The following is a 47,412-nucleotide window of genomic DNA, read 5'->3' on the forward strand; positions in this document are numbered from 1 at the left end:
ACGTATTGCTGGTGTAAGCACCGACAACGTTGTGGCTGTTGGCCTGAACTACCAGTTCTAATTTTGTTGTAAGTGAAATACAAAGCCAGTCCTCTACGGGCTGGCTTTTTCTCTTGAAGTAGACTCGGTCATAAGGAGTATGACGTGCAGACGTTCACAGGTCGTTGTCTTTGCGGACAAAGTCATTTTACCGTTAACGTCGACATGCTTGATGTCTATGCCTGCCACTGCACGCTGTGCCAGAAGTGGTCTGGCGGCATCGCCATGTATCTGGAAGCCAGCGGTCATCCGCTGATGTCGCCAGAATCTGCGGAACCTTCGCACTTTCCTTCTTCAAATCGTGGTGAACGTTTCTTCTGTTCCGGTTGCGGGTGCCCGCTGTGGTTTACGCTGACCGACAGCGAACGCTACTTTATTCCGTGGACATTGCTGGAACTGAACGAAGTAGACCGCCGCCGCCTGATTTTAGCGGCAGAGATCTACACCGAAACACAGCCTGCGTTCTGGAGACTGACGGGGCAATACGCTCGACTGAGTGGAAAAGAAGTCGAAGAGATGGATTACCCCTGCCATTTAGCCCACTAGTTATTGCTGTTTCACTTTTGCCAGACTGAACCACATTCCTACCGCCAGGACGATCAGCATGCTGCCCGCGCTGCTCAATGCCACGCTATGCGACCAGGTAAAGGCGTCTCTGGCGGCCGTCAACAGCGCCTCACTGAGTGAGGGCGGAAGCGAGTGCGCCAGCTGTACCGCTTCCCCCATCGATGATGAGGCGCGCTCAAGCTCCTGCGGGTTAAGTCCTGCAGGCGGCAGAATTGACGCGGAAAAACTGCGGCTTAGCAGTAAACCAAAAATCGCGATCCCCAGCCCCGCACCCAACTCGTAGGCCATGGTTTCGATAGCCCCGGCAGCGGCCGCTTTTTCTGCGGGTGCCGCCGCCATAATGGCCGCCGTGGAGGCTAACAGCGCGCTGGCGGCGCTGAAGCCCAACAGGGCCATTAATATCCAGGCCTGGATCTGCTGGGTGCTAAAATCGGTCATCGCCAGCCCATAGAAGCTGACGGCACTCAGCGCCATGCCCGCGGTAGCCACGCAACGTAGTCCCAGGCGCGATACCAGCATCCCGGCAATCGGCCCGCTGAATCCACTGGCCAGCATCACCGGCAGCATAAAGAGACCCGCCTGATACGGTGTTAATCCGTGCACAAACTGCAGTTCCTGGGCCATTAATAGTTCAAAGCCTACCAGGGTTATCATCGCGGTCATTGCCATGACAACGCCGCTTAAGATAATGCGATGGGTAAACAGTCGCATATCGATCATCGGGCGCGATGCGGCAAGCTGGATGCGCACGAACTGCCCCAGCAGTAAAGCGCCCACCAACAGCGTCAGCACAATCACGCCCGTCGCGATGTGTCCCTTCAGCGCCGTTTTCGCGCTATACACCAGCAGCAGAATGGCGACAATCAGCATAATCGCATGACCGAAATTTAATGACTGATCGCGACGACCGGTTTGGCGCGGAACGTAACGCGCGGTCAATGCCATCACCACTAACACAATCGGCACATTGATTAAGAATACAGAACCCCAATAGAAGTGCTCCAGCAGCATACCGCCAACCAGCGGACCAAATGCTGCCCCGCCGGAACCGACCGCCGCCCAGACGCCAAGCGCCATATTACGGTGGCGCTGTTCAGCAAAGGTCGCACGAATACCGGCCAGCGTCGCCGGGACGATCATTGCCGCACCAATTGCCAGCACGGCGCGCGTGGCGATAAGCCATCCGGCGGTATGGGCAAAGGCTGCAGCCAGCGAGGCCAGACCAAACAGGCCTCCGCCCAACAGCAGCAGGCGTTTAAAGCCAATGCGATCGCCCAGTGCCCCCATCGGCAGCACCATCCCTGCCATCACCAGGGAATAAATATCAATGATCCACAGCAGCTCGTTACCACTGGCACCCAGCGTCATACTCAGCGTGGGCGCGGCAACGTGCAGCACCGTTGCATCAATCGCAACAGGGATGTAGACCAGCACAATAATCACTAACGTTAACCACTGACGAAACATAAAACTCCCTACAAAACTTAAACTGGACACATGTCCAGCTTTAACGATCCTACGGAAAATTGAACATATGTCCAACTTTTTGTTAGACTGCCTTCAACGTAGGTAGAGGGGGATGTATGAGTTATTTGAATCGGGATGAACGTCGGGAAGTGATCCTGCAGGCGGCAATGCGCGTCGCGCTGGAAGAAGGGTTTAGCGCCATGACGGTACGACGCATTGCAACCGAGGCGAAAGTGGCGACCGGCCAACTGCATCACCATTTCACGTCAGCTGGTGAGCTTAAGTCTCAGGCGTTTGTTCGTCTGATTCGTACCCTGCTTGATGCGGAACAGGTCAGCGAAGGTGCGACCTTCCGCGAGCAACTCCACGCTATGCTTGGCAGTGATGACGGCGGGTTTGAGCCGTACATTAAACTCTGGCGAGAAGCGCAGATCCTGGCTGACAAAGACCCCGAAATCAAAAGCGCCTACCTACTGACCATGCGCATGTGGCATGAAGAAACAACGGCGATCATTCTTCGCGGCCAGCAAGAAGGTGAGTTTTTGGCCGAACCGGATGCCGCCGACGTCGCCTGGCGCTTGATCGGTCTCGTGTGTGGCCTCGACGGTATGTATGCGCTGGGGATGTCAGAAATGGCGGATCCGGCCTTTACACGGCATCTGGATCGAATGATTCATCTGGAGCTGTTTAGTTAATGTTATTGATACATTAATAATGTATCTTTTATATTTACAATTAGTAACACATAAGCAACGCTTAATTCTCCCCTCACTCCGCACTATTGCGCTTTTTTATCTATCCTTTCATTCAATATTCTTAACGCTTTTCAATAATTTCTAATCAGGGCCAGTACGGCTCTGTATGCGTTTATTTCTTGAACGACGTGCGCATGTGAGGATAATATGTCACCTTCAAATGAGAAAAATAATCGTTATCTTTTAACCGACTGGAAACCAGAAAATGCCGCCTTTTGGGAAAATAAAGGTAAGCATATTGCCCGAAGAAACCTCTGGATATCAGTCAGTTGTCTCCTTCTTGCGTTCTGTGTCTGGATGCTATTTAGCGCCGTAGCAGTAAACTTAAATAAAATTGGTTTTAATTTCACCACCGATCAACTTTTTTTATTAACCGCATTACCGTCCCTTTCTGGTGCAATATTACGCGTCCCCTACTCCTTTATGGTGCCTATATTTGGCGGCCGCCGCTGGACGGTTTTTAGCACTGCGATTCTTGTTATCCCGTGCCTGTGGCTCGGATTTGCGGTGCAAAATACAGCTACTCCGTTTGGCGTATTTATCGTTATTGCGCTGATGTGTGGTTTTGCTGGCGCCAACTTTGCCTCCAGCATGGGCAATATCAGTTTCTTCTTCCCGAAAGCGAAGCAAGGCAGCGCACTCGGCGTTAACGGCGGTCTCGGCAATCTGGGCGTCAGCGTGATGCAATTGATCGCTCCACTGGTGATTTTTCTGCCTATTTTTACCTTCCTCGGCGTCCAGGGCGTGCCGCAACCTGATGGTTCGTTACTGTCATTGACCAACGCCGCCTGGATTTGGGTGCCGTTGCTGCTGCTCTCCACTCTGGCAGCGGGCATCGGCATGAACGATATCGCCAGTTCCAAAGCCTCTATCGCCTCACAGCTGCCGGTACTGAAGCGTTTTCATCTGTGGCTGTTAAGCCTGTTGTATCTCGCCACCTTCGGTTCATTTATCGGTTTTTCCGCCGGGTTTGCCATGCTGGCCAAAACCCAGTTTCCTGACGTAAATATTCTGCAGCTGGCGTTCTTTGGGCCGTTTATCGGCGCACTGGCGCGCTCAGCGGGCGGCGTTATCTCGGACAAGTTTGGCGGTGTGCGGGTGACGTTAATCAACTTTATGTTTATGGCACTGTTTAGCGGCCTGCTGTTCCTCACCTTGCCGGGTTCGGGTTCTGGAAACTTCACCGCCTTCTACCTGGTGTTTATGGGACTGTTCCTGACCGCCGGTCTGGGCAGCGGCTCAACTTTCCAGATGATTGCGGTGATCTTTCGCAAAATAACCATTTACCGCGTGAAATTGCACGGTGGTACGGAAGAACAGGCCCAGCGCGAAGCGGTAACCGACACCGCAGCGGCCCTTGGTTTTATCTCGGCCATTGGCGCAGTGGGTGGTTTCTTTATTCCGAAAGCCTTCGGTACCTCGCTGGCGCTGACTGGATCACCAGTGGGCGCCATGAAAATATTTTTAGTGTTTTACATCGTCTGCGTGCTGGTGACCTGGCTGGTCTATGGCCGCAAATCACAAAAAAAATAACAACTATTTGGCCTGCAGATCGTAGGCAGCGTCCATTAGGAGCAGGAGAAATGTCATGAGTAAACTGTTGGATCGCTTTCGTTACTTTAAACAAAAGGGCGATACGTTTGCCGACGGGCACGGGCAAGTCATGCACACCAATAGGGACTGGGAAGACAGCTATCGTCAGCGCTGGCAGTTCGATAAAATTGTCCGCTCGACCCACGGCGTCAACTGTACCGGCTCATGCAGCTGGAAAATCTACGTTAAAAACGGCCTGGTCACCTGGGAAACCCAGCAAACTGACTATCCACGCACCCGCCCGGACCTGCCCAACCATGAACCTCGCGGATGCCCGCGCGGTGCCAGCTATTCCTGGTATCTTTACAGCGCCAACCGCCTGAAATACCCGCTGGTGCGTAAACGCCTGGTCGAACTGTGGCGCGACGCCCTTTCCCGCCAGCCCGACCCGGTACTGGCGTGGGAATCCATTATGCACGATCCGCAAAAGTGCCAGAGCTACAAACAGGTACGCGGACGTGGCGGATTTATCCGTTCCAACTGGAAAGAATTAAATCAACTGATCGCCGCCGCTAACGTCTGGACGGTGAAGACCTACGGCCCGGATCGCGTAGCCGGATTCTCCCCCATCCCTGCCATGTCGATGGTCTCCTACGCAGCGGGGACACGCTATCTGTCGCTGCTCGGCGGCACCTGCCTGAGCTTCTATGACTGGTACTGTGACTTGCCTCCGGCCTCGCCTATGACCTGGGGTGAGCAGACTGACGTGCCGGAATCCGCCGACTGGTATAACTCCAGCTATATCATTGCCTGGGGTTCTAACGTTCCACAGACCCGTACGCCAGATGCTCACTTCTTTACCGAAGTCCGCTATAAAGGCACCAAGACCATCGCCATTACGCCGGACTACTCGGAAGTTGCCAAGCTGTGCGATCAGTGGCTGGCACCGAAGCAAGGCACTGACAGCGCGCTGGCGATGGCCATGGGTCACGTTATCCTCAAAGAGTTCCACCTTGATAAGCCCAGCGACTACTTCATCAACTATTGCCGCCGTTATACCGATATGCCGATGCTGGTGCTGCTGGATGCCCGGGAAGACGGTAGCTTTGTACCAGGACGGATGATGCGCGCCTCGGACCTCGTCGACGGACTGGGTGAAAGTAATAACCCTGAATGGAAAACCGTGGCCTTCAACAGCGCCGGTGAACTGGTAGTACCGAATGGTTCTATTGGTTTTCGCTGGGGCGAAAAAGGCAAATGGAACCTCGAGTCGCTGGCTGCCGGCACGGAAACAGAACTGTCCCTGTCGTTACTCGGCCAGCATGATGAGGTGGCGGGTGTGGCGTTCCCCTATTTTGGTGGTAACGAAAATCCGCATTTTCGCAGCGTGAAGCAGGAGCCGGTGCTGGTGCGTAAACTACCGGTTAAGCACCTTACCCTCGCTGATGGCCGCCGTTGTCCGGTGGTCAGCGTGTACGATTTAGTCCTGGCGAACTACGGGCTCGATCGCGGACTCGATGATGACCTCGCGGCCCGTGATTACAGTGAGATTAAAGCCTACACCCCGGCCTGGGGCGAACAAATCACCGGCGTGCCTCGCCGTCATATCGAACAAATTGCCCGTGAATTTGCCGATACCGCGCACAAAACCCATGGTCGTTCGATGATCATCCTCGGGGCAGGCGTCAACCACTGGTACCACATGGACATGAACTACCGTGGGATGATTAACATCCTGGTGTTCTGTGGCTGTGTCGGTCAAAGCGGCGGCGGCTGGGCGCACTATGTCGGACAGGAAAAACTGCGCCCGCAGACCGGCTGGTTACCGTTGGCCTTTGCGCTGGACTGGAACCGCCCTCCGCGTCAGATGAACAGCACCTCGTTTTTCTACAACCATTCCAGCCAGTGGCGCTATGAAAAAGTCACCGCCCAGGAGTTGCTTTCTCCGCTGGCCGACGCGTCGAAATTTACCGGACATCTGATCGATTTCAACGTCCGTGCCGAGCGTATGGGCTGGCTGCCTTCTGCCCCACAGCTCAACCTGAACCCATTAACCGTTAAAGCCCGAGCGGAACAGGCTGGATTATCTCCAGCGGAATACACCGCGCAGGCGCTGAAGTCCGGTGATATCCGCATGGCCTGTGAGCAACCGGACAACGGCAGTAACCACCCGCGTAACCTGTTTGTCTGGCGTTCGAACCTGCTTGGCTCCTCCGGCAAAGGGCATGAATACATGCTCAAATATTTGCTGGGTACCGAAAGCGGTATTCAGGGTGAAGCGCTGGGCGAAAGCGAGGGCATTAAACCTGAAGAGGTGGAATGGCAAACGGCGGCCATCGAAGGCAAGCTTGACCTGCTGGTCACGCTTGATTTCCGTATGTCCAGCACCTGCCTGTTCTCCGATATCGTGTTGCCGACCGCCACCTGGTATGAAAAAGACGACATGAATACCTCGGATATGCATCCGTTTATTCACCCCCTGTCAGCGGCGGTTGATCCGGCCTGGGAATCCAAAAGCGACTGGGAGATTTACAAGGGCATTGCCAAAGTATTCTCCGAGGTCTGCGTGGGGCATCTGGGTCAGGAAACCGATGTGGTGCTGCAACCGCTCCAGCATGACTCTCCGGCAGAGCTGTCGCAGCCGTTTGATATTCAGGACTGGCGCAAGGGTGAATGTGACCTCATTGCCGGTAAAACGGCGCCCAATATTACGGTTGTCGAACGCGACTACCCTGCCACTTACGAACGCTTTACCTCGCTCGGTCCGCTAATGGATAAACTGGGTAACGGCGGGAAAGGCATTTCGTGGAACACCCAGGCTGAAGTCGATTTCCTCGGTAAGCTGAACTACACCAAGCGAGAAGGCCCGGCGAAAGGCCGACCGCTGATCGACACCGCGTTGGACGCGTCTGAAGTGATCCTCGCGCTGGCACCGGAAACCAACGGTCAGGTGGCGGTGAAAGCCTGGCAAGCCCTGGGGGCGATGACCGGGCGTGATCACACGCATCTGGCTCTGAACAAAGAAGACGAGAAGATTCGTTTTCGCGATATTCAGGCACAGCCGCGCAAAATCATCTCCAGCCCAACCTGGTCGGGTCTTGAAAGCGAGCATGTCTCCTACAACGCCGGCTATACCAACGTACACGAACTGATCCCATGGCGCACCCTGTCCGGTCGCCAGCAGTTGTATCAGGATCACGCGTGGATGCGTGCCTTTGGCGAAAGCCTGGTGGCTTATCGACCGCCAATCGATACCCGTAGCGTGACGGAAATGCGTGAGGTTCCACCGAACGGCTTCCCGGAAAAAGCGCTGAATTTCCTGACGCCGCACCAGAAATGGGGCATCCACTCCACGTACAGCGAAAACCTGCTGATGCTGACGCTGTCGCGCGGCGGGCCGATTGTCTGGATCAGTGAAACCGACGCCAAAGAGCTGGGGATCGAGGATAACGACTGGATCGAAGCCTTCAATGCCAACGGCGCGTTGACCGCCCGTGCGGTGGTCAGCCAGCGTGTGCCGCCGGGAATGACCATGATGTACCACGCACAGGAGCGAATCATGAATATCCCCGGTTCTGAAGTTACCGGCATGCGCGGTGGTATTCACAACTCAGTGACCCGCGTGTGTCCGAAACCGACGCACATGATCGGCGGCTATGCGCAGCTGTCCTACAGCTTTAACTACTACGGCACCGTCGGCTCTAACCGCGATGAATTCATCATGATTAGAAAAATGAAAAATATTGACTGGCTGGATGATGAAGGTCGCGATCAGGTACAGGAGGCGAAAAAATGAAAATACGCTCACAGGTAGGCATGGTTCTTAATCTGGATAAGTGCATCGGCTGCCACACCTGCTCCGTCACCTGTAAAAACGTCTGGACCGGACGTGAAGGTATGGAATACGCATGGTTTAACAACGTCGAAACCAAACCGGGGATTGGTTACCCCAAAAACTGGGAAGATCAGGAAGAGTGGCAAGGCGGCTGGGTTCGCGACGTTAACGGTAAAATCAGACCGCGCCTGGGCGGCAAAATGGGCGTGATCACCAAAATTTTTGCCAACCCGGTGATCCCGCAAATTGATGATTACTACGAGCCGTTCACCTACGATTACCAGCATCTGCATAGCGCACCGGAAGGCAAACATCAGCCCACCGCCCGTCCGCGTTCGCTGATTGATGGCAAACGGATGGACAAGATTATCTGGGGGCCAAACTGGGAAGAACTGCTCGGCGGCGAGTTTTCTAAGCGCGCACGCGACCGTAACTTCGAGAAGATGCAAAAGGAGATGTACGGCCAGTTCGAAAACACCTTCATGATGTATCTGCCGCGCCTGTGTGAACACTGCCTGAACCCGAGCTGTGTGGCGACCTGCCCGAGCGGTGCCATTTACAAGCGTGAAGAAGACGGCATTGTGTTGATCGACCAGGATAAATGCCGCGGCTGGCGTTTGTGTATCAGCGGTTGCCCGTATAAGAAAATCTACTTTAACTGGAAGAGCGGCAAGTCGGAAAAATGTATTTTCTGCTATCCGCGCATTGAATCCGGCCAGCCGACGGTGTGTTCAGAAACCTGCGTCGGGCGCATTCGCTATCTCGGCGTCCTGCTGTACGACGCTGACCGCATTGAAGAAGCGGCCAGCACCGAGCATGAAACCGATCTCTACGAGCGCCAGTGCGACGTGTTCCTCAACCCGAACGATCCAGCGGTCATTGAAGAAGCGCTGAAACAGGGTATTCCGCAAAACGTGATTGACGCCGCCCAGCGCTCGCCGGTCTACAAAATGGCAATGGACTGGAAGCTGGCTCTGCCGCTGCATCCGGAGTATCGCACCCTACCAATGGTCTGGTATGTGCCGCCGTTGTCACCGATTCAGTCGATCGCCGACGCCGGTGGCCTGCCGCACAATGGCAATATCCTGCCCGCGGTAGAATCGCTGCGTATTCCAGTGCAATACCTCGCCAACATGCTCAGCGCGGGCGATACCGGCCCGGTGCTGCGCGCGCTGAAACGTATGATGGCGATGCGCCACTACATGCGCTCGCAAACCGTTGAAGGTGTCACCGATACCCGCGCTATCGACGAAGTCGGGTTGAGCGTGGAGCAGGTCGAAGAGATGTATCGCTATCTGGCGATTGCCAACTACGAAGACCGCTTCGTGATCCCGACCAGCCACCGCGAAATGGCCCGTGATGCCTTCCCGGAGAAAAACGGCTGCGGCTTTACCTTCGGCGATGGCTGCCACGGTTCAGATACCAAATTCAACCTGTTCAACAGCAGCCGCATTGATGCTATCGACATCACCGAAGTGCGCGATAAAGCGGAGGGTGAATAATGCAGATCCTCAAGGTTATCGGGCTGTTGATGGAGTATCCGGATGAATTGCTGTGGGAATGTAAGGACGATGCGCTGGCGCTGGTCGCCAGTGATGCACCGATGCTGAGCGAATTCACCCGCGAATTGTTAAATGCCCCGCTGCTGGATAAGCAAGCCGAATGGTGCGAGGTGTTTGACCGGGGGCGCGCCACCTCGCTGCTGCTGTTTGAACATGTTCATGCGGAATCACGCGATCGCGGTCAGGCGATGGTTGACCTGCTGGCACAGTACGAAAAGGTCGGGTTACAGCTCGCCTGCCGTGAGCTGCCGGATCACCTGCCGCTGTATCTGGAGTATTTGAGCGTGCTGCCGGAGGCAGAGGCTAAAGAGGGATTGCAAAATGTCGCGCCGATCCTGGCGCTGCTTGGCGGGCGCTTAAAGCAGCGTGATACCCCATGGTATCAGCTGTTTGACGCCCTTCTCATGCTGGCGGGCAGTCCGCTTTCAAGTGACAGTGTCACGAAACAGGTCGGCGCAGAAACCCGTGACGATACCCGCCAGGCGCTCGACGCTGTATGGGAAGAGGAACAGGTGAAGTTCATTGAGGATAACGCCACCGCCTGTGACAGTTCACCGTTGCAAAGCTACCAACGGCGCTTTAGCCAGGACGTGGCGCCACAGTATGTTGACGTCAGCTCGGGAGGCCCGAAATGATACAGTACCTGAACGTCTTTTTTTACGACATCTACCCGTATCTGTGCGGGACAGTGTTTATCCTCGGCAGCTGGCTACGCTACGACTACGGCCAGTACACCTGGCGCGCCTCCTCCAGTCAGATGCTGGACAAACGCGGCATGGTGTTGTGGTCAAACCTGTTCCACATCGGCATTTTGGGGATTTTCTTCGGCCATCTGTTTGGCATGTTAACCCCGCACTGGATGTACGCCTGGTTCCTGCCTATCGCAGTGAAGCAGCAAATGGCGATGATTGCGGGCGGGATTTGCGGCGTGCTGACGCTGGTCGGCGGCGCGGGTTTGCTGGTTCGTCGTCTGACGAATTCGCGAATTCGCGCGACATCCTCTACCGCTGATATTCTGATCCTGTGTGTTCTGCTGGTTCAGTGTATCCTCGGTCTGACCACCATTCCGTTCTCAGCACAACATCCGGACGGCAGTGAAATGCTGAAACTGGTGGGCTGGGCGCAGTCGGTGGTGACCTTCCAGGGCGGCGCGTCTGCGCATCTGGATGGCGTGGCGCTAATTTTCCGCGTCCATCTGGTTCTGGGGATGACCATCTTCCTGCTGTTCCCGTTCACCCGTCTGGTCCACGTGTGGAGCGCGCCGGTCGAATATTTCACCCGTCGTAACCAGATCGTCCGTTCTCGCCGATAAATTCGCGTTGTATTGCCAAATCCGGCCTACAGGGAGATTCCGTAGGCCGGATAAGACGCAGGGCGTCGCCATCCAGCATTTTGCACGTTATGATGCTTCTCCACTCCAGGGAGAACGCCAATGAAACCACAGGTTTACCACGTCGATGCCTTTACTCCACACCCATTTCGCGGCAATTCCGCAGGCGTTGTGCTGCATGCTGACGGACTGAGTGAGGCGCAGATGCAGCTGATTGCGCGTGAACTGCGTCATTCTGAAACCGCTTTTCTGCTCACCAGCGACGACAGTGACGTGCGTATTCGATACTTCACGCCAACGGTCGAAGTACCTATCTGTGGGCACGCCACCGTTGCCGCACACTATGTTCGCGCCAGCGTGCTTGGACTAGGCAATACGACCGTCTGGCAAACGTCGTTGGCCGGGCGTCACCGCGTTGATATTCATGCTGAAGATAACGGCTATCGCATCAGTCTGGAACAGGGTACGCCGACTTTTGAGCCGCCGCTGGAGGGACCCACGCGTGCAGCCATCATCGCCGCCCTGCATCTGACCGAAGACGATATACTGCCGGGACTGCCGCTCCAGATTGCCTCGACCGGACATTCGAAAGTGATGATCCCGTTGAAACCGGAGGTCGACCTCGACGCCCTGTCCCCGGACCAGTCGGCATTAATCGCGATCAGCCAGCACATTGGCTGCAACGGCTTCTTCCCGTTTCAGATTCGACCAGGGGAAAATGCCACTGATGGTCGGATGTTTTCACCGGCGATTGGCATTGTGGAGGACCCGGTCACCGGCAATGCCAATGGTCCAATGGGCGCATGGCTGGTGCACCACAACCTAATGGCTCATGACGGAAAAATCTTGCATGTTCAGGGGCATCAAGGCCGTGCGCTGGGACGCGACGGCATTGTCGAGGTGACGGTGGCAATCCAGGACAATCAGCCGCAAAAAGTGACGATTACCGGTGCGGCGGTGATCCTGTTTCATGCCGAATGGGCGATAGATTTTAATTGAGTCGGTAGGCCGGATAAGACGCATCGCGTCGCTATCCGGCAAATCATCACCCTATTTACCCGCCTCCGGATGCGTATCAAACGCCGCCATCACCGTTGCCAGTTCCGCCTCGGTAAAGCCGTGTTTGGCATCATCAACTCCCAGACCAAAGCGGTCCTGTAACAGAGCATACAGGCTCGCGACGTCAGGTAAGTTAATCTGCTCTACCGCATGGCCCGCTTCATAGTGCGTAAAATGGAAGTTGGTCAGGGTCAGCTTACCCCCGTCTGGCAGATGACGACACATCAGCAGGTGATGGCGAAAATGCGACTGTGGCCAATGCGCGGACCAGAAGTTACCTATCAGATGATCGCTCTGATGCTGAGTGACCAGATCGAAGTGGTACATCGATTGCCAGTGCTCATGATGACGGAACTGCAGGATCCAGTCTTCGTCTTCCCGCATCAGCCGATATTCACCGTGCGGTGTCTGCTGTTCAATGTCGGCCTGCAGACGAATCGGCGCGGTTAGCGTTTGTCCGCCAAAACCAACATCGGCAATCCACGCTTCACCTTGCAATTCGACCAGTAACAGTCGATGCGTGCGCGGCGGCAAGCTGGGCGGATTTGCCAGCACCACCCGCCCAAGTAAACTGCGCACGGTAAAGCCAATCTCCCGCAGCGCACGCTCAAATACCCCATTCTGCTCAAAGCAATAGCCGCCGCGACGCGCGCCCACCAGTTTCTCTTCCAGCGACTGATCGTCGAGCTGCATTTCTCGCGGCAGCAGCACATCGAGATTTTCAAACGGAATCGCACCGTTGTGCAGTAAATGCAGCGTCTGCAAAGTGTCAATGTTGACGTTAGCCGTACCTGACCAGCCAATACGGGAAAAATAAGCGGTTAAAAAAGGCGTCATACCGGATCCCTGTGCGTTGAATGTTGTACTTATAACGCATTTTTCATTTTCCGCCGTCGATTTTGTGCGCTCCCGCCGTATGCCGGGCGACAAAATCGCTAATCCCGTTAATATCTATATTAATTGTGCGCAGTATCCACTCAACTGAGGATCCACCATGAGTCATTTCCGTCCGGTTGAATTACACCATGCCAGCCGACTGTTAAATCACGGTCCAACGGTCTTGATAACCAGTCGTGATGAAAATACGCAGCGGCGAAATGTGATGGCGGCGGCGTGGTCCATGCCCGTTGAGTTTGACCCGCCGCGTATTGCCATTGTGGTGGATAAGACCGCCTGGTCGCGTGAACTCATTGAACGTAGCGGCCTGTTTGGCATTGTCATTCCCGGCGTGGCGGCAACTAACTGGACCTACGCGGTGGGAAGCGTTTCTGGTCGCGTGGAAGATAAATTTAACTGCTACGGCATTCCGGTCGTCAAAGGTCCAGTGCTGGGCTTACCGCTGATAGAGGCTAAATGCCTGGCGTGGATGGAGTGTCGCCTGCTGCCTGCGACATCTGCGCAAGAGAAGTATGACACCCTGTTCGGCCAGGTTGTTTCCGCCGCAGCGGACGATCGCGTCTTTGTCGACGGACGCTGGCAGTTCGATGATGACAAGCTCAACACCCTGCATCATCTCAGTGCGGGCACCTTTATCACCAGCGGAAAACGCATTACTGCAGGTGAGTGATCGGAACGGATGACAGCCCCCCTGTCATCCACGTTTTTTTATTCTACTTTTTCTTAAAACTTCCAAAAAAACAATTGGATAAAACAGCCACCGTGACCTTGCCGATTCATTCATGTGAATTATAGTTAAGTTTGCTCTAATTCAAATATTTAACCAAAACGCTATCCGTAGACACCGCACGTCCTGAAGTCTCTGAGAGGATTTACGATGCAACTTAATAGAATCGCACAAAGTTTACTCCTGGCTGGGTTATTAACATCGTTTGCCGTCCCTGTTATGGCTGCTGAAGCGCCAAAAGACGCCACTGCCGCCACGCAACAGGCCAACAATGCGCTATACAATCAACTGCCCTTCTCTGATAACACCGACTTTACTGACGCCCATAAAGGCTTTATCGCCCCGATTCCTCAGGAGGTGATTAAAGGTGAGCAAGGTAACGTGGTCTGGAACCCGCAACAGTACGCCTTTATTAAAGAAGGTGATAAATCACCGGATTCGGTTAACCCAAGCCTGTGGCGACAGGCTCAGCTAATCAACATCAGCGGACTGTTTGAAGTAACGGATGGCGTCTACCAGATCCGTAACCTCGATTTGTCGAACATGACGATTATCGAAGGTAAAGAAGGCATCACCGTGGTTGATCCGCTGGTCTCTGCTGAAACAGCTAAAGTAGGGATGGATCTTTACTTTAAAAACCGGGGTAACAAACCGGTTGTAGCGGTAATTTACACCCACAGCCACGTTGACCATTATGGCGGCGTACGCGGCGTTGTTGATGAAGCCGACGTGAAAGCGGGCAAGGTGAAGATTTATGCGCCAGCTGGCTTTATGGAAGCCGCGGTGGCGGAAAATATCATGGCCGGTAACGTCATGAGCCGTCGCGCCAGCTATATGTACGGCAACCTGCTAAAACCGGACGCCAAAGGCCAGGTCGGCGCGGGACTCGGCACCACCACCTCTGCGGGCACGGTTACTCTGATTGCACCCACCAATATCATTGAGAAAGATGGGCAAAAAGAAGTTATCGACGGTCTGACCTATGATTTCATGTTGGCACCAGGCTCTGAAGCCCCGTCGGAAATGCTGTGGTACATCGAAGAGAAAAAGCTGATTGAATCTGCCGAAGATGTCACCCATACCCTGCACAACACCTACTCGCTGCGCGGTGCCAAAATCCGTGAACCGCTGCCGTGGTCCAAATACATTAACGAAGCGATTGTGCGCTGGGGGGACAAAGCTGAAATCCTGATGGCGCAGCACCACTGGCCAACCTGGGGTAACGACAAGGTCATGACACTGCTGAAAAGCCAGCGTGACTTGTACCGTTACATCAACGATCAAACGTTACGTATGGCCAACGAAGGTCTGACCCGTGACGAGATCGCCGCGAACTTTAAACTGCCGGACTCGCTGGCACATACCTGGGCCAACCGGGGCTACTATGGCTCTGTTAGCCACGATGTGAAAGCCACCTACGTGCTGTATCTCGGCTGGTTTGACGGCAACCCGGCAACGCTTGATGAATTGCCACCGGAAGAAGCCGCGAAGAAATTCGTCGACTATATGGGCGGTGCCGATGCTATTTTGCAAAAAGCGAAAGCCGACTATGACCAGGGTAACTACCGCTGGGTGGCGCAGGTCGTGAGCAAAGTGGTGTTTGCCGATCCGAACAACCAGGCTGCGCGTAATCTGGAAGCCGATGCGCTGGAACAATTAGGCTACCAGGCTGAATCCGGACCGTGGCGTAACTTCTACCTCACCGGCGCACAAGAGTTGCGTAACGGCGTGATCAAAGGGCCAACCCCGAATACCGCCAGCCCGGATACCGTACGCGCGATGACGCCAGAAATGTTCTTTGACTATCTGGCAGTGCATATTAACGGGCAGAAAGCGGGCGACGCGAAATCAGTATTCAACATCGACCTCGGTAGCGACGGCGGTAAATACAAGCTGGAGCTGGAAAACGGCGTGCTAAACCACACCGCCAATTCTGAAGCCAAAGACGCAGACGCAACTATCACGCTCAACCGTGACACGTTGAACAAAATCATCCTTAAGGAAGTGACGCTGAAACAGGCTGAACAGAGTGGCGATGTGAAGGTGACCGGCGACGGCGCTAAACTTGATTCTATGCTGGGCTACATGGATAAATTCGAGTTCTGGTTCAATATCGTTACCCCTTAAACATAACGTACAACGGGCGGATTATCCGCCCGTTTTCTCTCACATACTGTAACCCGGTTTTTTAATCAGCGTATCCATGTGCGGTGCGATTTCCCTATCCCACACCTGCTGCCAGGCTTTTGGGTCAACCTCATTGAGCGCGACGCTCACCGAGCTGTCTTTACTTTGCAGATGGCGAACGATCACCTCGGTAATCTCCGCCGCCAGCGCGGATTTTTGTTCGTCATTCAAATCGCGGGGAAAACATTTAATATCAACGTGCGGCATAGCAGGTTCCTTATTATTGTCTTTACGCGGACTCGCGTACGATAAGATGAAATCCGACATCGATAATATCGTCTTCACGAGGAATGTGCTCAATTCTGTCGGCGAGCAGCGAGGCGGCACGCTGTCCAATGGCGCGGCGGTCTACGCTGACGGTGGTAATTGCCGGGCGATTGCTAGCGGCAAAATCAAGATCGCCAAAGCCCACCACTGCTAAATCGTGTGGTACCGCCAAACCACGGCTTTCCGCCTCCATAATTGCCCCCTGCGCGAGGGTATCCGAGCTACAGACAATCACATCAAATTCGCTTTCGGCAAAAAGCTGCGTCAAGCCACTGCGTCCCAACGCCAGCGAAGCCGGAAGCGGCACATCCACCTGCGGCACCGTGGTAATGCCATGGCGACTCAACACATCACAGAGTCCGTGTTTACGCTGACCGGCGCGGCGATCGGCGGTCCATAACAGGCCCGGGCGACGATAACCTTTTGCAAGGAGATAGTCAGCCACCGCCTGCCCGACTTTTTCGTGCGAGAACCCCACCAGCATATCGATGGGGGTTGGCGTCAAATCCCAGATTTCCACCACCGGGATGGCGGCGTTGAGGATCACTTTTTTCAACTCAACGGTGTGGTGGATACCCGTGAGCACCACGCCGTCCGGTCGACGAGAAAGCAGCGTCGCTACCAGCTCGGCTTCGGTTTGCTGCGTATACCCAGCCACGCACAGCAAGATGTGATACCCACGTTCAGCCAGTTCGTCGCTCAGCGACTGAATGGTATCGACAAACATATTGTTGTTAATTTGTGGGACCACTACCGCAATCAGTTTGCTGCGACGTGAGGCCAACCCCCCCGCCAGTGCGTTGGGAATATATCCGGTGGCGCGAACGGCCTGCATCACCTTTTCTACTGTTTTCGGGCGCACCATTTGCGGGGTATTCAGCGCCCTGCTTACGGTCATTGGCGATAATCCCGCGGTGCGGGCAACATCTTCCAGCGTTGGTGCGCGGGGAGGTCTGGAATTTTTCACGGTTGATGCCTTTGTAAAAATCGCCGATGGATTTGTGCATTATTCATCATGATTTCGGCCATTGCCAGCATCCCTGGTGCATAACGCAGAGAAAACAGCAGCTTAGTGAAATAACGCCTTGTAAAATGTTAGCGCCATCATAATGATTTGTGCATTTTCACACAATGCGTTGGAATGTGATGCTGTTTATAAAAACAGCCCCTGTTATCTCCGCATTTGTGATCGATTGTTCAAATCGGAAGCAATTTACTGGCGTAATGATTGCGCCACCATTAAAAATGTTAGCGCAATCATTTTGTAACCACCAGGAGAGAACAAGATGTCACTAAGTGCGAATTCCGATGCCGTAACTTATGCCAAAACGGCCAACGCAAAAACAGCGGCTGAAACAGGCGACCGTATTGAGTGGGTAAAACTGTCTCTGGCCTTTCTGCCGCTGGCAACGCCAGTCAGCGATGCTAAAGTGCTCACCGGTCGCCAGAAACCGTTAACTGAAGTCGCCATTATCATCGCTGAGATCCGCAGCCGTGACGGATTTGAAGGGGTGGGATTTAGCTACTCGAAGCGCGCAGGCGGTCAGGGTATTTATGCGCATGCCAAAGAGATCGCCGATAATCTGCTTGGCGAAGATCCGAACGATATAGACAAGATCTACACCAAATTGCTGTGGGCCGGCGCTTCCGTTGGCCGCAGCGGGATGGCGGTCCAGGCCATCTCCCCTCTCGACATCGCCCTGTGGGATATGAAGGCCAAGCGCGCGGGCCTGCCGCTGGCAAAACTGCTGGGCGCACATCGCGACTCCGTTCAGTGCTATAACACCTCCGGAGGATTCCTGCATACGCCGCTGGATCAGGTGCTGAAAAACGTGGTTATCTCCCGCGAAAACGGCATTGGCGGCATCAAACTGAAAGTCGGTCAGCCAAACTGCGCCGAAGATATTCGTCGCTTAACCGCGGTGCGTGAAGCGCTGGGCGATGACTTCCCGCTGATGGTTGACGCCAATCAGCAGTGGGATCGGGAAACCGCCATTCGCATGGGACGCAAAATGGAACAGTTCAATCTGATCTGGATTGAAGAGCCGCTGGATGCCTATGACATTGAAGGCCACGCTCAACTGGCTGCTGCGCTTGATACACCGATTGCCACCGGCGAAATGCTGACCAGTTTCCGCGAGCACGAGCAGTTGATCCTCGGCAACGCCAGTGATTTTGTGCAGCCCGACGCCCCACGCGTGGGCGGTATTTCTCCATTCCTTAAAATTATGGACCTGGCGGCAAAACACGGGCGCAAGCTGGCTCCACACTTTGCCATGGAAGTGCACCTGCATCTGTCCGCCGCTTACCCACTTGAACCGTGGCTGGAGCATTTTGAATGGCTGAACCCGTTATTCAATGAACAACTGGAACTGCGCGATGGTCGGATGTGGGTTTCAGATCGCCATGGTCTGGGATTCAGTATTAGCGAACAGGCACGCCGCTGGACGCAGTTAAGCTGTGAATTTGGCAAGCGCCCTTAACGTATCTGGCGGGGAATAATACCCGCCCTCTTTCCCTACAGAAACGCTCTCAAACCTAATAACAGGAGTGGGTGATGAACACAATAATAAAGCGCACTAAAGTGCGTTACAGTATTTTGATATTTCTGTTTCTGGCCACCGTATTTAATTATGCCGATCGTGCAACGTTATCCGTTGTCGCACCGATTATGAGTAAAGAGTTGGGTTTTGACCCTGAAGCAATGGGGCTGGCCTTTTCTGCATTTGGTATTTCATACGTCATTATGCAATTGCCAGGCGGCTGGTTACTGGACCGCTACGGCTCTCGCCTGGTGTACGGCTGCGCGCTGATCGGCTGGTCGCTGGTGACCATGTTTCAGGGCACCATTTATCTGTACGCCAGTCCGCTGATCGTATTGATTATCTTACGTCTGATGATGGGCGCTATCGAAGCCCCCGCCTTCCCCGCCAACAGTCGCCTGAGTGTACAGTGGTTTCCTAATAACGAGCGCGGGTTTGTCACCTCAGTTTATCAGGCAGCGCAATATATCTCGCTAGGCATTATTACGCCGCTGATGACCATCATATTGCATAATTTGAGCTGGCATTTTGTCTTTTATTATATCGGGGCAATTGGCGTTATTCTGGGTATATTCTGGCTGGTTAAGATCAGAGATCCGATGCATCACCCGAAAGTTAACCAGCAGGAACTTGATTATATTCGTAATGGCGGTGGCGAACCATCATTGGGAAATAAGAAAGAACCACAAAAAATCACCTTTGCGCAGATTAAAAGCGTTTGCGTCAACAGGATGATGATCGGTGTTTATATCGGGCAGTTCTGTGTCACATCCATTACCTGGTTCTTCCTGACCTGGTTTCCGACTTATCTGTACCAGGCTAAGGGAATGTCGATTCTCAAGGTCGGGTTTGTCGCCAGTATTCCTGCGATTGCCGGTTTTATCGGTGGATTGTTAGGTGGCGTATTCTCTGACTGGTTATTGAAACGCGGTTACAGCCTGACGGTTGCCCGCAAGCTGCCGGTCATCTGCGGGATGCTGCTTTCCTGCGTGATTGTTATCGCCAACTACACCTCTTCAGAATTTGTGGTGATTGCCGCCATGAGCCTGGCATTTTTCGCCAAAGGTTTTGGCAATCTGGGCTGGTGCGTACTCAGCGATACCTCACCAAAAGAAGTGTTGGGCATTGCCGGAGGTGTGTTCAATATGTGCGGCAACATGGCCAGTATCATCACCCCACTGGTTATCGGCGTCATCCTTGCCAATACCCAGTCGTTTGATTACGCCATTTTATACGTCGGCTCGATGGGGCTGATTGGGCTGTGTTCGTATCTGTTTGTCGTCGGACCGTTGGATCGTATTACCCTGACGCCGTCCGTCGCGTGATTTAACCGTATGGCGATATTTCGCCCGCTGTTCCGGGACTTGCACTCCTGCGGAACAGCGTTTTTTTACGGCTACGATTTGCTCAGCGCTCGCTGCATCGAGGTTAGCCATTTTCCCGCGGCGCATAGCGCGCCCCGGTTCACAGCACCTTCGACAAAAACTGCTGCGTGCGCGGATGACGCGGATGATTCAGTACCTGCTCGCTGCTACCCTGCTCGACGATTTTACCATCGACCATAAACACCACCTGATCCGCCACCTCCCGGGCAAAACCAATCTCGTGCGTCACCACCACTAACGTGGTACCGGACTTTGCCAGGCCTTTAATGACATCCAGCACTTCGCCCACCAGTTCAGGATCAAGCGCGGATGTCGGTTCATCAAACAGCATCACACGCGGGTTCAACGCCAGCGCACGAGCGATGGCGATACGCTGCTGCTGCCCGCCAGATAAGTGGCGTGACCAGGCATCGGCTTTATGCCGCAAGCCTACCGCATCCAGCAGGGTTAATGCCCGCTCGGTAGCGGATTTCCGTGACGCGAGTCCGTGAGACACTGGCGCTTCAATCAGGTTCTCCAGTACCGTTAAGTGCGGGAAGAGATTAAAGTTCTGAAACACATAGCCCACATTAATGCGCTGGCGCAGAATATCCGCCTCTTTCAGTTCATACAGTTTGTCTCCCTGTCGGCGATAACCTATATAGTCGCCGTCGATCTGAATGAAGCCTTCATCGACGCGCTCCAGATGGTTGATTGCCCGCAGTAACGTGGATTTTCCCGAACCCGATGGCCCGAGAATAACCGTTACCGTACCAGGCGGGATCTCCAGCGACACGTCATCCAGCGCTTTATGGCGGCCGAAGGACTTGCTGACGCCAGTAATGGAAATATGGCCTTCAGGCGAGTGGGACATGGACGACCTCCTGAGGCGTAAGTTGACGGCGACCTTTAACTGCGCGGCTGACGCGGGTGGTATTGATGGCTGAGCGCCGTTCGCTGCGGGCCAGCGCGCGTTCAACCAGGTGTTGAATCAGCGACAGAACGCTGGTGATCGCCAGATACCACACCGCCCCAACCATCAGCAACGGGATCACCTCCTGGGTACGGTTGTAGATCATCTGGATGGTGTAAAACAGCTCCGGCATCGCCAGCACGTAAACCATCGCCGTCCCTTTCGCCAGGCTAATAATCTCATTGAAGCCGGCAGGCAAAATGGTGCGCAGCGCCTGCGGCAGGATAATGCGCAGCGTGCGTCGCCAGGCAGGTAAACCCAGCGCTGCCGCAGCCTCATACTGGCCGTGATCGACACCGAGAAATCCGCCACGAATAATCTCGGCGGTATAGGCGCTTTGCACCAGCGTCAAACCCACTACCGCGGTAGAAAACTGACCCAGTACATTGATGGTCGCGAAGCTGCCCCACTGAACGTGGGTGAAAGGAATGCCAATCGTCAGCGTGTCGTACAGATACGAGAAGTTGTATAAGATTATCAGCACCACGATCAGCGGCAGCGAGCGAAACAGCCAGATGTATCCCCAGGCCAGGCTATTCAGCAGCCACGATGATGAGAGACGTGCCAGTGCCAGCAATCCACCGAACACCACACTCAACAGTGTGCCGATAAGGGTCAGCAGCAACGTTTGCCCCAGACCGGACAAAATCACCGGGTCGAAGAACCAGCGGGCAAACACGCCCCACTCCCAACGCGGATTAAACGCCACCGACTGGATAATCACCGCCAGCACAAACAGCGCGACTATCGCACCTGCCGTGCGCATCGGATAGCGTGCCGGGACGACTTTGATGGTTTCCGTCGTTTTCATTTTTTCTCCTCAGGCAATTTTTGCCTGACCTGCGATGGTCAACAGTTTGGTAAAGCGCAGCCGACCGTCAAACGGCGGCAGGCTGTACTCTTCCGGGTTACGTGCAATATCAAATTGTGGATCGTACCCCTGACGCAAATAGAGCTGAACGGCCTCCGGTTGGCGAAACCCTGTCGTCAGGTAGATACGGCTGTAGCCCGCCAGTAGCGCCCGTCGTTCCAGTTCCTGTACCACGCGCGCCGCCAGCCCCTGCTTACGCAGGGTGCTTTGGGTCCAGATGCGTTTAATCTCAGCCGTGTCTTTGTCGTAAGGTTTGTAGGCCCCGGTGGCGATAATCTCGCCGTCGCGCTCCAGCACCACAAAGATCCCCTGCGGCGCCAGATACCATTCAGTCAATTCAACTTCAGCATCACGGGAAAAATAATCGCCATAGCGCGCGGCATATTCAGCAAACAGACCGTTCAGAATCGGCTGCAGTTCTGCCGCCTCCGGCGAGACCACGCGGAATTGATCGCTCACGTTACCTCCTTAGTCGCCTAAACCGGCCGGGTTGATTTCAGATTGTGGAATGCGTTCCACCCCCTCTCCCCAGCGATTCAAGACTTTGTCGTAGTCACCGTTGGCGATCACACCGTTAAGCGCGGTTTGCACCGGCTGCACCAACCCGCTGTCTTTTTTCAGCGTTACGGCGATATGCGCGGCCTTTGGCCAGCCACCGTCGATGCTACCCACGAGTTGCGTTTTTCCATTGAGCGCTGCTTTCCACGCGCCGATAACGTTAGGGCCAAAATAGGCATCGGCGCGGCCTGACTGTAGCGCCAGCGTCTGGGCGGCATCATCCTTGGTATAGACTGGCGTAAACGCCGGTAACCCTTTCTTCAGGTTCTCTTCATTCCATGCCAGAAGAATGGCTTCCTGGTTGGTCCCGGAGCCGACAATAATGCGCAGCCCGGCGATATCTTTTGCCTGTTCAATTTTGGTCAACTTACTGCCGGTTTTGACGTAAAAACCGAGTGAATCTTTACGATACGTGGCGAAGTCGAACTTTTCTTTGCGCGCTTTGGTGACGGTAATATTGCTGATCGCAGCATCATATTTGCCGGAAGCTACGCCCAACGGCCAGTCTTCCCATGACGTTGGCACCACGTTCAGCTCCAGCCCCAGACTGTCGGCCACCAGACGGGCGATATCCGCCTCGCTGCCGATCAGCGTTTTATTGTCATCTGCAAACACCGTCAGCGGCGGCTGGCTCAGTCCGGCAATCGCCACCGTGAATTTACCCGGTACGGCCAGCTGCAGCCTGGCGGGCAACTGCGCGATCGCCTGCGCGTTTTTCACCGTGTTAATCGGCGTTTTATTAGCCTCCAGGCTTACGCCCGTGCCGTTGATGGTGACATCGTTTGCCCAGACGGAAGCGCTGAAAGCCAGGGACAGCGCCAAAAGTAATGATTTTTTCTGCATCGTATTTGTCTCTTATTGTGTGAATTGATTGGCAGGTGTCGCTAAGCCAAGGCTGGCACGCAAAGTCGTGCCGGGGTAGTCAAGACGGAACAGACCGCGCGCCTGAAGTAACGGGATCACCTGTTCAACAAAGCGTGGGAAGGTGTCCGGCGTGCCGCCCTGAATGATAAATCCGTCGGCGGCTCTCTCATCGAACCACTGCTGCAGGCCGTCAGCCACCTGTTCCGGCGTACCGCTAAAGCGGGGGCGTGGGCTGGCCGCTTCCAGCGCAGCCTGGCGCAGGGTTAACCCGCGCTCACGTGCATTACGCTTGATTTCATCGGTAGTACTGCGAAAACTGTTTTGCCCGAGATCGCCAAGATCCGGGAACGGCGCATCAAGGGAATATTGCGCGAAATCGTGATGTTCAAAATAGCGGCCGAGGTAATTCAGCGCGTCGTTAATGGAAACCAGCGCTGCGGTGGTTTGATATTGCTGTTCAGCATCCTGCTCGCTGTCACCCACAATGACGCTGACGCCCTGGAAAATATGCAGGTCATCGTCACCCCGCCCCGCTATTTCCAACTGGCTTTTCACATCCTGATAAAAAGCTTTGGCCTCTGCCAGTGATTCCTGATGGGTGAAAATGGCGTCAGCGTGTGTTGCTGCTAATTTCTTGCCATCTTCAGAAGCGCCAGCCTGAAATATAATCGGCCGGCCCTGCGGTGTACGGGCAATATTTAAAGGACCGGAAACCTGGAAATAATCGCCATGATGATTGAGCGTATGCAGTTTCTGCGGATTAAAAAATTCACCACTCGTTTTATTGCGGGTAAACGCATCCTCTTCCCACGAATCCCACAACCCTTTGACCACCTGCAAATATTCATCGGCAATACGGTAGCGTTGAGCATGTTCCGGGTGCTGCGCGCGAGAATAGTTCTTTGCTGAACCTTCCAGGGGCGATGTCACCACATTCCATCCAGCGCGCCCCTGGCTGAGATGATCGAGGCTGGCAAACTGTCTCGCGGTGGTAAACGGTTCGCTGTATGAGGTTGAAACCGTGCCCACCAGTCCCAGATTGTTGGTGATGCTCGCCAGTGCCGACAATACCGTTAGCGGTTCAAAGCGATTTAAAAAATGTGGGATGGATTTCTCATTGATATACAAACCATCGGCAACAAAAATAAAATCCAGTTTGCCTTTCTCGGCAATTAATGCAGTGTCTTTGACAAACTCAAAATTAATACTGGCATCGGCAAGTGCTGCCGGATGACGCCATGCTGACATATTCCCGGAGGCACCATGCAGAATAGTGCCCAACCGTAATTGCCTTTTTTTAGCCATAGTACCCCCTACCCAACAGGTAAAATTAAAGGTGTATGAATGCCGTTTTCGCTAAATGCGTAAAGTACTGCGCGGCGGGTTCAATTAATCGTTCGTCCGGATTAAAACCCGGATGGTGTAATCCGTATTCGCTGGCGCTGCCAATACTGACAAATGCCCCGGGCGTATTTTGCAGATAGACGGCAAAATCCTCTCCACCCATATGCAGATCGGCATAGTGCGTCGTGTACCCGGAGTTTTTTGCCACCTCGGTGGCAATCTCTGCCCAGCGCGAATCGTTGACCAGCGCCGTGGGGCCCGCGTGCCAGATAACATCAATTTGTGCGCCAAAGGCGTGGGCAAATCCGGCGGCGATGTCATTCACCCGTGATTTGACCTGCTGCTGAACGACTGTGCGATGGGTTCTGAGCGTCCCTTCCAGCTCAACGAATTCTGGCAGCACGTTCCACGTGTTGCCGCCCTGAATACGGGTCACGCTCAGCACCACCGAATCCAGCGTGTTAACCTCCCGGCTGGCCACGCCTTGCAACACCGTCACCAGTTGGCTGGCAAGCAGAATGGCATCTTTGCCTTCATGTGGCCGAGCGGCATGTGCGCCTTTGCCATGGATACGCAGCACGACACGATCGACGTTGGCATAAAATGCGCCGCCACGCGTGGCAAACTCACCCACCGGTAACCCAGGCTCGTTGTGCATACCGAAAATCGCCGCTACGTTTTGTAGCGCCCCGGCGCGGATTAACGCTTTCGCGCCACCAAAGTTTTCTTCCGCAGGCTGAAACAGGATACGAACCCGCCCCGGTAATGCGCTTTCTTGCTGTTTCAACAACAGCGCAGCACCGAGCATGACGCTGGTATGCACGTCGTGTCCGCAGGCGTGCATGACCCCCGGCGTTACGGAGCGAAACGCCACATCGGCATTCTCTTCTATCGGTAAGGCGTCGATATCGGCCCGCAGGGCGATAACATCGTCTCCTCGCCCAACCTCAGCCACCAGACCGGTGCTCAGTTCAAAGGGCAAAATGTTGACGTCGGCAGCACGCAACCAGTCGCGAATACGCGCTGTAGTCGCCACCTCCTGTAAGGACAGCTCCGGATACTGGTGCAGTTCACGGCGCCAGCCAATAAGCGTCGAGGCCAATGACATCAGACGACCTCCACAGCGGAATGGGCCTGCGCCAACAAATGCAGCGATGTCAGACGCGCATGACCTTCTGCTAGCGGGGTATCGATAATAAATTCATCAATTCCGTACTGCGCGTGCAGGCTGTTCAGCTTTGCGGCCACATCTTCGGCCGTTCCGTGCAACAACGCCTGCGCTCGACGGGCAATTTTTCGTGGCACGCTGCCCGCCTGTGCGGCGAATGCCAATGCCTGCTCTTCACTGGCCACCGTCACGCGTTGACCATCTTCCAGCTCAACGCCCCATATTTGTACGTTCTCCGCCAATTGCGCGGCAGTCTCCGGATTGTTCGCCACAATCACCTGCACGGCGACAATCGTCGGGCGCACACTGCTGGCTTGCCAGTAAGTCAGAACATCGCGTAGCAGCGCCGGATCACCGTTCAGGTGCGCGGCAAAGATGAAATTCCAGTCAGACTCGGCCGCCAACTGTGCGCTTGGCACGCTGGCCCCCAACACGAATCTTTGCGGCGGAGAGGGCGGGATCGGCGTCGGAAATACCGCGTGCCCGGTTTCCGTCCCGGTCAATGCCAGCCAGGCATCGAGCTGCGAAAGCTGCTCGGCAAAGCTGCCCTTTTCACTCTGATGTAGCCCCTGCTGGAGCGCCTGCGTTGACAGCGGTAGACCGCCTGGGGCTTTCCCCACGCCGAGATCAACGCGCCCTGGGGCCAGTGATGCCAGTAAATTGAAGTTTTCCGCTACTTTATACGGGCTGTAATGTTGCAGCATAACGCCACCAGAGCCAACGCGGATACGTTGTGTTTGGCCAAGGATCCAGGCGATCACCAGCTCCGGTGACGGACTGGCTAGCTGCGGCGTATTGTGATGCTCCGCTATCCAAAAGCGGTGGTATCCCCACGCCTCTGCCAGCTGTGCCAGCTGTAGCGTACGGGCAAGCGCAATGGCGGCAGTTTCGGTTTCCCCTATGGGGCTTTTATCGAGAATACTCAGGCAATATGACATGTTACAGGCTCACGATTGTTAACATGTCGTCATTATTAAATTATCAAACAATCATTCAGAAACATTTAATTCACATTTACTCAGCTAAAAAATCGCTAACCAACCTTACTTCTACTACGGGTAAGGTCTCTCCTGGGCAGGTATAAGAAGCAGAAAAAACATACCCTACAAAATATAATAGGGTTACTGTTTATGCCAGAAACCCAACAATATCATTTTGCGGTAGTTTTATTTTTGCGCACTATATTTATGCTGAATTTAATTTAAGTCAGCTGAAGAATCTCTTTATGTTATACACTTGTATTTATTGTTTCATATTTATGACCATTAACAATCTGCATACAACAAAATTTTTATTTGAAATACTTTCGTCAGGCTAATGATTAGTAGAGAATGCAGCGTTTCTTATTAAAAATGGTTTAAAACAGCTTTTTAATATCCCCTGGTATTATTCCGGGGGTTTTTGTATGACTTGAACATACCACCAGGGACCGCCATGAAAAGTAACATGCCCGTTACACAAGTTGAGCACACACTTAACGCGAAAGCGACGCTGCTGTCGACGACGGATAAAGAAAGCCACATTACCTATGCCAACACGGCTTTTATTGAAGCCAGCGGCTTTAATGAAACCCAGCTCATGGGCGAACCCCACAATATTATTCGCCATCCCGATATGCCCTCTGCCGCCTTCGCCGACATGTGGCACACTCTCCAGCAGGGTGACAGCTGGACCGGGATGGTGAAAAATCGCCGGGAAAATGGTGACCATTACTGGGTTCGCGCCAACGTCACCCCCGTCTGGCACCGTGAAAAATTAACCGGCTACATCTCTGTGCGTACCGTTCCATCACGGGAAGAAATAGCCCAGAGTGAGCAGCTGTATGAAAAAATAAATAGCCAGCAATTTAAAGGTTTCCGACTGTTTAAAGGCATTATTATTCGTCGTGGCATACTGGCATGGACCTCTGCGTTTAAATGGTTAAGCATAAGTCAGCGAGTCAATTACGCTTTAGGGGTAGTAGCCCTGCTCTGCGTATTATTAACACTCGCACCGGTGAATTCATTTATTCAGGCTGGCGGAATGATCGTGCTATTTCTGCTATTTGGTATTTACCTTAAGTGCCAAATTTGTCAGCCAGTTAATACGCTGCTCAGTCAAATGAAAAAGGTTGTCTCCGGCCGTAAACCCGATAACTGTCATTTAAATCGCGTAGACGAAATCGGGATGCTGATGCGACTGGTTAATCAATCCGGGCTGAATCTAAATTCTCTGGTGGATGATGTCAGTACACAAATCGCCGGGATCCGCGAAATCAGTCAACGGGTATCAAAAGAAGGCGTTGCACTGCATACACGTTCCGAAGAAACCTCCGCTGACCTGCAGCAAACCGCTGCCGCCATTGAAGAAATTGGCAGCGCGGTGCAACAAACCGCCGATACCGCCGCACAAACGATGACCATGGCCGATAAAACCAGCGTCAACGCGACGGAAGGCGGCGATATCATGAAACAGACCATCGGCATGATGCAGGCTATCTCGCGTGATAACAGTCAGATCGTCGACATCATCGGTGTTATCGACAGTATTGCCTTTCAGACCAATATTCTGGCGCTGAATGCTGCCGTCGAGGCCGCACGCGCCGGGGAGTCCGGTCGTGGTTTTGCCGTTGTGGCAGCGGAAGTGCGCAACCTGGCGCAGCACTCAGCCTCAGCCGCCAAAGAGATCAAGCAGCTAATTGAGAAGAACGTCGCGAACGTCAACTCCGGCGTAAAAATGGTGGAGCAGACGGAAACGCATCTCACGGGCATGATCGGTGACGTATTGCAGATGTCGATGATGATTAAAGACATCAGCCTCGCGACGCGGGAACAAACCCAGGCGCTGGATCTGATCAATGACTCGATTTCACGCGTCGGCACCATGACCCACACTAACGCCGAGATGGTGGAACGCGTCACTGATGCCACCGCCGATTTAACTCAGCGCTCCTCACGACTGCAGCAGGCCGTTCAGGTCTTTGGCGTATCGGCATAATGCAGGCTTTGCGTCACTGATTAATTGACTGTAGGATGCTCGGCCGACAGTTTTCCCCTCTAACACAATGAAGGGTAACGCTGTTTTCGCCGCTACATGGGCGGCAAAAAGGATTTTGTTAATTTGTCAGGCCAACAGGAAACGCAATGAACACACACAACACGCAAGCCGCAGAACAACATGCGGCGAAACGACGCTGGCTGAATGCTCACGAAGAGGGGTATCACAAAGCGATGGGCAACCGACAGGTACAGATGATCGCCATCGGCGGCGCGATTGGTACCGGGTTGTTTTTAGGGGCCGGGGCACGTTTACAAATGGCTGGACCCGCTTTAGCGCTGGTGTATCTGGTATGCGGTATTTTTTCATTCTTTATTCTTCGTGCGCTCGGAGAACTGGTTCTGCACCGCCCTTCCAGCGGCAGTTTTGTCTCCTACGCCCGTGAGTTCCTGGGAGAGAAAGCGGCCTATGTGGCTGGCTGGATGTACTTCATCAACTGGGCGATGACCGGGATCGTCGATATCACCGCTGTCGCGCTGTACATGCACTACTGGGGGGCGTTTGGCGATGTGCCACAGTGGGTATTTGCCCTTGGTGCGCTGGCGATTGTAGGTACCATGAACATGATTGGCGTGAAATGGTTCGCCGAGATGGAGTTCTGGTTTGCGCTGGTCAAAGTGCTGGCAATCGTGATTTTTCTGGTGGTTGGTACGGTCTTTTTAGGTACCGGACAACCGCTGGACGGTAACACCACCGGGTTTCATCTGATCACCGATAACGGCGGCTTCTTCCCGCACGGTCTGTTACCCGCGCTGGTGCTGGTACAAGGTGTGGTCTTTGCTTTTGCCTCTATTGAACTGGTGGGTACGGCCGCCGGAGAATGCAAAGATCCGCAAACCATGGTGCCAAAAGCGATCAACAGCGTGATTTGGCGCATTGGCCTTTTCTACGTTGGCTCAGTCGTACTGCTGGTGCTGCTGCTGCCATGGAACGCCTATCAAGCGGGCCAAAGTCCGTTTGTGACCTTCTTCTCGAAACTCGGCGTGCCGTATATCGGCAGTATCATGAACATTGTGGTGCTGACCGCCGCCCTTTCCAGCCTCAACTCGGGGTTGTATTGCACCGGGCGAATTTTACGTTCGATGTCGATGGGCGGTTCAGCCCCCAAATTTATGGCGAAAATGAGCCGTCAGCAGGTCCCATGGGCTGGGATCCTCGCCACACTGGTGGTGTATGTGGTCGGCGTTTTCCTCAACTATCTGGTGCCTTCGCAGGTGTTTGAGATCGTGCTGAACTTCGCGTCGTTAGGAATTATTGCGTCGTGGGGATTTATCGTGGTGTGCCAGATGCGTTTGCGTCAGGCCATTAAAGACGGCAAAGCGGCAGATGTCAGCTTCAAGCTCCCGGGCGCGCCGTTTACCTCGTGGTTAACGTTGCTGTTCCTGCTAAGCGTGCTGGTGCTGATGGCCTTTGATTATCCGAACGGCACCTACACCATCGCGTCGTTACCGTTGATTGCTATTCTGCTGGTTGCCGGATGGTTTGGCGTGCGTAAACGCGTGGCGGAAATCCAGCGCACCGCGCCGTAATCGCATTCAGGCCTGACAGCGTATCCCCGTCAGGCCTGCTTTCTTAGTTGGCTTCGATTAACTGCGCAACATCATTGCTGTTAATTTCCCGCGCGTTGCCATCCTGATCGGTATAGCTGGTCATCCCGGTGTCTTTATCCAACTGCGGTTTGCCCTGGGTGACGATAGTTTGCCCACTTTTCGTGGTCATGACGTAATCCGTTGAACAACCTGCCAGAGTAAACAGCATTACGCCTGCGCAAAGGCAGATAAATGGCTTTTTCATGATATTCCTGTGTTATGCAATGAGCCGATAAGGACCTAGTGTAAGTCCCTGATGTTTATCAGGCCAGCGATGGGGTGTAACGAGGCGTATCGTGGGGTATGGATAAATAACAGGAGGGGTTTCCCCCTCCGGGTAAATTACAGCGCGATGCGAATCACATCATCCGGCTGTGTGGCTTCCTGCTCACGTGAAGATTTTTGTTTCACGCTAACATACAGGGTTTTGCCATCAGCGGAGAGCGCCAGGCTGTTCGGGAACGTCGGGGTGTCGAATGTTTTGACGACTTTATAGCTTTTCGCGTCAATCACGCTGACCTTACCGGCCTGACGATGCGTCACGTAGGCTTCATTGCGCGCAGGGTTGAACAGCACAGCCAGAGATTCCGGCGCGGCGACTTTCGCCAGTACTTTGCCGTCACGGGTATCAATCACCAGCACTTCTGCCGCTTTAGAATCGGTAATAAACGCGCGGTTACCAGCGGTATCCAGGCTCAGGTTGATAAAGAAATGCTCTTTGCCGTCATCCAGCAGCTTTTTGCGGCTGAGAATTTTATTGTCTGCGGTATCGATGGTAATAAACTCACCGTCAGCATTGGTGGTGTACAAGCGTTTAGCCTTGCTGTCGACAGCCAGACCGGTGCTCATTTTACCGGTGTTAGCAATGGTGGTTTTCAGTTTGATGGTTTCACCGTCGACCACCCAGATCACGCTCTCTTTACCAATCCCGCTGATGTAGACCGTGTTGGTGGCGTCATCGGCTACCAGCTGACGCGGCTGCAGCGGACGGACATCTTCCGAACGTTTACGCGCATCCAGTACCAGACGGCCTTTTACGTCGCCGGTTTTAGCATCCATCGCGGTGACTGCACTGTTGACAGTATTACCAAACCACAGGGTCTGTGTCGCATTGTTGATGGTGGCGCCAAACGGTTTCAGGTCGTTATGAATCGCCTGAGTCACTTCCAGCGTGATTGGATCGAGACGGTAAACCACCCCGCCCTTATCCAGCTTACGACTCTGGGAGGTGGCAAGCCACAGCGCGTTTTCCTGTTGGCTGTACGCCATTTCGTAGGCGCCTTTGCCTACCGCTTTGCGCAGCAGTTCTTCCGCAGCCTGCGTACTAAAAGAGGATGCAACAAGCAGTGAACCTAACAGTAAAGAACCACGCAGACGCGGTGAAAACAGATGACGTAAAGACATGACGACTCCCTTTGATAAATTCATTTGTTACTGCTTCACAATGCTTCAATCAGCAAAATCATGGTTTTGCATTTTTAAGAATGAGAATAGTAATCATTATTTATCTCAAAGTGGAGTGTTTATTCGCTTTCTGGCAACAACCTTCTTATTTTCTCCATAAATGCTTAACGTGCCGCTCACAAACAGAGCGGCACAGCGGATTTTCGCGATTAATCTTCAGCGAGCCGGATCACAACCTTGCCAAAGTTTTTCCCGGTCAGCAGACCAATAAAGGCTGCCGGAGCATTCTCCAGCCCCTCCGTAATCTGTTCCCGGTACTGGATTTTACCTTCTTTGACCCAGCGTCCCATCTCCTGCTGGAACTCATGAATGCGATGACCGTAATCCTGACCAATAATAAAGCCCTGCATCCGGATGCGCTTTTTCAGTATGGTGGCCATCAGCAGCGGTAAACGGTCGGGACCTGCCGGTAACGCCGTGGCGTTATAACCACTGACCAGCCCACACACCGGAATGCGCGCAGAGGTGTTGAGTAACGGCAGCACCGCGTCGAAGACTTTGCCGCCAACGTTTTCATAATAGATGTCGATCCCCTGCGGACAAGCCTGCGCCAGCTGTTGCGCGAAATCAGGCGCATGGTGATCGAGGCAAAGATCAAAGCCGAGCACCTCGGTGGCATGACGGCATTTTTGCGCTCCACCGGCCACGCCGACTACCCGACACCCTTTGAGTTTGCCAATTTGCCCGACGGTTGCGCCTACCGGCCCGGTGGCTGCTGCCACCACCAACGTCTCTCCGGCTTTAGGTTGGCCGATATCCAGCAGCCCCATATACGCGGTAAAGCCCGGCATGCCCAACAGACCTAACGCCCAGGATGGATGTTCAGGGTTATCGCCTAATTTTACCAACCCGCTACCATCGGAGATGTCGAAATCCTGCCAGCCGCTGTAGCTCAGAACCCATTCACCAACGTGATAATCAGGATGATTTGATGCCATCACCCGGCTGACGGTACCGCCGACCATCACCGCGCCAATCTCCACCGGGGGAGAATATGAAGGCTCATCGCTCATGCGACCGCGCATATAGGGATCGAGAGACAGATACACGTTGCGCAGTAAAACTTGCCCTTCCCCAGGAGTGGCGACAGCACCCTCTTCCAGATGGAAATTACTGAGTACCGGAGCGCCATGGGGGCGTGAAGCCAGTACCCAGCGGCGATTGCGTTGCAGTTGTTGACTCATTGATGTTCTCCTCTGCTTTTGGCATGAATCCATCAATAGTAGACGCCCCGCGCTAGCGATGCTTTCACATTAATTGCCGACGGCGTTTAACCGCACAACCAGATAAACACAGGGTTGTGCGGTTTCATTAATAAATCGGCAGTCATTCGGCGGGCCGAGTTCCAGACAATCACCGGCCTTCATTTCGTGGCGCGTGTCCCCTTCGACAAACACTAACTCCCCCTGCTGCAGCCAGATTAGCTGTCTGGCCTGCACGTAGGACGAAGCGGGCATGGGAATGTCGCTCCCGGCTGGCAGTTCTATCTGCACCAGATCGATGGGCAGATCGCTGCGCGGGGAGACGTGGCGGCGCAGATAATGGCTTTGCGGATCGTGCCAGACTGGCTGGTTGGCGAAGCGCAGCAGCTTGCCCTCCTGCATTTCAGCCCGCGCCATCAGCGTTGACATGCTGATGCCAAATGCCCCGGAAAGCCGCCCCAGCAGCGTTGCCGTTGGACTGCTCTCGCCACGCTCAATTTTATGGATCATGGCCCGCGACACGCCCGCGCGCTCGGCAAGTTCCGTCAGCGACCAGCCGCGAGATTCCCGTTCTATGCGAATTCTTGCACCGATCCGTTGATTTATGCTGTCTTCAATAGTATTCATATTGTAATACTATAGTGAACAATACCTGAGGTTCAACATGTCAATTCGCTTTGCCAGTAAAGAAGACTGCGCCGCCATTGCAGAAATCTACAATCACGCGGTGCTGCATACGGCGGCTATCTGGAACGATCAAACTGTCGATGCCGAAAACCGTATATCCTGGTACGAAGCCCGGCAAATACTGGGGTATCCGGTGCTGGTGAGTGAAGAGAATGACGTGGTCACCGGGTATGCGTCTTTCGGCGACTGGCGTAATTTTGATGGTTTTCGTCATACCGTTGAGCATTCGGTGTATGTGCATCCGGATCATCAAGGCAAAGGCCTGGGGCGCGCATTACTCAGCCGGTTGATTGATGAGGCCCGCAGGTGCGGTAAGCATGTGATGATCGCGGGCATTGAGTCGCAGAATCAGGCATCGTTGCACCTGCACAGCACGCTCGGTTTTGTCTTAACCGCGCAAATGCCGCAGGTGGGGACGAAGTTTGGCCGCTGGCTGGATCTGACCTTTATGCAGCTGCAACTGGACGATCGCCGCGATCCGGACGCACGCGGATGAACTCGACGCTAACCCTCTCCTTTCTGATTGCCGCCGGCATTGGTCTGGTGGTACAGAACACCTTAATGGTACGTATTACTCAGACCTCTTCAACCATTCTGATTGCCATGCTGCTCAATTCGCTGGTGGGTATTGTGCTGTTTGTCAGCATTCTGTGGTTTAAGCAAGGTATGGCGGGGTTTGGTGAGCTGGTTTCCAGCGTACGCTGGTGGACGTTAATTCCCGGTTTATTGGGTTCTTTTTTTGTCTTCGCCAGTATTAGCGGCTATCAAAATGTGGGGGCTGCCACCACCATTGCGGTGCTGGTTGCCAGTCAGTTGATTGGCGGTCTGCTACTGGATATCTTGCGAAGCAACGGCGTACCGCTGCGTGCGCTGGTGGGGCCAGTTTGTGGCGCGGTGTTGCTGGTAATCGGCGCCTGGCTGGTGGCCAGACGCGCGTTTTAACTGCCTGATGGCGCTTTGCTTATCAGGCCAACGGAATATGCCTGTAGGCCGGATAAGGTGTGAGCACCGCCATCCGGCAAGGAAATATCAGAGAATAGTGCCACCTTTGGTGAGCTGCTCGCGGCGGGCTTCCATATCCTCTTTATACTGACGACCATGATGCGCAATCGCCGTGCGCAGACGCTGTTGCTGGGTGTAGCGATCTTCCCGGCTCAGTTCTGCATCATCGCTGAGCGCAATCAGCAGTTCGTTCATATGCGTAATGACGCTCTCTTCAATGGCGGCGTCGACGCGGGCGCTGACCTCATCCAGGTGCGACATACTTTCTCCTTAACTGATTAATTTAATTTAGCTTTTGAAAAATCACTGCCCATCAGGCTAACGCTGTATCCGCTGACGTTACTGCGTGTGGCATAGAACGTTTTGCCGTTTGCCAGCGCAATCCACGGTGCCTGCTGGTAGAAAATCTCTTGCGACTGCTGGTAAAGCGCGGCACGTTCTTGCGGCTTGCTCACCTGTTTCGCCTTTTGCACCAGCGCATTATACGCTTTATCGCACCAGCGTGCGGCGTTGGATCCGGTTTTAATGCTGTTGCAGCCCAGCAGGACATCAGCGAAGTTATCCGGATCGCCGTTGTCAGACATCCAGCCAAACAGCGCGGTGTCGTGCTCGCCCTTACGCATTCCGGAGAGGTACTCACCCCACTCCCAGGAAACGATTTTCGCCTTCACGCCAACCTTCGCCCAGTCACTTTGGATCATCTCAGCGATCCGACGGGAGTTCGGGTTGTACGGACGTTGAACCGGCATCGACCATAGCGTCGCCTCAAAACCGTTCTCCAGCCCAGCTTTCTTCAGCAGTTCTTTCGCTTTTTGCGGGTCGAAATCGTAGTCTTTCAGATCGTTGTTGAAGCCCATCATATTCGGCGGAATCGGTGATTTTGCCACCGTACCTGAACCTAAAAAGACGGCGTTAATGATCGCTTTTTTATCGGTCGCGTAGTTCAGCGCCTGACGTACCAATACGTTATCAAACGGTTTTTTCTCAGTATTAAACGCCAGATAACCGACGTTCAGCGCATCGACCGAATGCAGCGTCAGGTCGCTGTTTTTCTTAATTTCCTCAAACTGCACCGGCGCAGGCGCGGGAATTATCTGGCATTCATTGGTTTGCAGTTTTGCCAGTCGCGTTTGCACGTTTGGCGTAATGGCGAAGATCAGGTGTTTGGTCGGAACGTCACCATCCCAGTAGTTCGGGTTGGCCAGATAGTGGATCTGTGAATCCTGCTTATACTGTTGCAGCACGTAAGGTCCAGTGCCAATCGGCCATGTATCGACGTTTTCCGGCGTACCTTTTTTCAGCATCTGGTCGGCATATTCCGCAGAGAGAATGGACGCGAAGTCCATCCCCCAGTCGGCCAGAAACGCCGCATTAGGTTCGTTCAGCACAAACTGGACATGATAATCATCAACCTTCTTCACCTCTTTGATCAGCTTGTCCAACCCGACATCGTTGAAGTACTCATAGTTACCCTGCGAGACGTTATGGTACGGATGATCGGCATCTTTCTGACGTAATACCGAGAACAGCACGTCATCCGCGTTGAAATCACGGGTCGGTTTGAAGAATTTATTGCTGTTGAACTTCACGCCCTGACGCAGGGTAAAGGTATACGTCAAGCCATCCGGGGATATCGTCCAGTCGGTAGCCAGAGACGGCACCGGGGTATTTTTCACCGGATCAAAGTTAATCAGTCGGTTATACAGCACCTGAGAACTGGCCACAAACGACGGACCGGAGCTGGCGATTTGCGGGTTAAAGGATTCGGGAGACGCTTCAGAGCAGTAGATAAGGGTGTCGGTATTGGCAGCAAATGCAGCACCGGTTGGTAATCCCGCGCTGAGCGCCAGCGCGAGCAACGTTTTCCTTGCAATCATTGTTGTATGCCTTCTTATTTTATTATTCAGCTCATTATCAGAGCATAGCTGACAAAAACTGACTAATAACAAATCACTATCAGGTTATTCTTATCCGGTGGTTTTCGCTGATTAATTCGACAGCACCGGTGAAATAATTTCCCTTAAGTCTTTTTCAAAACGTCAAGATTTTTCCCCGTGCTCTATGCCATGAAAATTCGCCCCTTTTTGCCTCTCTTCCACCGTTTGCTCGCGTTTATAAGCCGTAAAGTAGATGTGTGAAGAAGTCTAAGGGATAACAACGTGGCAAAAACTCTCTTGCGCAGCGGCAATTTGGATGACTATCAGGCCGTGGGCGGCGGTGGTCAGGCCGTTTTTGATTCAGCATTGCAAATTCGTGAAACGCTTCGTCTGCGAAAACAGCAGGCCATGGCCGATTGTCTGGCGATCCCGCAAGTCAATGATAATGGCGATCGGGTTGACTGGTATTCCCCGATTGAAGGACAAGCCGTCGCCTGGAAAGCCGCTGATGAAGACGCGCGCTTTCGGGCATTACGCTATCTGGCCAGCACGCTGGACAGCGCGGCGACTCTCAGTCGTAAAAGCCTGCAATCGGGTAAAACCTCGCTGCAATTGTTTGGATCTCTGCTGGAAAAGGCCGTTCAGTTTCCTGGGGAAAATCACGTTTTTCTGGTTGATGGCAAACCGGTGATAACCTTCTGGGGATTCGTCAATCTGAACGAAAACACGCGTGACGATGTGCTCGACTGCTTGCGGATTGCCGATGTTCCTCCGGTCATGCCCGCACCGCAAGCCGAACCTGAAGAAGATATGGTCGTCCCGGAAATCACCTTTGCCGAAGCCGATGCACCTTTACTGACTCAGGTCGTGGAAACACCCAAGCCCGCAGAACCTGAACCGCAGCCCCCGGTCATCGTAAATGAACCCGAGGCCTCACCACCGCCCGTATTGCCAACACCTGCGCGTAAACTGCCGCTGTGGAGCCTGCCGGTTGCCGCGGTCATTATTGCCGCTATCGTTGGACCGCTGCTGTGGAAACAGCAGGCGACACGCCCTGCGCCCGCGCTGCAGCCGATTGAGGTTGCGAGGGTCGACATCAAGCCGTTACCCGTACTGACACCTTCGCTGCCGCTGCATCGCGCGGAAGTTGTCCCGGTGGTAAAAAAAGAGAAGCCTGCCGAGGGGCCGGTGGTGATTGCCGCGATCCCGAAAGATGCGCTGGTCATGGACGCGAACCAGATGAAGGTCGGCACCACCCGCTTCCTCAACGGTAACTGGCGCGTGATGGTCGACATCAAAGATCCGGTCAGCGGTAAAGCGCCCTCGCTGCGTTATCAGATCCAGACCAATAAAGGCACTGCGCGAGTCGTCCACGGCGACAATGTGGTATGTCGTGCGGAGATTTTCTCCGGTCTGCACCAGTCGGGTGAATTAATGATTAAAAGTCGTGGGAACGCGCGTTGTACGGACGGCTCGCGTTATCCGATGCCGGAAATCACCTGTAAAGCGGGAACCAACGACGTAGCCGCCTGTACCGCACGTTATGACGATCACGCGGAGATCCCCATGACCATCAAAAAGATAGGTGCCTGATTTTATGTTGGTGAATCTGTGTGATTACAAACAGAGCGTGACGCTCATTGCCAATAGCGGCGTACAGTTTCTGGATTTTGGCCTGACGCCGCAGGAATCCGCGCATCACGGGCGCTTTGTGCGCAAAACGGCCAACGGCCCGCTGCTGCGACTGGATTTCGACCTGACAACGGGCCGCTATACGTTACCAGGTAGCACTGGCGGGCAACCCGAAGTGGTCAAGCCAGAAAGCACCCAGACATTACATTATTCACTGGACGTGCTCGACGGCGTCTGGCTGCCGCTGCCGTTCCTGCGCTTTAACCCGCCGCGCACATTTGTCGAAGGCCCGGATAACTGGGCGCGCGTACAGGTGCGCAAGCTGGCACAACCGGACAGTGCGGGCAACACGCACCGTGTGACCGTGGCGCTGGACAGCCAGTTAACCGAGCATGCCCCCGCCGTATTGACGCCAAATGAAAACGATTTGCTCAACGGCACGCGATTTGCGCTGGCCTGGCACGATAAAGAAATCGCTGATTTTCTCGACCAGACGTGGATTGACGGCTGGCTGCGCGAGTCTTTTTTGCACTATGTGACGCAACAAGAAAACCGCGCCGAACAAGAGATCCAGCTCGCGCTGCGAAATTTCGAATATCAGGCGCACTGGCTGAATGTGCTGACCCTGTTAGGCGAGCAGCTTGCCATTCCGGAAGTAAAGCTGGTGACGCACACCCTTAGCACCCCGGCCATTCCCGTCGATCTGATCTTGGATATCGGCAATACCCATACCTGCGGCGTATTGATTGAAGATCACGGTGACGCCAATGACGGGCTACGCCAGACGGCAGAATTACAGGTCCGTTCATTAAGCGAGCCGCAATACCTCAACGATCCGCTGTTCACTAGCCGACTGGAGTTTTCCGAGGCGCGTTTTGGGAAACAGCACTTTTCCGTGGAGAGCGGTCGTGACGATGCCTTCATCTGGCCGTCGATCGTTCGTGTCGGCGATGAAGCCCGCAAACTGGCCATGCAGCGCGTCGGCACCGAAGGCAGCAGCGGGATCTCCAGCCCGCGTCGGTATCTGTGGGATGAAACACCGGTGTTGCACGACTGGCGCTTTAGCCAGATGAATGGCAAAACTCAGCGCGAACCGCTGGCAACTGCCTTCCCGCTGATGAATCTGATGAACGATGATGGCCAACCGCTGTTTAGCCTGCCGCAGGATGACCGGCTGCCGGTATTCTCACCGCAGTACAGTCGCAGCACGCTGATGACTCATATGCTGTGCGAAGTTCTGGCGCAGGCGCTGGGGCAAATTAACAGCGTGGCGACACGTCTGCGCCTTGGTTTTCCGGCCTCACCTCGCCAGCTGCGTACGCTGATCCTGACCCTGCCGTCGGCGATGCCAAAACAAGAGCGTGAGATCTTCCGCCTGCGCATGTTTGAGGCTATTGCATTAGTGTGGAAAGCGATGGGCTGGCATCCGCAGGATGACGATTTTACCACCCGCAAGCAGCAGGAAAAAAGCGTGGTCCCCGTCCCTGAGATCCAGATGGAATGGGATGAAGCCAGCTGTGGGCAGCTGGTTTGGCTATACAATGAAGCGATTTCACACTACGACGGGCACACCGAATCGTTCTTCAACGCCCTCGCCCGCCCGGACCGCCTGCCGGAACCGGGTGAAGTCAACGGTCGCGCCCTGCGTGTGGCATCAATCGACATTGGCGGCGGCACCACGGATATGGCCGTGGTCCATTATCAGTTAGATGATGGCGTGGGGGCGAATGTCAAAATCACGCCGCATCTGTTGTTTCGTGAAGGATTCAAGGTTGCCGGGGATGACTTGCTGCTCGATGTTATCCAACGCTGCGTGCTACCTGCCCTGCAAACCCGCTTACAACAGGCGGGGGTTACCGACGCCGCCGCCCTGCTGGCCACGCTGTTTGGCGACTCCGGGCGCATCGACACCCAGGCGATTTTACGCCAGCAAACGGCGTTACAGCTGTTTATGCCGCTCGGGCATGCGGTGCTCTCAGCGTGGGAGCAAAGCGATGTTAACGACCCGGTAGCGGGACTGCATGCCACCTTTGGTGAACTGCTGGCCCAGCCGCCAACGCGTAACGTGATGAACTATATCCAGCAGGCCATCGATCATGCGTTGCCTGCGGGTTCACCGGTTTTTGACGTGCTGAGCGTGCCGCTGCAAGTGCAGTTCAGGCCATTACAGGAAGCCCTGCTGGCCGGGCAGTTTACCCTGACCTCTCCGCTGCACGCCGTGTGTGAAGCCATCTCGCACTATCGTTGTGACATTTTACTGGTAACCGGCAGACCCGCCTGTTTACCAGGCGTACAGGCGCTGATTCGTCATCTGCAACCCGTTCCGGTTAATCGTATGATTTGGATGGACAGCTACCGCGTGCATGAGTGGTATCCGTTTAGCCAGCAAGGGCGCATTGGCAATCCGAAGTCCACCGCCGCCGTGGGCGCCATGCTGTGCAGCCTGGCGCTGGATTTGCGTCTGCCGCGTTTTAACTTTAAAGCCGCCGATATCGGCGCGTACTCGACGGTACGCTATCTCGGCGTGTTAGATAACACGGTTAATACGCTGCGCGATGAGAATATCTGGTATCACGATATCGACCTCGACAAGCCTGGCGCAAAGCTGGACGCGCGCCTGAATTTCCCGCTGCGTGGCAATGTGACGTTAGGTTTCCGCCAGCTGGAGAACAGCCGCTGGCCCGCCACCCCGCTGTATACGCTCAGTATCAACTCTGCTGAGCTGGCGAAAACCATCGCCGGTGATGGCGTATTAAATGTGCGTCTGCAATTACGTGGCGGTAGCAAAGAGACCGGCCCGGAATACTTCGTCCTCAGCGATGCCTGGCTGCAGGATGGCACACCCGTTGCTGCTAACGCCTTAACCTTAAAACTGAATACGCTGGCAGACCGCCGCCACAGCGGCAGCCATTACTGGATTGATAGCGGGAGTGTGTACCTGAAATGAGCAAGACGTTAAACACCGCACAGGCCGCCATCGAATGGGTAACGGAAGTGCGCACGCGCGCGGCACGCCTGGATGATGAAGCAGATTCCCTGCTGGCTCAGCTCACGTTAGCCGCGGTCAATGAAACCGCGCTCAATGAGACATTCGCCGCGCCGGGTTGTGTGGGATTGTACGGCCACTCACAGGCGGCGAAAGCGCATTTGCTCAGCGCATTGTGCAGCGATTCGGGTGGCAAACTGAACATCACCACGCCGGATCGCAGCATCGATTACTTTACGCACATTAACCCCGGCCATGCGCCAACCAACATGGCTATTCGCTTCACCCGCGACGAAACCCCATTGGACAGCGCATGGCCGCTGCGCCTGCGGTTGATGAGCGAGGCGGAGCTGGTTCAGCTGTTTATCGCCCAGTTCTGTGCGTTACCTGACAACCGTCAGGTTGAAAAAGCGATCATTGAGACGCGGTTAGAAAAATGGCAGACGCTGCGCCAGCGCCATCCTGTGCCGGGGATCTGCGCACAAGACGTGGCCACCATCGCGCGTTTCTGGCGTTCTCGTGTTCCCTCAAACCAGCAGCAAATTGACGATGCGCTGTGGCACCAGTTTGCCATGCTGCTTCCGGCACTGGATCTCACCACCCGGGCACATGCCTGGGCATTACTGTGGGGAGAACAGCCAGAACTCACGCAGCAGTTTCTGGCACTGGCGCATACGCTGCAGCAAACCGGGCATGCCAAAGAATTAGCTGCGCCGTTTAGCCTGCTGGTCGACCATTTCGGCTTGCCCGCCGAAAGCTTTCTCACTCAGGCGGCACTGGCCGGGAACGACGCGCTAAGTGATGTGGTGGTGCATCCCATTGCCGACAATCAGTTGCTTAATGCGGTCAGCCTGTCACTGGAATCACTGGCGCTGTTGACCCGCGAACTGGTACTGACGGTAGAAGACACAGTACTGGAGAGCACGGACCTGCTGGATATCCCCCTGGCACCGGATGCGCATCCACACCCGCTATGGCAAGCAAAATTAGGCTGGATGCTGGAGCATTACCGCCAGTGTCTGCAACCCGATGTGTTAGTCATCTGCAACGCGGTATCCACCCGTTCGCAGACGCCGACCGTCACCCGCACACTACTCGGTTGGATCAACGATACCCAACCGCTGCACGATGCTGCGTTACCGGGCGTGGTGTGGGCCATTACCCCACAGGATGCACGTTTTAGCACCCAGCAGAACCTCGATGAAGCCGTTCAGCAATTACTGGGCAAACCCGGACTGCACTGGGGCACGCTGCAGGCGCTGGATAAGCACAGTTTACAGCGGCTGGTTGAATGGTTGTCGCAGGCCACTTCGCCCGCTCAGCGTCAGGCTCGGTTTATCTCTCTGCACGAGCAAATCCAGCAGCGAATTCGCGCCACGTTAATGAGCTGGCTACACACGGATGACGAGACGACCGGGGCGAGTGAATCACTTATTCGCCAGTTGCAAGCTCAGGCGGCAAAACATGGCGAGCTGCTGGAGGGACTACTGCCGCCTATGCGCAGCGTGGAATCGTTGTTACGTATTCAACAACCGCGTGAGGAGCAGGTTAGCGGCTTATTTAATGATACGATCGACCTGTTTGCTGACGCGCGAGATACGTCTCACCCGCAAGAGAGTGAAGAGACCGGATACCTGGCGCATAAAATGTGGATCAACCATGTGCGCCAGTGGTGTCGTAATGAGAATAACGCGCGTCGCCTGCACCTGGAGCCGGAAACTTTAAGGCAGGTTGCTGACATCCTGGTGACCACCAGTTACCGGCTGGAGATGCCGCAACGCCTGCACGCTATTATGCAGCGCGAGAACGTCTGCGCAGCGCAGCTGCACGCGGATATCGGTGATTTTATTACCTGGCTTGGGTTTGCTCGCGTTGCCGAGGAACAGCGCCCTGCCAGCAGGATCCTAAAAGGTGCCGCTATCTTTAGCGCCCCGCCGCAACAACCGATGCGTCGACTGGCAAAACTGGACGAGCAACCTCGGCATGGTGCCAGCCGATACGTGTATGACTGGTTGGTTGCCCTGTACACCCGCGCCAATGAAAACGTCGGCTATCAGCATCCGCTGGACGTGACTGACGCTGACAGGTTGCGATTAATCGCGCTGCTAAAGGCCTGACGACGTCATTAGAAAAGAGAAAACAGGAGTGCGACGGGAAAGCTCATCGGCCACGTCGCCCCGACTAATACCGCACTGAGAAAGCGAATACGCTTTTTATCGCGCGATAGAAACCAGGTGATGATAGCCGCGATGGCGGCCATTACCGCATAAAAAACCAGCATGTTTTGGTACAAAGACATTTAGGGCATCCGGGCCAGAAGGGAAAATCGCGCGCAATATGCTCTTTTTTATGACACACATCAAGTTTTATTCATTTTTTTAAGAAAACTGGCGAGAAAACAACCGTTCTCCGTAATGTTCAGATTTCGTACTATTGCGGATAGTTTTAACCCGTACTATACCCATAAGGGTTAAATCGAAAGGTGGCAAAAATGAATGTTTCCAGTAAAACCGTAGTACTGATAAATCTCTTTGCTGCTGTAGGACTTTTCAGCCTGATATCCGCAAGGTTTGGCTGGTTTGCTTGATGTGACTCTTGTTGATTAATTGCAGCGTCTGCTGGCAGAGAGAACATTCTCTCTGCCATTGATGTGCGATCTTCCCACTGCTTCACCTGCCAGTAAATTATACTTAGTGTGTAATAGCCCTAACCTTTCTGCGGTAATGAGATAACGAATCCCGGCATGCTTTGCCCCCTAAGCGGCCCCGTATGAAGTGGTCTACTGAATTTGGACCCCTTTCAGGAATTGTGTCGCTGGGATGGTACATCACCGTCGGATTCGCCCTCACCCGCACTCTCTTTGCTTTGAATGAACCGGAGTGCCAAATAGAGGTCTGGAGCCAGAAGCATGTCATCATCCTTCATTGTTGGCCGGCTTTCTTTAAACCAGCGTGTTAATTCCGTTTTCCGGCCCGCCAGGATTAACGTAATCTGTCGACTTTTCAGGTCACGCTTTAACTCATTAATGGTGGCCAGGACACTTATATCTGAATAGGTGAAGCAGGCAACGGCATCAATAACCACCCATTTAGGTTGTAATGTTGTACCATCAACTAAGTTCAATACCCGACGTTTAAAATAAGCCACATTAAAATAGGTCAACGGGGAGTTAAATCGATACATCAACACGCCCGGAACCATTTTAATATCGGTTGAATTACCTAATGAGTGAATCATTCCATTTTCGTCAGTTCCCAGTAAGTGCTCAGAAGGACGAAAGACTGTACGCAGGAACTGTAACAGACCGAGCAACACGGCAAGCCCGATTCCCTGGATTACACCGATAATTAACACACAGCCAAAGGTGAAGAAGGCCAAACGAAATGCCTGTTTATTTCTTCGCCTCAGGTTCCATAGCCCACGTAAATCAATCAATGACCACGAGGCATACATTAGAACAATACCTAATGCAGAAACCGGAATAAACTGTAATGGCTGAGTAAAAAATACGACTATGATACCGATGAGTAAGGCTGCGACCACGGAAACCAGCTGACTTTTCCCCCCAGTTGAATCATTAACAGCGGTTCGGGAATCGGCTCCACTGATAGCAAACCCCTGAGATAATCCAGACATGAGATTCGCAATACCCAGAGCTCTAAACTCAGCATCAGCATTAATGTCATAGCCATTTTTCGCGGCGAAACTACGGGCGGTCAGCATAAGACTGACAAAACTGACCAAAGCCAGGTTCAGCGCCGGGATCACTAAATCACGCATCAGACCTGGCTGGAACGCCGCCCAGTTAACGACGGGTAAACCAGGCTGAAAACCGTCGCCTCCAATAGTGGTAATCCCATGATTTTGTGCTGATGTTCCCCATACCAGCGCCGTTGTTATCACAATGGCAATCAACGGTGCTGGCCAGTGGCTGCGATACGTTTTGATAACCATTAAAATAACTAACGTTAAAAGTGATAGTCCTAAGGTTAATAAATGGCTGTCTGCGATTCGGCCTGGCAAGGCAATTATTTTTTCAATAACCTGCGCCTCATCAAGTGTGATCCCTAAAACCTTACCTAATTGCCCGACAATAATCGTCACGGCTACGCCATTAAGCAAACCAGTAAGAATGGGATGAGAAAGCAGATCGGCAAGTGCGCCCAGGCGAAATTTACTGGCAAGCAGGCACCATCCGCCCATCATCAATGTCATGATGATCGTCAGTTGCCAGTGCAGTTCGGGATTACCTGCAGAGAGGGGAAACACGACGGCCGCAATCACCGCGCAGGTTGTAGCATCAGGGCCAACAATAAGCTGACGTGAAGAACCAAACAGTGCATAAGCGATCATCGGTAAAACGCAGGAATACAGCCCTACGATTGCCCCAACACCCGCCAACTCAGCGTAAGCAATAGCAACGGGTAGTGCGACAGCCGCAACAGATAACCCGGCTTTAACATCATGTTTTAGCCAGCTTTTATCGTAGGCTAATAAATTTTGTAAACCAGGCATGTAATTTAAAAAAAATTTTCCGAACACTTTATTCTCCGGATATTGTTCTTACCCACGCAATGTTGGCACACTTCTGAGTGAGGTTCTGGTTATCTAATGCTCCCGGAATGAGGCCGCCACCGTTCAGGCCCTAATAACCTCAACCATCTTATTATTCTGACTGGTGTTAAACATAGTTCAAAACCGACCGTGCCTTCTGATCCCAAAAATTGTCCGCTGAGTGCCAGCAGCGGACATTAAGCATGGATTTATGTAGGGGAAAGTGCGATTAGTGCAGTTGCAATATTAATAAGATTTCGCTCGCTGCCGAATAATGAGCAAATCCAGTATACGATTGTTGGTACTCCGCTCAATGATACTGCTCCGGCCGATAACATCAACGTATGTATCGGGCCGGTCGTCAACAACTTGCTGTTTTACGTACTTTCGCGAGTCTGGACCCATTCTTCATGGATCTTCTGTACTTTAACCCACAGTTTTTTTAGCGATATCTCAGGAACGTTTTCGAAAGTCAGACCGAATTCTTCATCAAGCACTTCCTGCCACTCGGGTAAAGACGTTGAGATGTGAGTCGTAACGACTTCGCCATCGGTTTTTGTTAAAACGCAACCTCGCAGTATCGTTTTGCCGTGTGGCTTCCGGAGTTGTGCAGTAACAACTTTTGCATATCCGGATTCAGGGGAATGCATATTAAAGTGATGACGGTCTACGAAATCACTCATAGAAGCGGGTTGCTCAGCCATATTCACGCCTGCGATCCAGCACGATGGATCGGCAATGAGATGCCAATCGCCCACGCCGTCCTTGTCCATGGCTTCCATGCCAAACTGCATCGAGTCCTGGTTAACGGTAGTATTCATCAGAGGCATTTGCTCATGAAGCGCATCGCCAAGACCGACATCCACCCACCATCTCCCGTTGGGATTATTTTCACTCGGCAACCCCTCAGCGATGATAGCTGCATGGTTTTCCAGTTTTATATGCTCGGGGCCTTCTGCGCCGTGGACGTTTGCTGGGTGAATACCCACACGATAACCAAGGTGGGTGAGTAGCGTATGTAAGCCGCCATTGAGCTGAAAACAATAACCACCTCGTCGGGTTGTTGCCGCTCTTCTGAAACTTTCCATGGCGTCAATTCCCCAATCCTGACCAAGGTGGATCCAGAATGTTTCGTAAGGGATCCGCTCTACATGAGCTTGATGTAAACGGGTAAGTGCCTCAATGGAGGGTTTTTCTGCGTCAAGGCCAAGGCGAGCCAGATAGGCTTTTACTAAATCGTTCATGTTAATGTCATATTCCTAAGTCTGTACATGTTTCATTTTTGAGAGTTTATCAGAGGGAAGGTTTGGAGCTTTAAAAAGGACTGATGGCGTCAGATAGATTCTAAATCTGCTCCAGGCAATACATTTTCTCTATAATTACGGGCATTGCTAACTGAAAGTGGCTGTATTTTATTACCCACATTCAGTACTGTGTAGTGTAGTGGCATAGTGAATTTGGCCACCTGAATAG

General features: G+C 53.7%; 39 protein-coding genes and 1 pseudogene. 21 read left to right on the forward strand and 19 right to left on the reverse strand.

The features are described from left to right. A partial coding sequence (locus tag FDX01_RS23905) for a hypothetical protein (RefSeq protein ID WP_249361000.1) occupies positions 1-61 on the forward strand: 61 nt, incomplete at its 5' end. 143 nt (positions 62-204) lie between these two features. Further along, positions 205-585 carry a GFA family protein gene (locus FDX01_RS16120; RefSeq protein WP_096759399.1) on the forward strand — a complete coding sequence of 127 codons (381 nt, stop codon included), beginning with the start codon at positions 205-207 and terminating at the stop codon, positions 583-585. On the opposite strand, the gene FDX01_RS16125 is transcribed toward FDX01_RS16120, so the two are convergent. Next, on the reverse strand, positions 586-2,073 hold the full coding sequence (locus tag FDX01_RS16125) for an MFS transporter (RefSeq protein WP_096757025.1): 1,488 nt from the start codon (positions 2,071-2,073) through the stop codon (positions 586-588). 116 nt (positions 2,074-2,189) lie between these two features. Here FDX01_RS16125 and FDX01_RS16130 point away from each other — a divergent pair, with 116 nt between their 5' ends. From FDX01_RS16130 to FDX01_RS16160, 7 genes are all read left to right on the forward strand, one after another. Beyond that, entirely contained in the window at positions 2,190-2,768 is a 579-nt protein-coding gene (locus FDX01_RS16130) for a TetR family transcriptional regulator (RefSeq protein WP_137400143.1), read from the forward strand. 207 nt (positions 2,769-2,975) lie between these two features. Next, the gene (locus FDX01_RS16135; RefSeq protein WP_096757020.1) at positions 2,976-4,361 is read left to right on the forward strand and encodes a NarK family nitrate/nitrite MFS transporter; all 1,386 of its coding nucleotides are present in this window, start codon (positions 2,976-2,978) and stop codon (positions 4,359-4,361) included. Positions 4,362-4,416: 55 nt separating this feature from the next. Then, entirely contained in the window at positions 4,417-8,157 is a 3,741-nt protein-coding gene (locus tag FDX01_RS16140) for a nitrate reductase subunit alpha (RefSeq protein ID WP_135912029.1), read from the forward strand. Beyond that, positions 8,154-9,698: a nitrate reductase subunit beta gene (gene narH / locus FDX01_RS16145; protein WP_115258480.1), complete on the forward strand. Its 1,545-nt coding sequence runs from the start codon at positions 8,154-8,156 to the stop codon at positions 9,696-9,698. Before FDX01_RS16140 ends, narH begins: the two co-directional genes overlap by 4 nt. After that, positions 9,698-10,393, forward strand: coding sequence for a nitrate reductase molybdenum cofactor assembly chaperone (gene narW, locus FDX01_RS16150; RefSeq protein ID WP_137363319.1), 696 nt, complete (start codon positions 9,698-9,700; stop codon positions 10,391-10,393). Before narH ends, narW begins: the two co-directional genes overlap by 1 nt. Then, positions 10,390-11,070, forward strand: a complete 681-nt coding sequence (gene narI / locus FDX01_RS16155) for a respiratory nitrate reductase subunit gamma (protein ID WP_096757016.1) — start codon at positions 10,390-10,392, stop codon at positions 11,068-11,070. The genes narW and narI overlap by 4 nt, the downstream gene beginning before the upstream one ends. Positions 11,071-11,190: 120 nt before the next feature. Further along, positions 11,191-12,087: a PhzF family isomerase gene (locus FDX01_RS16160; protein WP_137400144.1), complete on the forward strand. Its 897-nt coding sequence runs from the start codon at positions 11,191-11,193 to the stop codon at positions 12,085-12,087. A gap of 51 nt (positions 12,088-12,138) precedes the next feature. Here FDX01_RS16160 and nhoA read toward each other — a convergent pair whose 3' ends face one another. Beyond that, positions 12,139-12,984 carry an N-hydroxyarylamine O-acetyltransferase gene (gene nhoA / locus FDX01_RS16165; protein ID WP_137400145.1) on the reverse strand — a complete coding sequence of 282 codons (846 nt, stop codon included), beginning with the start codon at positions 12,982-12,984 and terminating at the stop codon, positions 12,139-12,141. 157 nt (positions 12,985-13,141) lie between these two features. Here nhoA and FDX01_RS16170 point away from each other — a divergent pair, with 157 nt between their 5' ends. Next, positions 13,142-13,714, forward strand: a complete 573-nt coding sequence (locus tag FDX01_RS16170) for a flavin reductase family protein (RefSeq protein WP_137400146.1) — start codon at positions 13,142-13,144, stop codon at positions 13,712-13,714. Between the two features lie 207 nt (positions 13,715-13,921). Next, a complete protein-coding gene (locus FDX01_RS16175) occupies positions 13,922-15,898 on the forward strand; it encodes an alkyl sulfatase dimerization domain-containing protein (RefSeq protein ID WP_137363323.1) in 1,977 nt (658 codons plus the stop codon). A 39-nt stretch (positions 15,899-15,937) separates the two neighbouring features. On the opposite strand, the gene pptA is transcribed toward FDX01_RS16175, so the two are convergent. Next, positions 15,938-16,165, reverse strand: a complete 228-nt coding sequence (gene pptA / locus FDX01_RS16180) for a tautomerase PptA (RefSeq protein WP_096757011.1) — start codon at positions 16,163-16,165, stop codon at positions 15,938-15,940. Between the two features lie 22 nt (positions 16,166-16,187). Further along, on the reverse strand, positions 16,188-17,192 hold the full coding sequence (locus tag FDX01_RS16185) for a LacI family DNA-binding transcriptional regulator (RefSeq protein WP_115258474.1): 1,005 nt from the start codon (positions 17,190-17,192) through the stop codon (positions 16,188-16,190). 319 nt (positions 17,193-17,511) lie between these two features. On the opposite strand from FDX01_RS16185, the gene FDX01_RS16190 reads away from it, so the two are divergent. Next, positions 17,512-18,708, forward strand: coding sequence for an L-talarate/galactarate dehydratase (locus FDX01_RS16190; RefSeq protein WP_135912026.1), 1,197 nt, complete (start codon positions 17,512-17,514; stop codon positions 18,706-18,708). A 74-nt stretch (positions 18,709-18,782) separates the two neighbouring features. After that, entirely contained in the window at positions 18,783-20,093 is a 1,311-nt protein-coding gene (locus FDX01_RS16195; protein ID WP_117342807.1) for an MFS transporter, read from the forward strand. A gap of 139 nt (positions 20,094-20,232) precedes the next feature. On the opposite strand, the gene FDX01_RS16200 is transcribed toward FDX01_RS16195, so the two are convergent. From FDX01_RS16200 to FDX01_RS16230, 6 genes and pseudogenes are all read right to left on the reverse strand, one after another. Further along, the gene (locus FDX01_RS16200; RefSeq protein ID WP_137400147.1) at positions 20,233-21,006 is read right to left on the reverse strand and encodes an amino acid ABC transporter ATP-binding protein; all 774 of its coding nucleotides are present in this window, start codon (positions 21,004-21,006) and stop codon (positions 20,233-20,235) included. Beyond that, a complete protein-coding gene (locus FDX01_RS16205; protein ID WP_117342809.1) occupies positions 20,990-21,916 on the reverse strand; it encodes an amino acid ABC transporter permease in 927 nt (308 codons plus the stop codon). Before FDX01_RS16205 ends, FDX01_RS16200 begins: the two co-directional genes overlap by 17 nt. Positions 21,917-21,925: 9 nt before the next feature. Next, the gene (locus FDX01_RS16210) at positions 21,926-22,435 is read right to left on the reverse strand and encodes a GNAT family N-acetyltransferase (protein ID WP_096757005.1); all 510 of its coding nucleotides are present in this window, start codon (positions 22,433-22,435) and stop codon (positions 21,926-21,928) included. A gap of 9 nt (positions 22,436-22,444) precedes the next feature. Next, positions 22,445-24,703, reverse strand: a pseudogene (locus FDX01_RS23100) (NtaA/DmoA family FMN-dependent monooxygenase). Positions 24,704-24,728: 25 nt separating this feature from the next. Further along, positions 24,729-25,850: an amidohydrolase gene (locus FDX01_RS16225; RefSeq protein ID WP_137400150.1), complete on the reverse strand. Its 1,122-nt coding sequence runs from the start codon at positions 25,848-25,850 to the stop codon at positions 24,729-24,731. Next, positions 25,850-26,848 (reverse strand): MsnO8 family LLM class oxidoreductase, encoded by a 999-nt coding sequence (locus FDX01_RS16230; RefSeq protein WP_137400151.1) that lies wholly within the window; start codon positions 26,846-26,848, stop codon positions 25,850-25,852. The genes FDX01_RS16225 and FDX01_RS16230 overlap by 1 nt, the downstream gene beginning before the upstream one ends. Before the next feature lie 496 nt (positions 26,849-27,344). Here FDX01_RS16230 and FDX01_RS16235 point away from each other — a divergent pair, with 496 nt between their 5' ends. After that, a complete protein-coding gene (locus FDX01_RS16235) occupies positions 27,345-28,886 on the forward strand; it encodes a PAS domain-containing methyl-accepting chemotaxis protein (protein WP_115258464.1) in 1,542 nt (513 codons plus the stop codon). 146 nt (positions 28,887-29,032) lie between these two features. Continuing rightward, positions 29,033-30,475: an L-asparagine permease gene (gene ansP / locus FDX01_RS16240; protein WP_096756999.1), complete on the forward strand. Its 1,443-nt coding sequence runs from the start codon at positions 29,033-29,035 to the stop codon at positions 30,473-30,475. Between the two features lie 43 nt (positions 30,476-30,518). Here the strand turns inward: ansP and FDX01_RS16245 are convergent, their stop codons facing one another. From FDX01_RS16245 to FDX01_RS16260, 4 genes are all read right to left on the reverse strand, one after another. Then, entirely contained in the window at positions 30,519-30,740 is a 222-nt protein-coding gene (locus FDX01_RS16245; RefSeq protein WP_096756998.1) for a YgdI/YgdR family lipoprotein, read from the reverse strand. Positions 30,741-30,877: 137 nt separating this feature from the next. Beyond that, entirely contained in the window at positions 30,878-31,939 is a 1,062-nt protein-coding gene (locus FDX01_RS16250) for a YncE family protein (protein ID WP_115258463.1), read from the reverse strand. A gap of 209 nt (positions 31,940-32,148) precedes the next feature. Next, positions 32,149-33,183: an NADP-dependent oxidoreductase gene (locus FDX01_RS16255; protein ID WP_137400152.1), complete on the reverse strand. Its 1,035-nt coding sequence runs from the start codon at positions 33,181-33,183 to the stop codon at positions 32,149-32,151. Positions 33,184-33,252: 69 nt separating this feature from the next. Next, complete coding sequence (locus tag FDX01_RS16260) at positions 33,253-33,828, reverse strand: XRE family transcriptional regulator (RefSeq protein WP_096756995.1); 576 nt, start codon at positions 33,826-33,828, stop codon at positions 33,253-33,255. Between the two features lie 37 nt (positions 33,829-33,865). Here FDX01_RS16260 and mddA point away from each other — a divergent pair, with 37 nt between their 5' ends. Next, positions 33,866-34,384: an L-methionine sulfoximine/L-methionine sulfone acetyltransferase gene (mddA, locus tag FDX01_RS16265; RefSeq protein WP_137400153.1), complete on the forward strand. Its 519-nt coding sequence runs from the start codon at positions 33,866-33,868 to the stop codon at positions 34,382-34,384. Further along, complete coding sequence (locus FDX01_RS16270; protein ID WP_096756993.1) at positions 34,381-34,830, forward strand: DMT family transporter; 450 nt, start codon at positions 34,381-34,383, stop codon at positions 34,828-34,830. The genes mddA and FDX01_RS16270 overlap by 4 nt, the downstream gene beginning before the upstream one ends. An 87-nt stretch (positions 34,831-34,917) precedes the next feature. Here the strand turns inward: FDX01_RS16270 and FDX01_RS16275 are convergent, their stop codons facing one another. After that, positions 34,918-35,151: a YdcY family protein gene (locus tag FDX01_RS16275; RefSeq protein WP_096756992.1), complete on the reverse strand. Its 234-nt coding sequence runs from the start codon at positions 35,149-35,151 to the stop codon at positions 34,918-34,920. A gap of 17 nt (positions 35,152-35,168) precedes the next feature. After that, positions 35,169-36,767, reverse strand: a complete 1,599-nt coding sequence (locus FDX01_RS16280; protein ID WP_137400154.1) for an ABC transporter substrate-binding protein — start codon at positions 36,765-36,767, stop codon at positions 35,169-35,171. 282 nt (positions 36,768-37,049) lie between these two features. Between FDX01_RS16280 and FDX01_RS16285 the strand changes: the two genes are divergently transcribed. The 3 genes from FDX01_RS16285 to FDX01_RS16295 are packed head-to-tail and all read left to right on the forward strand — an operon-like array spanning position 37,050 to position 43,502. Beyond that, a complete protein-coding gene (locus FDX01_RS16285) occupies positions 37,050-38,360 on the forward strand; it encodes an SrfA family protein (protein WP_137400155.1) in 1,311 nt (436 codons plus the stop codon). Between the two features lie 4 nt (positions 38,361-38,364). Continuing rightward, positions 38,365-41,346, forward strand: a complete 2,982-nt coding sequence (locus FDX01_RS16290) for a virulence factor SrfB (RefSeq protein ID WP_096759398.1) — start codon at positions 38,365-38,367, stop codon at positions 41,344-41,346. After that, positions 41,343-43,502: a virulence factor SrfC family protein gene (locus tag FDX01_RS16295; protein WP_137400156.1), complete on the forward strand. Its 2,160-nt coding sequence runs from the start codon at positions 41,343-41,345 to the stop codon at positions 43,500-43,502. Before FDX01_RS16290 ends, FDX01_RS16295 begins: the two co-directional genes overlap by 4 nt. An 8-nt stretch (positions 43,503-43,510) precedes the next feature. Here the strand turns inward: FDX01_RS16295 and FDX01_RS16300 are convergent, their stop codons facing one another. Beyond that, positions 43,511-43,684, reverse strand: coding sequence for a GhoT/OrtT family toxin (locus FDX01_RS16300; protein WP_096756988.1), 174 nt, complete (start codon positions 43,682-43,684; stop codon positions 43,511-43,513). 192 nt (positions 43,685-43,876) lie between these two features. Here FDX01_RS16300 and yncL point away from each other — a divergent pair, with 192 nt between their 5' ends. Then, positions 43,877-43,972: a stress response membrane protein YncL gene (gene yncL / locus FDX01_RS16305; protein WP_115258458.1), complete on the forward strand. Its 96-nt coding sequence runs from the start codon at positions 43,877-43,879 to the stop codon at positions 43,970-43,972. 212 nt (positions 43,973-44,184) lie between these two features. Here the strand turns inward: yncL and FDX01_RS16310 are convergent, their stop codons facing one another. Both FDX01_RS16310 and FDX01_RS16315 read right to left on the reverse strand, forming a co-directional pair. Beyond that, positions 44,185-45,927 (reverse strand): SulP family inorganic anion transporter, encoded by a 1,743-nt coding sequence (locus tag FDX01_RS16310; RefSeq protein ID WP_137400157.1) that lies wholly within the window; start codon positions 45,925-45,927, stop codon positions 44,185-44,187. 389 nt (positions 45,928-46,316) lie between these two features. Then, positions 46,317-47,183 carry an arylamine N-acetyltransferase gene (locus tag FDX01_RS16315; protein WP_137400158.1) on the reverse strand — a complete coding sequence of 289 codons (867 nt, stop codon included), beginning with the start codon at positions 47,181-47,183 and terminating at the stop codon, positions 46,317-46,319. Positions 47,184-47,412: the final 229 nt, after the last annotated feature.

Origin of the sequence: Citrobacter sp. wls613, from assembly GCF_005281195.1 — a bacterium.
In the GTDB taxonomy this organism is placed as follows: domain Bacteria; phylum Pseudomonadota; class Gammaproteobacteria; order Enterobacterales; family Enterobacteriaceae; genus Citrobacter; species Citrobacter gillenii.

Coding starts and splice junctions, on each gene's coding strand:
- FDX01_RS16230 (WP_137400151.1), bottom strand. CDS start 26,848: ATGTCATATTGCCTGAGTATTCTCGATAAAAGCCCCATAGGGGAAACC.
- ansP (WP_096756999.1), top strand. CDS start 29,033: ATGAACACACACAACACGCAAGCCGCAGAACAACATGCGGCGAAACGA.
- yncL (WP_115258458.1), top strand. CDS start 43,877: ATGAATGTTTCCAGTAAAACCGTAGTACTGATAAATCTCTTTGCTGCT.
- FDX01_RS16135 (WP_096757020.1), top strand. CDS start 2,976: ATGTCACCTTCAAATGAGAAAAATAATCGTTATCTTTTAACCGACTGG.
- narW (WP_137363319.1), top strand. CDS start 9,698: ATGCAGATCCTCAAGGTTATCGGGCTGTTGATGGAGTATCCGGATGAA.
- FDX01_RS16270 (WP_096756993.1), top strand. CDS start 34,381: ATGAACTCGACGCTAACCCTCTCCTTTCTGATTGCCGCCGGCATTGGT.
- FDX01_RS16260 (WP_096756995.1), bottom strand. CDS start 33,828: ATGAATACTATTGAAGACAGCATAAATCAACGGATCGGTGCAAGAATT.
- FDX01_RS16190 (WP_135912026.1), top strand. CDS start 17,512: ATGTCACTAAGTGCGAATTCCGATGCCGTAACTTATGCCAAAACGGCC.
- FDX01_RS16170 (WP_137400146.1), top strand. CDS start 13,142: ATGAGTCATTTCCGTCCGGTTGAATTACACCATGCCAGCCGACTGTTA.
- FDX01_RS16125 (WP_096757025.1), bottom strand. CDS start 2,073: ATGTTTCGTCAGTGGTTAACGTTAGTGATTATTGTGCTGGTCTACATC.
- FDX01_RS16195 (WP_117342807.1), top strand. CDS start 18,783: ATGAACACAATAATAAAGCGCACTAAAGTGCGTTACAGTATTTTGATA.
- FDX01_RS16245 (WP_096756998.1), bottom strand. CDS start 30,740: ATGAAAAAGCCATTTATCTGCCTTTGCGCAGGCGTAATGCTGTTTACT.
- FDX01_RS16130 (WP_137400143.1), top strand. CDS start 2,190: ATGAGTTATTTGAATCGGGATGAACGTCGGGAAGTGATCCTGCAGGCG.
- FDX01_RS16200 (WP_137400147.1), bottom strand. CDS start 21,006: ATGTCCCACTCGCCTGAAGGCCATATTTCCATTACTGGCGTCAGCAAG.
- FDX01_RS16315 (WP_137400158.1), bottom strand. CDS start 47,183: ATGAACGATTTAGTAAAAGCCTATCTGGCTCGCCTTGGCCTTGACGCA.
- FDX01_RS16290 (WP_096759398.1), top strand. CDS start 38,365: ATGTTGGTGAATCTGTGTGATTACAAACAGAGCGTGACGCTCATTGCC.
- narH (WP_115258480.1), top strand. CDS start 8,154: ATGAAAATACGCTCACAGGTAGGCATGGTTCTTAATCTGGATAAGTGC.
- FDX01_RS16140 (WP_135912029.1), top strand. CDS start 4,417: ATGAGTAAACTGTTGGATCGCTTTCGTTACTTTAAACAAAAGGGCGAT.
- mddA (WP_137400153.1), top strand. CDS start 33,866: ATGTCAATTCGCTTTGCCAGTAAAGAAGACTGCGCCGCCATTGCAGAA.
- FDX01_RS16295 (WP_137400156.1), top strand. CDS start 41,343: ATGAGCAAGACGTTAAACACCGCACAGGCCGCCATCGAATGGGTAACG.
- FDX01_RS16275 (WP_096756992.1), bottom strand. CDS start 35,151: ATGTCGCACCTGGATGAGGTCAGCGCCCGCGTCGACGCCGCCATTGAA.
- FDX01_RS16160 (WP_137400144.1), top strand. CDS start 11,191: ATGAAACCACAGGTTTACCACGTCGATGCCTTTACTCCACACCCATTT.
- FDX01_RS16225 (WP_137400150.1), bottom strand. CDS start 25,850: ATGTCATTGGCCTCGACGCTTATTGGCTGGCGCCGTGAACTGCACCAG.
- FDX01_RS16235 (WP_115258464.1), top strand. CDS start 27,345: ATGAAAAGTAACATGCCCGTTACACAAGTTGAGCACACACTTAACGCG.
- FDX01_RS16280 (WP_137400154.1), bottom strand. CDS start 36,767: ATGATTGCAAGGAAAACGTTGCTCGCGCTGGCGCTCAGCGCGGGATTA.
- FDX01_RS16175 (WP_137363323.1), top strand. CDS start 13,922: ATGCAACTTAATAGAATCGCACAAAGTTTACTCCTGGCTGGGTTATTA.
- nhoA (WP_137400145.1), bottom strand. CDS start 12,984: ATGACGCCTTTTTTAACCGCTTATTTTTCCCGTATTGGCTGGTCAGGT.
- narI (WP_096757016.1), top strand. CDS start 10,390: ATGATACAGTACCTGAACGTCTTTTTTTACGACATCTACCCGTATCTG.
- pptA (WP_096757011.1), bottom strand. CDS start 16,165: ATGCCGCACGTTGATATTAAATGTTTTCCCCGCGATTTGAATGACGAA.
- FDX01_RS16120 (WP_096759399.1), top strand. CDS start 205: ATGCTTGATGTCTATGCCTGCCACTGCACGCTGTGCCAGAAGTGGTCT.
- FDX01_RS16205 (WP_117342809.1), bottom strand. CDS start 21,916: ATGAAAACGACGGAAACCATCAAAGTCGTCCCGGCACGCTATCCGATG.
- FDX01_RS16250 (WP_115258463.1), bottom strand. CDS start 31,939: ATGTCTTTACGTCATCTGTTTTCACCGCGTCTGCGTGGTTCTTTACTG.
- FDX01_RS16300 (WP_096756988.1), bottom strand. CDS start 43,684: ATGTCTTTGTACCAAAACATGCTGGTTTTTTATGCGGTAATGGCCGCC.
- FDX01_RS16255 (WP_137400152.1), bottom strand. CDS start 33,183: ATGAGTCAACAACTGCAACGCAATCGCCGCTGGGTACTGGCTTCACGC.